The sequence below is a fragment of the Synechococcus sp. CB0205 genome (assembly GCF_000179255.1).
In the GTDB taxonomy this organism is placed as follows: Bacteria; Cyanobacteriota; Cyanobacteriia; order PCC-6307; family Cyanobiaceae; genus Vulcanococcus.
The window spans coordinates 1-55,568 of the sequence record NZ_ADXM01000051.1 but is presented as its reverse complement, the minus strand read 5'-3'; the positions used below and the strand labels follow the sequence as shown (position 1 = coordinate 55,568).

Annotated in this window: 55 protein-coding genes and 1 tRNA gene (1 of these 56 running past the window's edge); 26 read left to right on the top strand and 30 right to left on the bottom strand. The window is 62.2% G+C overall.

Features of this window, described 5'->3' with window-relative positions; genetic code table 11:
* Both CB0205_RS0110445 and CB0205_RS0110440 read right to left on the bottom strand, forming a co-directional pair.
* On the bottom strand, positions 1-24 hold the start of the coding sequence (locus tag CB0205_RS0110445) for an alpha-E domain-containing protein (RefSeq protein ID WP_010317113.1). The gene continues 1,014 nt to the left of window position 1, outside the view; the window shows 24 of its 1,038 coding nt (coding positions 1-24); the start codon lies at positions 22-24; its stop codon lies off the left edge, out of view.
* Positions 18-1,457: a circularly permuted type 2 ATP-grasp protein gene (locus CB0205_RS0110440; protein ID WP_010317112.1), complete on the bottom strand. Its 1,440-nt coding sequence runs from the start codon at positions 1,455-1,457 to the stop codon at positions 18-20. The genes CB0205_RS0110445 and CB0205_RS0110440 overlap by 7 nt, the downstream gene beginning before the upstream one ends.
* 188 nt (positions 1,458-1,645) lie before the next feature.
* On the opposite strand from CB0205_RS0110440, the gene CB0205_RS16375 reads away from it, so the two are divergent.
* Positions 1,646-1,822, top strand: a complete 177-nt coding sequence (locus CB0205_RS16375) for a hypothetical protein (protein WP_010317111.1) — start codon at positions 1,646-1,648, stop codon at positions 1,820-1,822.
* Here the strand turns inward: CB0205_RS16375 and CB0205_RS14690 are convergent.
* The 3 genes from CB0205_RS14690 to CB0205_RS0110420 all read right to left on the bottom strand — a co-directional run bounded on the left by CB0205_RS14690 (position 1,811) and on the right by CB0205_RS0110420 (position 3,737).
* Complete coding sequence (locus tag CB0205_RS14690; RefSeq protein WP_010317110.1) at positions 1,811-2,164, bottom strand: redoxin domain-containing protein; 354 nt, start codon at positions 2,162-2,164, stop codon at positions 1,811-1,813. The two genes, CB0205_RS16375 and CB0205_RS14690, sit on opposite strands and share 12 nt — an antisense overlap.
* A 232-nt stretch (positions 2,165-2,396) precedes the next feature.
* Positions 2,397-2,633, bottom strand: coding sequence for a 50S ribosomal protein L28 (gene rpmB, locus CB0205_RS0110425; RefSeq protein ID WP_010317109.1), 237 nt, complete (start codon positions 2,631-2,633; stop codon positions 2,397-2,399).
* Positions 2,634-2,696: 63 nt separating this feature from the next.
* Positions 2,697-3,737: a mechanosensitive ion channel family protein gene (locus tag CB0205_RS0110420; RefSeq protein WP_029626312.1), complete on the bottom strand. Its 1,041-nt coding sequence runs from the start codon at positions 3,735-3,737 to the stop codon at positions 2,697-2,699.
* Between the two features lie 100 nt (positions 3,738-3,837).
* On the opposite strand from CB0205_RS0110420, the gene CB0205_RS0110415 reads away from it, so the two are divergent.
* Positions 3,838-5,352 carry a glycerol kinase GlpK gene (locus CB0205_RS0110415; RefSeq protein ID WP_010317107.1) on the top strand — a complete coding sequence of 505 codons (1,515 nt, stop codon included), beginning with the start codon at positions 3,838-3,840 and terminating at the stop codon, positions 5,350-5,352.
* Positions 5,333-6,895 (top strand): FAD-dependent oxidoreductase, encoded by a 1,563-nt coding sequence (locus CB0205_RS0110410; protein ID WP_010317106.1) that lies wholly within the window; start codon positions 5,333-5,335, stop codon positions 6,893-6,895. Before CB0205_RS0110415 ends, CB0205_RS0110410 begins: the two co-directional genes overlap by 20 nt.
* Here the strand turns inward: CB0205_RS0110410 and CB0205_RS0110405 are convergent.
* Together CB0205_RS0110405 and stpA are read right to left on the bottom strand one after the other, a co-directional pair.
* Positions 6,805-8,553: an alpha-amylase family glycosyl hydrolase gene (locus tag CB0205_RS0110405; protein WP_050778479.1), complete on the bottom strand. Its 1,749-nt coding sequence runs from the start codon at positions 8,551-8,553 to the stop codon at positions 6,805-6,807. The two genes, CB0205_RS0110410 and CB0205_RS0110405, sit on opposite strands and share 91 nt — an antisense overlap.
* Positions 8,554-8,615: 62 nt before the next feature.
* The gene (stpA, locus tag CB0205_RS0110400) at positions 8,616-9,821 is read right to left on the bottom strand and encodes a glucosylglycerol 3-phosphatase (protein WP_010317103.1); all 1,206 of its coding nucleotides are present in this window, start codon (positions 9,819-9,821) and stop codon (positions 8,616-8,618) included.
* A gap of 54 nt (positions 9,822-9,875) precedes the next feature.
* Between stpA and CB0205_RS0110395 the strand changes: the two genes are divergently transcribed.
* On the top strand, positions 9,876-11,420 hold the full coding sequence (locus tag CB0205_RS0110395; protein WP_010317102.1) for a hypothetical protein: 1,545 nt from the start codon (positions 9,876-9,878) through the stop codon (positions 11,418-11,420).
* Positions 11,421-11,426: 6 nt separating this feature from the next.
* Here the strand turns inward: CB0205_RS0110395 and CB0205_RS0110390 are convergent, their stop codons facing one another.
* From CB0205_RS0110390 to htpG, 6 genes are all read right to left on the bottom strand, one after another.
* Complete coding sequence (locus CB0205_RS0110390; RefSeq protein ID WP_010317099.1) at positions 11,427-12,470, bottom strand: ABC transporter ATP-binding protein; 1,044 nt, start codon at positions 12,468-12,470, stop codon at positions 11,427-11,429.
* Between the two features lie 31 nt (positions 12,471-12,501).
* The gene (locus CB0205_RS0110385) at positions 12,502-13,293 is read right to left on the bottom strand and encodes a carbohydrate ABC transporter permease (protein ID WP_010317097.1); all 792 of its coding nucleotides are present in this window, start codon (positions 13,291-13,293) and stop codon (positions 12,502-12,504) included.
* Entirely contained in the window at positions 13,293-14,183 is an 891-nt protein-coding gene (locus CB0205_RS0110380) for a carbohydrate ABC transporter permease (protein ID WP_010317095.1), read from the bottom strand. Before CB0205_RS0110380 ends, CB0205_RS0110385 begins: the two co-directional genes overlap by 1 nt.
* Positions 14,184-15,440 carry an ABC transporter substrate-binding protein gene (locus CB0205_RS0110375; protein ID WP_010317094.1) on the bottom strand — a complete coding sequence of 419 codons (1,257 nt, stop codon included), beginning with the start codon at positions 15,438-15,440 and terminating at the stop codon, positions 14,184-14,186.
* 5 nt (positions 15,441-15,445) lie between these two features.
* Positions 15,446-16,909, bottom strand: a complete 1,464-nt coding sequence (ggpS, locus tag CB0205_RS0110370; RefSeq protein WP_010317093.1) for a glucosylglycerol-phosphate synthase — start codon at positions 16,907-16,909, stop codon at positions 15,446-15,448.
* Between the two features lie 155 nt (positions 16,910-17,064).
* Positions 17,065-18,966 (bottom strand): molecular chaperone HtpG, encoded by a 1,902-nt coding sequence (gene htpG, locus CB0205_RS0110365; protein ID WP_369791659.1) that lies wholly within the window; start codon positions 18,964-18,966, stop codon positions 17,065-17,067.
* A gap of 153 nt (positions 18,967-19,119) precedes the next feature.
* On the opposite strand from htpG, the gene CB0205_RS0110360 reads away from it, so the two are divergent.
* Positions 19,120-19,956 (top strand): DUF3598 family protein, encoded by an 837-nt coding sequence (locus CB0205_RS0110360; RefSeq protein WP_010317091.1) that lies wholly within the window; start codon positions 19,120-19,122, stop codon positions 19,954-19,956.
* A gap of 274 nt (positions 19,957-20,230) precedes the next feature.
* Here the strand turns inward: CB0205_RS0110360 and CB0205_RS0110355 are convergent, their stop codons facing one another.
* From CB0205_RS0110355 to CB0205_RS0110330, 6 genes are all read right to left on the bottom strand, one after another.
* Positions 20,231-20,497 (bottom strand): hypothetical protein, encoded by a 267-nt coding sequence (locus CB0205_RS0110355; RefSeq protein WP_010317087.1) that lies wholly within the window; start codon positions 20,495-20,497, stop codon positions 20,231-20,233.
* A 69-nt stretch (positions 20,498-20,566) separates the two neighbouring features.
* Complete coding sequence (locus tag CB0205_RS0110350) at positions 20,567-20,749, bottom strand: hypothetical protein (protein ID WP_029626309.1); 183 nt, start codon at positions 20,747-20,749, stop codon at positions 20,567-20,569.
* Between the two features lie 81 nt (positions 20,750-20,830).
* A complete protein-coding gene (locus CB0205_RS0110345; RefSeq protein WP_010317082.1) occupies positions 20,831-21,055 on the bottom strand; it encodes a 4Fe-4S dicluster domain-containing protein in 225 nt (74 codons plus the stop codon).
* Between the two features lie 54 nt (positions 21,056-21,109).
* On the bottom strand, positions 21,110-22,276 hold the full coding sequence (locus tag CB0205_RS0110340; RefSeq protein ID WP_010317080.1) for an ATP phosphoribosyltransferase regulatory subunit: 1,167 nt from the start codon (positions 22,274-22,276) through the stop codon (positions 21,110-21,112).
* A gap of 28 nt (positions 22,277-22,304) precedes the next feature.
* Positions 22,305-23,195 carry an inositol monophosphatase family protein gene (locus CB0205_RS0110335; protein WP_029626308.1) on the bottom strand — a complete coding sequence of 297 codons (891 nt, stop codon included), beginning with the start codon at positions 23,193-23,195 and terminating at the stop codon, positions 22,305-22,307.
* 8 nt (positions 23,196-23,203) lie between these two features.
* A complete protein-coding gene (locus tag CB0205_RS0110330; RefSeq protein WP_010317077.1) occupies positions 23,204-23,569 on the bottom strand; it encodes a 2Fe-2S iron-sulfur cluster-binding protein in 366 nt (121 codons plus the stop codon).
* A 118-nt stretch (positions 23,570-23,687) separates the two neighbouring features.
* Between CB0205_RS0110330 and CB0205_RS0110325 the strand changes: the two genes are divergently transcribed.
* Positions 23,688-23,774: transfer RNA gene (locus CB0205_RS0110325), tRNA-Ser, on the top strand.
* A 51-nt stretch (positions 23,775-23,825) separates the two neighbouring features.
* Here CB0205_RS0110325 and pstB read toward each other — a convergent pair.
* Genes pstB through pstC form a run of 3 tightly spaced genes read right to left on the bottom strand, consistent with a single transcriptional unit; the run spans position 23,826 to position 26,530 of the window.
* Complete coding sequence (pstB, locus tag CB0205_RS0110320) at positions 23,826-24,659, bottom strand: phosphate ABC transporter ATP-binding protein PstB (protein WP_369791658.1); 834 nt, start codon at positions 24,657-24,659, stop codon at positions 23,826-23,828.
* 32 nt (positions 24,660-24,691) lie between these two features.
* On the bottom strand, positions 24,692-25,573 hold the full coding sequence (gene pstA / locus CB0205_RS0110315; RefSeq protein ID WP_010317072.1) for a phosphate ABC transporter permease PstA: 882 nt from the start codon (positions 25,571-25,573) through the stop codon (positions 24,692-24,694).
* 3 nt (positions 25,574-25,576) lie between these two features.
* Entirely contained in the window at positions 25,577-26,530 is a 954-nt protein-coding gene (gene pstC / locus CB0205_RS0110310) for a phosphate ABC transporter permease subunit PstC (RefSeq protein WP_010317071.1), read from the bottom strand.
* A gap of 93 nt (positions 26,531-26,623) precedes the next feature.
* Between pstC and dnaK the strand changes: the two genes are divergently transcribed.
* Genes dnaK through murQ form a run of 4 tightly spaced genes read left to right on the top strand, consistent with a single transcriptional unit; the run spans position 26,624 to position 31,230 of the window.
* The gene (gene dnaK, locus CB0205_RS0110305; RefSeq protein WP_010317070.1) at positions 26,624-28,912 is read left to right on the top strand and encodes a molecular chaperone DnaK; all 2,289 of its coding nucleotides are present in this window, start codon (positions 26,624-26,626) and stop codon (positions 28,910-28,912) included.
* The gene (locus CB0205_RS0110300) at positions 28,890-29,846 is read left to right on the top strand and encodes a DnaJ domain-containing protein (protein ID WP_010317069.1); all 957 of its coding nucleotides are present in this window, start codon (positions 28,890-28,892) and stop codon (positions 29,844-29,846) included. The genes dnaK and CB0205_RS0110300 overlap by 23 nt, the downstream gene beginning before the upstream one ends.
* 29 nt (positions 29,847-29,875) lie before the next feature.
* Complete coding sequence (locus CB0205_RS0110295; protein WP_010317068.1) at positions 29,876-30,316, top strand: DUF3110 domain-containing protein; 441 nt, start codon at positions 29,876-29,878, stop codon at positions 30,314-30,316.
* Positions 30,313-31,230: an N-acetylmuramic acid 6-phosphate etherase gene (gene murQ / locus CB0205_RS0110290; RefSeq protein ID WP_010317067.1), complete on the top strand. Its 918-nt coding sequence runs from the start codon at positions 30,313-30,315 to the stop codon at positions 31,228-31,230. Before CB0205_RS0110295 ends, murQ begins: the two co-directional genes overlap by 4 nt.
* Here murQ and CB0205_RS0110285 read toward each other — a convergent pair.
* Positions 31,227-32,138, bottom strand: a complete 912-nt coding sequence (locus tag CB0205_RS0110285; RefSeq protein WP_010317066.1) for an S-methyl-5'-thioadenosine phosphorylase — start codon at positions 32,136-32,138, stop codon at positions 31,227-31,229. The two genes, murQ and CB0205_RS0110285, sit on opposite strands and share 4 nt — an antisense overlap.
* 69 nt (positions 32,139-32,207) lie before the next feature.
* Between CB0205_RS0110285 and CB0205_RS0110280 the strand changes: the two genes are divergently transcribed.
* Complete coding sequence (locus tag CB0205_RS0110280) at positions 32,208-32,648, top strand: peptidylprolyl isomerase (protein ID WP_010317065.1); 441 nt, start codon at positions 32,208-32,210, stop codon at positions 32,646-32,648.
* A 34-nt stretch (positions 32,649-32,682) separates the two neighbouring features.
* Here the strand turns inward: CB0205_RS0110280 and ribBA are convergent, their stop codons facing one another.
* Positions 32,683-34,272 carry a bifunctional 3,4-dihydroxy-2-butanone-4-phosphate synthase/GTP cyclohydrolase II gene (ribBA, locus tag CB0205_RS14685; RefSeq protein ID WP_232197299.1) on the bottom strand — a complete coding sequence of 530 codons (1,590 nt, stop codon included), beginning with the start codon at positions 34,270-34,272 and terminating at the stop codon, positions 32,683-32,685.
* 118 nt (positions 34,273-34,390) lie between these two features.
* Here ribBA and argC point away from each other — a divergent pair, with 118 nt between their 5' ends.
* Positions 34,391-35,455, top strand: a complete 1,065-nt coding sequence (argC, locus tag CB0205_RS0110270; RefSeq protein WP_010317061.1) for an N-acetyl-gamma-glutamyl-phosphate reductase — start codon at positions 34,391-34,393, stop codon at positions 35,453-35,455.
* On the opposite strand, the gene purN is transcribed toward argC, so the two are convergent.
* Complete coding sequence (purN, locus tag CB0205_RS0110265) at positions 35,446-36,084, bottom strand: phosphoribosylglycinamide formyltransferase (protein ID WP_010317059.1); 639 nt, start codon at positions 36,082-36,084, stop codon at positions 35,446-35,448. The genes argC and purN overlap by 10 nt on opposite strands.
* Before the next feature lie 39 nt (positions 36,085-36,123).
* Here purN and CB0205_RS0110260 point away from each other — a divergent pair, with 39 nt between their 5' ends.
* From CB0205_RS0110260 to CB0205_RS0110250, 3 genes are read left to right on the top strand one after another with little or no spacing between them, the layout of a single operon-like run.
* Positions 36,124-36,468: a DUF1257 domain-containing protein gene (locus tag CB0205_RS0110260; RefSeq protein WP_010317057.1), complete on the top strand. Its 345-nt coding sequence runs from the start codon at positions 36,124-36,126 to the stop codon at positions 36,466-36,468.
* Positions 36,469-36,478: 10 nt separating this feature from the next.
* Complete coding sequence (locus CB0205_RS0110255; protein ID WP_010317056.1) at positions 36,479-38,209, top strand: M61 family metallopeptidase; 1,731 nt, start codon at positions 36,479-36,481, stop codon at positions 38,207-38,209.
* 2 nt (positions 38,210-38,211) lie between these two features.
* Positions 38,212-39,054, top strand: coding sequence for an N-acetylmuramoyl-L-alanine amidase (locus CB0205_RS0110250; RefSeq protein WP_010317055.1), 843 nt, complete (start codon positions 38,212-38,214; stop codon positions 39,052-39,054).
* A gap of 7 nt (positions 39,055-39,061) precedes the next feature.
* On the opposite strand, the gene CB0205_RS14680 is transcribed toward CB0205_RS0110250, so the two are convergent.
* A complete protein-coding gene (locus CB0205_RS14680) occupies positions 39,062-39,667 on the bottom strand; it encodes a hypothetical protein (protein WP_010317054.1) in 606 nt (201 codons plus the stop codon).
* Positions 39,668-40,064: 397 nt separating this feature from the next.
* Here CB0205_RS14680 and CB0205_RS0110240 point away from each other — a divergent pair, with 397 nt between their 5' ends.
* The gene (locus tag CB0205_RS0110240) at positions 40,065-41,666 is read left to right on the top strand and encodes a glucose-6-phosphate isomerase (protein WP_010317053.1); all 1,602 of its coding nucleotides are present in this window, start codon (positions 40,065-40,067) and stop codon (positions 41,664-41,666) included.
* A 4-nt stretch (positions 41,667-41,670) separates the two neighbouring features.
* Here CB0205_RS0110240 and leuS read toward each other — a convergent pair whose 3' ends face one another.
* Both leuS and CB0205_RS0110230 read right to left on the bottom strand, forming a co-directional pair.
* Entirely contained in the window at positions 41,671-44,319 is a 2,649-nt protein-coding gene (leuS, locus tag CB0205_RS0110235; RefSeq protein WP_010317052.1) for a leucine--tRNA ligase, read from the bottom strand.
* 42 nt (positions 44,320-44,361) lie between these two features.
* The gene (locus CB0205_RS0110230; RefSeq protein WP_010317051.1) at positions 44,362-44,601 is read right to left on the bottom strand and encodes a hypothetical protein; all 240 of its coding nucleotides are present in this window, start codon (positions 44,599-44,601) and stop codon (positions 44,362-44,364) included.
* A 44-nt stretch (positions 44,602-44,645) separates the two neighbouring features.
* Between CB0205_RS0110230 and dapF the strand changes: the two genes are divergently transcribed.
* The 5 genes from dapF (at position 44,646) to CB0205_RS0110205 (ending at position 49,516) form a co-directional block, all read left to right on the top strand.
* Positions 44,646-45,671 (top strand): diaminopimelate epimerase, encoded by a 1,026-nt coding sequence (gene dapF / locus CB0205_RS0110225; protein ID WP_010317050.1) that lies wholly within the window; start codon positions 44,646-44,648, stop codon positions 45,669-45,671.
* 94 nt (positions 45,672-45,765) lie between these two features.
* Positions 45,766-46,953 carry a cysteine desulfurase family protein gene (locus tag CB0205_RS0110220; RefSeq protein ID WP_010317049.1) on the top strand — a complete coding sequence of 396 codons (1,188 nt, stop codon included), beginning with the start codon at positions 45,766-45,768 and terminating at the stop codon, positions 46,951-46,953.
* A 24-nt stretch (positions 46,954-46,977) separates the two neighbouring features.
* Positions 46,978-47,667: a DUF1995 family protein gene (locus CB0205_RS0110215; protein ID WP_029626306.1), complete on the top strand. Its 690-nt coding sequence runs from the start codon at positions 46,978-46,980 to the stop codon at positions 47,665-47,667.
* A 62-nt stretch (positions 47,668-47,729) separates the two neighbouring features.
* Positions 47,730-48,245: a DUF4330 domain-containing protein gene (locus CB0205_RS0110210; protein WP_010317044.1), complete on the top strand. Its 516-nt coding sequence runs from the start codon at positions 47,730-47,732 to the stop codon at positions 48,243-48,245.
* 2 nt (positions 48,246-48,247) lie between these two features.
* Complete coding sequence (locus tag CB0205_RS0110205; RefSeq protein ID WP_010317043.1) at positions 48,248-49,516, top strand: D-alanyl-D-alanine carboxypeptidase/D-alanyl-D-alanine-endopeptidase; 1,269 nt, start codon at positions 48,248-48,250, stop codon at positions 49,514-49,516.
* Here CB0205_RS0110205 and CB0205_RS0110200 read toward each other — a convergent pair.
* Together CB0205_RS0110200 and coaD are read right to left on the bottom strand one after the other, a co-directional pair.
* Complete coding sequence (locus CB0205_RS0110200) at positions 49,513-50,451, bottom strand: hypothetical protein (RefSeq protein ID WP_010317041.1); 939 nt, start codon at positions 50,449-50,451, stop codon at positions 49,513-49,515. The genes CB0205_RS0110205 and CB0205_RS0110200 overlap by 4 nt on opposite strands.
* 20 nt (positions 50,452-50,471) lie before the next feature.
* Positions 50,472-50,948, bottom strand: coding sequence for a pantetheine-phosphate adenylyltransferase (gene coaD, locus CB0205_RS0110195; protein WP_010317039.1), 477 nt, complete (start codon positions 50,946-50,948; stop codon positions 50,472-50,474).
* 83 nt (positions 50,949-51,031) lie between these two features.
* On the opposite strand from coaD, the gene CB0205_RS0110190 reads away from it, so the two are divergent.
* From CB0205_RS0110190 to CB0205_RS15450, 5 genes are all read left to right on the top strand, one after another.
* Entirely contained in the window at positions 51,032-51,514 is a 483-nt protein-coding gene (locus CB0205_RS0110190) for a flavin reductase family protein (protein WP_010317037.1), read from the top strand.
* On the top strand, positions 51,511-53,559 hold the full coding sequence (uvrC, locus tag CB0205_RS0110185; protein ID WP_010317035.1) for an excinuclease ABC subunit UvrC: 2,049 nt from the start codon (positions 51,511-51,513) through the stop codon (positions 53,557-53,559). The genes CB0205_RS0110190 and uvrC overlap by 4 nt, the downstream gene beginning before the upstream one ends.
* Positions 53,560-53,594: 35 nt before the next feature.
* Positions 53,595-53,852, top strand: coding sequence for a hypothetical protein (locus tag CB0205_RS0110180; RefSeq protein ID WP_050778481.1), 258 nt, complete (start codon positions 53,595-53,597; stop codon positions 53,850-53,852).
* On the top strand, positions 53,849-55,372 hold the full coding sequence (locus CB0205_RS0110175; RefSeq protein WP_010317030.1) for a cryptochrome/photolyase family protein: 1,524 nt from the start codon (positions 53,849-53,851) through the stop codon (positions 55,370-55,372). The genes CB0205_RS0110180 and CB0205_RS0110175 overlap by 4 nt, the downstream gene beginning before the upstream one ends.
* Before the next feature lie 29 nt (positions 55,373-55,401).
* A partial coding sequence (locus tag CB0205_RS15450; protein ID WP_198001929.1) for a CopD family protein occupies positions 55,402-55,568 on the top strand: 167 nt, incomplete at its 3' end.

The window sequence follows — 55,568 nt, the reverse complement described above, 5'->3', positions numbered from 1 at the left end:
GGAATCCGCGACGCGGCTCAGCATGGGGCGTCCTCCACGATCCAGGTGTCCTTGCAGCCGCCGCCCTGGGAGGAATTCACCACCAGTGATCCCCGCTTGAGGGCCACGCGGGTTAACCCGCCTGGTGTGACCCAGGTGGTTTTGCCCCGCAGGATGTAGGGCCGCAGATCCACATGGCAGGGGTAGAGCTCGCCGTCACTGAGGGAGGGGACGGTGGAGAGCTCCAGGGTGGGTTGGGCAATGAAGTTGCGCGGATTGGCCTCGATCTTCGTGGCGAAGTCTTGGATCTCCTCGTCACTGGCATGGGGTCCGATCAACATCCCATAGCCTCCAGCTTCCGAGACGGCTTTCACCACCAGCTCCCGTAGATGGCTTAGTACATAGGAACGATCTTCAGCTTTAGAGCAGAGGTAGGTGGGGACGTTTGGGATGATGGCTTCCTCGCCTAGGTAGTAGCGCACCATCTCCGGCACATAGGCGTAGATCAGCTTGTCGTCGGCAATTCCAGTTCCAGGAGCGTTGGCAATCGCCACCCGTCCCTGGGCATAGACCTCCATCAGTCCGCGGACCCCCAGCATTGAATCGCTGCGGAAGACGGCGGGATCGAGGAAGTCATCATCAATGCGCCGGTAGATCACATCGACGGTCTCCAATCCACGGGTCGTGCGCATCCAAACCCGTCCGTCTTCACAGGCCAAGTCCCTGCCCTCGACGAGGGGAATGCCCATCTGTTGAGCCAGATAGCTGTGTTCGAAATAGGCGCTGTTGAACACCCCGGGGGTCAGGAGGACGACCCGGGGGGAGTCGGTCCAGGGCGCCAGCTCCCTCAGGGTCTGCAGCAGCTGGGAGGGGTAGCGATCAATCGGCTGGACGACCCGGCCACTAAACAGGCTCGGGAACATCCGTTTCATCACCCTCCTGTTCTCCAGGAAATAGGCGACACCAGAAGGACATCTCAGGTTGTCCTCCAGGACGCGCCAGGTTCCTTCTCCATCACGGATCAGATCAAGCCCGGAGATTTGACACCATTTGCCCAAGGGGGGCTTGAACCCTTGAAGCTCGCGCCTCCAACCCAGGGAACTTTCCACGTGCTCCCGCGGAATAACCCCATCTCGGATGATGCGTTGCTCGCCGTAGATGTCACCCAGAAATTGATCAATCGCCTCTAGGCGCTGGGACAGTCCTCGCTCTAGACGCTCCCACTCCTTCGATCGAATCAAGCGTGGCAGCGGGTCGAATGGAAGGATCCGTTCCCCCACGCGTCCGCCCGAATCATTCAGCCTGAAGGTGGCCCCGAGTCGCTTCAGTAGGACTCCAGCGGCGGCGTGATTGCGGTTGAGTTTCTCGATCCCGAGTGCACCCAGGGAGTTCACCAGGGGCTTGAGGCCGGAGCGAGGGCCTTCGGTGGAACTGAAGTATTCGTCATATCCCTTCTTAGGCCTGTACTCGGTAAACATTGCTCGAGTGGAATTGGGGCAAGCATGCAGAGCAGTCAGACCCCTTCAGGTTCCATTAGCTACCAAAGTCCACCCCGGTTCGTGGCCACCCGCATCACCTGTAGTGGTCGCTACAGATGATGAGTTGATGCACCTATGGCAAGGGTTCGATCGCCGAGCCAGCCTCTGCTCGTTGCCCCTGCAGACCCATGGCCCAGGTCCCTGTGCTGGTCGATCCCCAAGGGGGAGTGATCTATCAGCTGCGCTCCAGCGAAGGCGAGCTTTATCAAGTTCGATTTGAGGATAACTGCCTGTTCTGCGACAGCCTCCCTGCAGGCCAAGCCCACCTGAGGCTGCTGGAGCAGCGCGCAGCCTTAGGCCTGTAGCTCATCCAGCCGCTTCAGGATCTCCTGGCTGTGGCCTAGGGGCCGTACCCCTAACCAGCGCTCTTTGAGAACCCCTTCTGGGTCAATCAAAAAGGTGTGACGTTGGGAGAAGGGCGGGATCCAGCTGCCGTAGCGCTTGCTGGTTTCTCCTCCGGGATCAGAGAGCAGCGGGTAGGTCAACGCCTCGCTTCCGCAGAACTCTTTGTGGGAGTCCGTGTCGTCTGCACTGATTCCGACCACTTCCGCATTGCGGGCATGGAACAGCTGCAGATCCCGTTGAAAGCCCTTGGCTTCCAAGGTGCACCCCTCCGTGAAATCTCGGGGATAGAAGTAGAGCACCACCCAACGCCCTTTGAAATCGCTCAGGCTGCGTACGGCTTCGACGGCCCCCCCTCACCTGGAACCACGCCGGAGAGCCCAAAGCCAGGGGCCGGTTGATCGAGATCGGGCAGGGTCCCTCCCATCGAAAAGGCCTGCCGGGGGAGTCCCAGCAGGCCTAAGGCCGCAGCACCAAATGAAACAAGCAGGTTGCGGCGGTTCAACTTGATCCTGGGAGAACTCTCAGGATTGAAGCTCAGATCTTGGCCAGGTTGATGCCCAGCTGCTTGGCGTAGGCGCCCAGGCCCTTCTTTTGAATGGTCTTCAGGGCACGGGTGGAGACCCGCAGTTTCACGTAACGGTTGCCTTCAGCCCACCACAGACGGCGCTCTTGCAGGTTCACCTGCTGGAGCTTCTTCGTGCGGATGTGCGAGTGGGAGACGGCCATGCCGTTGTTGGCGCGCTTGCCGGTGAGTTGGCAGACCCGGGACATGACCGATCTTCTAAAAACACAACTTTGGGCAAATTGCCCAAGCGCCCACCATAGCAAGTCGGGTCACACCCCAGAACCCAAGGCCTCAGTGCAGTTGTGCAGGTGCAAGGTTTGCGTCGGGAAGGCGAACTCAATGCCCTCGTGGGCGAAGCGTTGGACGATCGCCAGGTTGATCCGTTGCTGGGCTTCCATCGCCTGGACGTAGTCGTTCGAAGGAACGAAATAGACCAACTCAAAATCAAGGCTGCTGCTGTTGAAGGCCACGAAATGGGCGCGGTCAAAGCGGGCATCGCCCCCCTGCTCCACGATCGCTTTCAACAGGCCAGGGATCCGTTCCAGTACGGCGTGGCTGGTGTCGTAGGTCACCCCCAGCCGATAGATCAGCCGCCGCTCTTGCATCTCCCCATAGTTCGCCACCACCGAGCTGGTCAGGGCGCTGTTGCTCATGACGATCGCTTCGCCGTTGATGCTGCGCAGACGGGTCGAACGCACCCCCACCCGCTCCACCGTTCCCCAGACCTCTCCGACTTGGATGAATTGACCGGGTTGGAAGGGCTTGTCGAGAAGGATGGTGATGTACTCGAAGAATTCAGAGACCGGCTGCTTTAAGGCCAAGCCTGCCCCGATGCCACCGGCGCTCAGCAGAGCCCAGATCGCAGCCATCTGGACACCGATGTTCTGCAGATAGAGGACCGCGCCGACGCACCAGACCAACGCCCGCAACATCGGCGCGAGGGCGCGGAGCATGTTGCCGACCGCTGGATCTCCGCTGTGGGCCGCGGAGCGTTGCAGCAACCGCAGGCTGATGCGGTTGACCAGCCGCACCAGGAACACCACCAGGATGAGTTTCGAGATGGTGAAGACCACCCGATCCGCCTCGGGAGAGGTCGGCAGCAGCCACCAGGCCCAACTGGCGCTGATGACCCAACCAAGGATTGGGATCGTGTCCGTGATGACCTGAACGATGAAGTCATCGGTTTCGCTTCGCGTTCGCCGTGTCAGACGACCGAAGAAGATCCCAAAGATCCTTGCTGCCAGAAGGGACAGCAACCCACCGCCGAGTAGGGCCGCCACTGCAGGCGCAGTACTCCAGAGCGAGGTCATCGGCAGACGCGACTTTTGAGCTGTTTCCACTGTCTCGTGCTGCGTCAAGCCCCTGACAGATCCGCTTGAAGCCCGTAAGAGTGGGGAAACCCTTTTGCCTGTGTCTGAGTCCTATCTGTTAGCTCTCGACCAGGGCACCAGCAGTTCTCGCGCCGTTCTGGTGTCCTCCAACGGCGAGTCGGTGGCCTCGGCCCAGGTGCCGCTTGCCATCCACTACCCGGATGATGGTTGGGTCGAGCAGGACGCCTCCGCGATCTGGCAGAGCCAGCTGGAGGCGATGGCCTTACTGGAGCAGCGCCTCAGTCCAGGGCAACGGGCAGCAGTCAGGGCCTGCGGCATCACCAATCAGCGCGAAACCACCACCCTCTGGCGACGCAGCACCGGCCAACCCTTCGGCCCGTCCCTGGTCTGGCAGGACCGTCGGACCGCATCGATCTGCGGGGATTGGAAGCGCCAGGCGGCGGCGGATCAGTGGCAGCGCCAGACGGGACTTGTTCTGGATCCTTATTTCAGCGCCAGCAAGATCGCTTGGATGCTGCAGGCCTATCCCGAGGCCCGGCAGGCCCTGGCTGGCGATGACCTCTGTTTTGGCACTGTCGATAGCTGGTTGCTCTGGCAGCTGACCCGCGGAGCGCATCACGCCACAGACATCAGCAATGCCAGTCGCACGCTGCTGCTGGACCTGGAGCAGCTCTGTTGGCTGCCGGAGGCGGTTGAACGCGTTGGTCTGAGCCTGAAGGCGTTGCCCGACTTACGACCCACCCGCAGCTCGTTTGGGGTGATCGCTGAGGGCCTTCCCTTTGCCGGTGTGCCGATCATGGCGATGCTCGGTGATCAACAGGCCGCCAGCTATGGCCAGTTCTGCAGGCAACCCGGCCAGGCCAAGTGCACCTACGGAACCGGTGCCTTTCTGGTCGTAAATTGTGGGCAACAACCCCAGCGCGCCGCTGGTGGCCTGCTGAGCACCGTGGGTTGGAGCAACGCCGACGGCAGCACGACCTACTGCATTGAAGGCAGCTTGTTCAATGCAGGAACGGTCATCCAGTGGCTGCGCGATGGCCTCGGGATCATTAGTGAGTCCGCCGAGGTCGACGGGTTGGCCTCCAAGGTGGCCAGTGCGGGCGAGCTGATGCTCGTGCCGGCCTTCACCGGCTGGGGCTCTCCCCATTGGGACCCCAATGCCAGAGGGTTGTTGATCGGCATGACCCGTGACACCGGTGCACCGCAGATCGCCCGGGCTGCCCTCGAGGGGATTGCCTTAGCCGTCACCGGACTGCTGCGCGGTGCGGCCGAGGCCCTTGGCGCTCCCCTGCGCACCATCGCCGTTGATGGCGGGGCGGCGGCCTCCGCTGTCTTGCTTCAGGCCCAGGCCGACAGCGCCGGCGTTGAGGTGGTGCGTCCGGCCAATTTGGAGTCCACCGCCTTGGGGGTGGCCCTGATGGCCGGTGAGGCCGTTGGAGTGGTCGACGATCTCGAGGCCATTGCCAGCTCGGTGAGGGCTTCCTCGACCCAGGTGAGCCCTCAGCAAACGGAGGCGCAACGGGAGCGCTGGTTACGCCGCTGGGACCAGGCGGTTGAACGTTGTTTGGAGTGGCATGGCGATGCAACCGTTTGATCTGTTGATCATTGGTGGGGGGAGCAGTGGAGCCTCCCTGGCCTACGAGGCCGTTCGCCGCGGATTGCGAGTGGCGTTACTGGAGGCGGGTGATCCAGGCCAGGGCACCAGTTCCCGGAGCACGAAGTTGCTCCATGGCGGCGTTCGCTACCTGGAGCTGGCCTTCAAGCAGCTCGATGCCGCCCAACTGAAATTGGTGCGGGAGGCCCTGGCGGAGCGCCAGTACTGGATTGATCAGGCTCCTTTTTTGGCCCAACCTCTGCGTATTGCCCTACCGACCCAGGGGCCCATTGAGCAGGCCTATTACCGGATGGGGCTGGGGATGTATGACCTGCTCGCGGGAGCGGCCGGCCTCGAACCCAGTCGTGGCATCAACCGCCAGCAACTGCAACGCTCCCTGCCAGGCCTGGACCCAAAACGCCATGGCGCCGTTCTCTACAGCGATGGTCAATTTGATGATGCGCGCCTGAATCTGTTGCTCTTGCTCACGGCTGAGGCGGCCGGAGCCGTGGTTCAGCGGGACTGCACGGTCGTTGGTTTCGAGCAGGAGCAGGGCCAGCTCACGGGTGTCACAGCGCGTCAGGCCGATGGTGCGCTGAACCACTGGTCAGCCCGCTGTGTGGTCAATGCCACAGGCATCCAGGCCGACAGTTTGAGGCTGCTGGCCGACCCGCAGTGCAGTCCACGCCTTCTGGTCAGCCGGGGGGTGCATCTTGTGCTCAGCGAGCCGTTGTGTCCAGAGGGCGTCGGCCTGCTGATCCCTAAAACCAGCGATGGCCGCGTGATGTTCGTGCTCCCCTTCCAAGGCAGAACACTGGTTGGGACCACCGATTCACCTTGTCCAGTCGATGAAGCCACCTCCGTCTCCGATGCGGAGGAGGCGTTCCTGTTGGATCACCTACGCCAGTGGTTCCCAGGGCAACCCAGCTTCTCGGTGTCCAGCCGCTGGGCCGGCGGTCGCCCTCTGATTCAGCCGGACTCTGAGCGCGGCAGCAGCAAGGTGGTTCGCGAGCACGAAGTCGAACAGCTCGATTGTGGGCTGATCAGCTTGCTTGGGGGCAAGTGGACCACCTGCCGGGTGTTGGCGGTCGATGCCCTCAAGGCCATCGCCCAACAGTTGAATCGAACCCTCCCGGCCCCTGAGCCCCTGCCCCTGCTTGGAGCCGCTCAGTCCCCCGAGCAAACCGACGCTCAGCTCGCCCAGCTCGCTCAGCACTTAAAGGGCATACTGCCGGACGGCGAACTCCAGGCCCGGCAAATTGACCACCTCATCTCCAGTTATGGCCTTCGAGCAGAGGCGGTCCTGAACGAGGCCATGGAGCCGTCTGAGCGGAAACCGCTCAGCAGCGTGGTTCCCGTTTGCCTGGCGGAGTGGCGCTACAACATCCGCTTGGAGTGGGCCCGCTCGGCAGATGATCTGTTGCAGCGGCGCAGTCGCATTGGCTTTTTGGATCAGGCGGAAGCGGAGCGGCTGACTCCAGCGGCCGAGTCGCTGTTGCTCGCCAGTTCCATGTCGCCGATCAGCCACCAGCCAAAGCCATAGGCCTGGAGGTAGATAAACCATTCGGAGCTGGCCTCTGGGAATTCACAGCCCCAGAGCAGCTCCCGAATCCGCTCTCCTTCCCATCGGCTCAGATCGATTTCGGTGGATGCGCCTGTACCACTGAGATTGACCGCAACGAGCACGGTCATGGCTTCGCAGCGGCGAATGAAGCTGACGACGCTCGGGTGATGGCTCGGCAGGGGTTCAAAGTCGCCGTGTTTCAGGGCAGGCAGCAGTTTTCGGCTGACCAGCATGTGCCGATGCCAGTTCAAAAGTGACCCCTTTAGAGACTTTTGAACTTCAACATTGATCACGCGGTAGTCGTATCCAGGTGCGGTGATGGGCGGCAGCACCAGCAGGGGATCTGGAGCACTGGAAAAACCGCCATTGCGATCCGGGCTCCAGGCCATGGGCGTTCGGTTGGGGTCACGGTCCCTCAGTCCCGGCCAATCCCCCATCCCGAGTTCATCGCCGTAATAGACGCAGGGCATGCCCGGCAAGCTGTAAAGCAGGGCATGAAGGGCCATGTTGGGTCTGGGATCTCCGTTTAAGAGCGGTGCCAGTCGTCGATTGATTCCCCAGTTCAGCCAATGGCCATGGGCAGCAGGCAGACCATGACGCACCCAGTGAATGACCTCGTCGGGCACCAGGTGGCCATCGCCCAGCCAGAGCTCATCGTGATTTCGCAGCGGTAGAGCCCAACTGCGGCCGCAGTCCAGGCTGCTGATCTCCTGAAGGAAGCGATTCAGGGCCTTGGTCTCCCCATGGGCGACCGAGGCGAAGAGATGGGCCGTCAAAGCAAAGTTGAAGGCCGCGTGCAGCTCTCCATCCTCCAGGTAGGGCATGGCTTCTTGGACCGGCTGAATCGCTTCTGCCAGGAGCAGAACGTCTCGACCGGGGTTGGCCTCGCAAAAGGCATCGACGCGCTGACGCAGGGTCTTCAAGAAGGCATGGGTTTCCGGTAGTCCTTCACATCGGGTCCCCTCGCGCTCAAACAAAAACGGAATGGCGTCGAGGCGAAATCCATCAATGCCGCGTGCCAACCAGAAATCAACGACCTGGAGTACCGCCTCCTGGACGGCTGGGTTGTCGTAGTTGAGATCAGGTTGGTGATGCAGAAAGCGATGCAGGTAGTACTGCTGCGCTATCGGATCCCAGGACCAATTGGAGTCCTCGAAGTGTCGAAAGAGGACTGGGGCATCGCTATAGCCGTCCGGGTCATCCCTCCAGACATAAAAGTCACGGTCTGGACTGCCCCGCTCCGCAAAGCGGGCCCGTTGAAACCAGGGATGCAACTGACTGGTGTGGTTCAACACCAGGTCGATCACCACCCGGATCCCATGGGCATGGGCCGCTTCGATCAGGCGGTGAAAGGCATCGAGATCCCCGAGCTCCGGGTGGATGTCGGTGAAGTCTGTGATGTCGTAGCCACCGTCCCTGAGCGGCGAGGGATAGATCGGGGTCATCCAGATCGCATCCACCCCGAGCCAACGCAGATAGCCCAGACGCTTGGTTAGGCCCCCGAAATCACCGATGCCATCCCCATCGGAATCGCTGTAGCAACGGGGGATCAGCTGATAGATCACCGCTCCATCCCACCAGGGATGCTGTCCCGGAGCTGGAGGCCAGGTTTGTGTCCTGCTGGCCCCCTCTGGCATCGGAACAAACGGCGACTACCTCCTTGGATAGGCCGTTCTGCTGCCGCTGTCAGCCCAACGTTTTAAAAGACGTTGTCTGCCAAATCACCAAACCACTCCACATAGGCCTCTGGCCCCGCCGGAACAAGCACATCCAGCCGCAAGGGATCCTCCGGATCACTCAGACCTTTGAGTTCTGGATCTTGGAGGCTGGGGCGATCCAGTTCCCCTCCACTGCTGTCGATCAAGACCACTCGATTGGGGGTTTCAAAGGTCTGTCCGATCTGCTGCAACAACGTCAAAAAGCCACGGTCGCTGCCCCCACGGCGCCAACCGGCTTGGTCGCCCTCCACGACCCATTCAGACGTGATCGTGTCGGCAATGCCGATCAACGTGGGCATGGTTTCTGGGGCGATGCAGTCCTCTGCCAACGCCAGCAGCCCCTCCGCTGTTCTGGGGGCGGAGCGCACGTTGAAGTCCGCGCCGAGGGGAGCTTTGCCCGTGCTCCGTTCGATGTGCTGGTTGAGGAGCACCAAGAGGCCCGCCTCCTTGACAGCGCCGCGGAGCATGAATTGGAAGTCGCTGGTCCCGCGGTGCTCAGGGCTGGCCCACTTCAGTTGTTCTTGTCCCTTGTGCTGGCCCAGGTTTGGTGCCAGGTGAACGAAAAACGAATCGGCCAGCCCCTGCTCCTGCGCTTGCTTCTCGATGTTCTGGAGCAATCCGAGGCTGAGCCGTTGCAGCTGACGTTGTTCTTCGACCTCCGGGCACAGGCCAGCAAAAAGCACATTGAGGTTCAGTGTTGGCGAGAGTTCGTTATCCAGCACGGCGGCCTGGGCAAGACGCTCCTGTTCTTCAGCTTTGGCATCTGGAGTGATCTGGCGAATGATCTCCCCCACCCCTCGGCTGAGCAGCGTGGGGACGGCCTTCAGAAACTGGAGTTCCGCTTGCGTGACTCCCGGATGGCTGATCAAGCCATGGCGGGTTTGGGACTGCACCCCGCCCGCCGCCAAGCCTGGGAGATACAAACCCTCAGCGGCCGGATCTCGTCCTGGCGCCAGGGCGCTTTCAACGAGTCGATTCACGCCGCGGGTGCTGCTGTGCTCGCCGTTGGTGAGGACGCGAAATCGATGCCCCAGCTTGGCGACTGCCTGGATGTACGCCACCGGTAGGACCCGGGTTAACGGATCGCGCACCAGCGGCATACAGACACCGTCGAGATCCTGAACGATCAGGACGTTCGGGTCGGCGCTGATCTGCTGCTTCAGTTCGTTCAGGGAGAGACGCGCCATCGGTTCCTCGTCGAACGGGTTCCACCCTCCCATGGGTCCCCCTGGCCCGTAAGGATGGGGGAAGGCCCCGATGTGATCTTGCAGAACGGTTTTTTCGAATCCAACCTGGACCCTGAACGGATCCGCCGCCGCCTGCTGGCGCTGGAGGAGGGAAAGGTCGGCTTCTACAGCGTTGGCTTGTATCCCGCTTCGCTGGCCTACAACTGCGCGATGCAAACCGATGGCTCGCGGTTGCTTCTGGCCGCGCGTCCCGGCCGTCAAATTCTCGGAGCCTTCAAGAGCGAGGAGCTCTCAGGGATGGACCCGGAGCACCGCGCCACCATGGAGCGGATGGGCACCCACGGGCAGGTCGGCCAGCTGAAGCCCAACGACCTGGGCTATTTGCTCCAGAACTGTGAATTAGTCGTTCTCAGCGCCAACAGCAACCACATCGAGGAGGACCTCCAGGAGGCCCTCAGGCTGCGCGAAGAGTTGGGGCGGGAGCATGTTGTCCTGGCCTGTCTTGCCGGTTCGTTCACCCACGATCCGATCTCCAATGAGGCCTATGTGCTGTGCCAGAAAGCACCCAACTTGGCCTTCTTCACCGGCTTTCATCGACATGGAGCCCTGCGCAATCCCCTGGATAGCTTCACGGCAAATTTCTGCCATCCCAATGCCCTGACGGCCCTGTTGGGGGCGCGACTACTGGATCGCCTTTCCCCCAACCTTCAGGTATCTGCTGGGGTGCACAACATCGAAGGGCAATACATCAAGGCCGCAAAAAACATGGCCTCGATTTTTGCGGGCTTTGGTTACACCTTCCACAGAGACAACCCAGGCGTTCTTCCGACCCTCTTGACCCTGCTGCTGGAGCAGTGTCTCGATCAAGCGGCCACCGTCTCGATGGCGCGAACCGACCGACAACGGCTCTACCACCGCCAGCCGATTGCCCTGACGGAATTGGGTTATGGCGTCCAGAGGATTGAGGCCGCCCTAGTGCGCGATGGTGACATGGAGAAGGTCCGCGATCACACGTTCTCGCAGTTGACGGCGATGGTTGCCGATGTGCGCGGCAGCATGATGCTGCCCACCGCCGGCAGTCCGACTCGCAATTTCCAGGCGGGGGCCGTGCTCGCGAATCGCATGCGTGAGTGCGGTCGCTGCCCGGCGAATCTCGAAGAATTCGAGTCCTGGTGCGAAGACGCGGGGTTGTCCAAAGGGGGACTCGAGGGCCTGCGCTCCCTGCGCTACTGGCCCCAGATCGTCCGCCAGTACGGCATTCCGTTGCATGACGCCTCGCTGATCAACCTGCTCTACATGGCCATCTTTGGCCGGCAAAACTCCAAACAATCGGCCTTCTCGGTGATGACCGAGAGCCGTGAACTCAGCAACTACTGCCAAGAGTCTGTGCGTCCCACCCACAGCAGGCGCTATGCGGAGGCGCTTCAAAATCTCGACAACTCAGCGGCAATGGATGTCGTGGTGAGTGCCGTTGTCGCGGACTTGGCTCGCCGTTCGGGCGGTGGCGACAGCTTTGTGGACGATGAGTCCGCCAGTGCTGATGACATCCCTGCTTATCTGCAGGCCATGAATGTGATCGAAACGGTCTGGGAGGACTAGTTCCGATCAGCGGATTCGGCGGCCAGTGGCCTGCTCGAAGTGGAGTTCATGTTCCCGCCTCCAGCGCAGCTGAAGGGGCCGATCGTTGGCTTGCGCCAGCTTTGCGCTGACGCTTTGGGCATCGGAGAGAACCTTCACACTGGTGTCCCGCACTCTCCAGTGGCTGATGACGCGATCGCCAAGCCACTCCAAATGCTGCCGTTGCGCCTCCACGGCGACCTCCTGTTCGTCCTGTGGGGCCCCGGCCTCAGCCACTGCTAAATGCTCGGGCCGCAGACCGACGAGTTCACCGGGGTGAAGCGGCAAGAGGTTGATCGAAGGGCTCCCCAGAAAACTGGCGACGAATTGGTTCTCTGGATCTTGGTAGAGCTCTGTGGCTGATCCCACCTGCTGCAGATCCCCCGCCTTCAGAACCGCGATGCGGTCCGCCAGGCCCATCGCTTCGTGTTGGTCATGGGTGACGTACACCACCGGCGCTCCAGTGCTGTGCAAGATCCCGCGCAGTTCGCCGCGCAGCTCTTCCCTGAGCTGGGCATCGAGGTTGCTCATGGGCTCGTCCAGCAGAAACAGGGCGGGCTTGCGTAGGAGCGCCCGAGCGAGGGCAACCCGCTGGCGCTGTCCTCCGGAGAGTTCGGCTGGCTTTCGATCCCGGCAGCCATCGAGTTGGAGCAGGGCCAAGACCCGCTGGACCTCTCCGTCGATCTCCGCACGGGGAACTCGCCTGAGTTCCAGTCCCAGGCTGAGGTTTTTAGCCACGCTGAGGTGGGGATAGAGGGCGTAGCTCTGGAACACCATCGCCACGTTCCGCTGAGCCGGTGGAAGGGCTGTGATGGTCTCTCCAGCCAGTTCAATCCTGCCGCTGCTGACCTGATCGAGGCCTGCGATACAACGCAGGGTGGTGCTTTTGCCGCAACCACTGGGCCCCAGCAGCGCCAGAATTTCCCCGGGAGCCACCTCCAGGTTGAGGTTCTGCAGCAGGGTCTGCTGTCCCACCCTGCGGCAGAGCTGGTTGAGAACAAGACCTGTGCGAGCAGAGCTGGAGGCGGTCATCAAGCGGTGAAGCGATCGTGATTGGTCAGGGCTAGCCCTTGATGGCCCCTTGGGTGAGGCCACTGATGATCTGCCGTTGGAACAGCAACATGATCAGCAGCAATGGCGCGCTACCTAGAACGGTGGCGGCGGCAAAGGCTCCATAGGGAACGGTGAAAATCGAAGAGCCGGCGATACGCGCAATCGCTGGGGCGAGGGTGAGCAGGTCGGACTGACTCAACCAGGTCAGGGCGATCGGATACTCGTTCCAGCAGAAGATGAAGATCAGCAGTGCTGCCGAGGAGATGGCCGGAGCCATCAGGGGCAGAAGCACCCAGCGCAGGCGCTGCCAAAGGTTCATGCCCTCCATCAGGGCCGCCTCCTCTAACTCCACGGGGATATCGCGAAACGCAGCCTGCAGCAGAAGGATGGCCAGCGGCAAACAAAGGCCGGCATAGGGAAGGCTCAGGGCCAGAAGGTTGTTCGCCAGATGAAAGTCGCGCGCCACCTGCAGTAGGGCTAAAAACAGCAGTACCGCGGGGAAGGCAGCGGCAGCCGCCACCAAGACGCTGATATTGCGAGCCCGGTGGGCCTGCATCCGGCTGAGGGCGTAGGCGCAGGGGATGGCCAAGAGCAGGGTCAACAACGTGCTGCTGAAGCCGACGATCGCGCTGTTGAGCAGATAGGTCAGAAACGGTGGATTTCCGTTGAGGAGCTGCTGGTAGTGCGCGAGGGTCCAGCCTCCACCGCCAGCCCCGGTTAGGGCTGCGGTGGGCCTGAAGGAGGTGTAGAGCTGCCAGAGCATCGGCCCGAGGCTCCAGACCAGGAGGACCAGGCGTGCCATTAGGGCTCTCCTCCCTTGATCGATAGGCGGCTGCTTGTGAACCACCAGAGACCCGCCAGGCCAGAGCAGAGCACAAGCAGTCCCGCAAAGGCACCCAGCATCACGGTGGCGCTGTAGCCAAAGTCCAGGAAGCGCATCGCATTGAGATAGGCGTAGAGGGCGGGGCTTTCCGTACTGCCTGCGGGGCCACCACCGGTCAGTACTTGCACCAGATCAAAGACCCCCAGCGCCTGGGCCAAGCGGAAGACCAGGGCGATGAGTAGATAGGGGGTCAACAGCGGAATGGTGATCCGCCAGAGGGACTGCCAGGCGGACGCCCCCTCTAACTGCGCCGCCTCATAGAGATCACGCGGAATGTTCTGCAGACCGGCCAATAGAAGTAACGCCACAAACGGAGTGGTCTTCCAGGTGTCAGCCCAGACCGTGGCAATCCAGGTGATGGAGGGGTTGGCCAGAAAGGCGACGGGAGCCACTCCGATCCAATGCAGGGCTTGGTTGATCGGGCCATAGGGATCGTTAAAGATCCAGCGCCAGCCCAGGGCCATAACAGTTGTCGGCAGCGCCCAGGGCAGGAGGCTGATCAGTCGCAAGCTGCTCTTGCCGCATAGGGGCTGGTTCAGCAGTAGGGCGATGGCGAGCCCCAGGACCATTTCCGTCGTCACGGAGAACCCCGCAAAGCGAAGGGTCTGCCAGGCGTCCTGCCAAAAGCGACTGTCGTTCCACAGCCGGATCCATTGGGCAGCCCCTGCCGGGATTGGCTTCAACTCGGTCAACACCGTCTGGGTGTGAACGCTCAACCAGAGGTAGTGAGCGATGGGCAGGACGAAGATCAGCGTTAGCGCCGCCAGGGCCGGCAGCATCAGCCACAGCTGTTGGCGTGAGCGGAACATTTACTGCACTCCTCCCGTGGAGCGCTCCAGTTGAACGCTGTTGCGCTGCAGGGTCTCCATGGCTTGTGCCGCAGCAATCTCCCCAGCGATCACCGTGTTGACCTCGCGGTAGAGCAGGTCACTGAGCTGGGCGTAGATCGGCGTCACCGGCCTGAGCACCGCAGCAGCCAGGGCCGCTTGCAACTCCGGCAGGACTGGATTGGCGCTGATCAGCTCAGGGTCTTCAAAGACACTCAGGCGCGTCGGCGTATAGCCCCAATTGAGGTTGAGCTCTTTTTGGGCTGATGTGCTGGTCAAAAACTGCAGGGCCTCAACGGCCGCTTGCTTGTGGTTCGAACCCGAGAGCACGGCAAGCCCCCAGCTGCCCTGGGTCGCCACGTGGGGTTCCCCGGGCAGGCTCACCATGGTGGTGATCCCGACCTTTCCGGCCAGCATTGAGCCCGGCTTGTTCAGTTCGGCCCAGGCATAGGGCCAGTTGCGCATGAAGGCGGCGTCGCCACTTTCAAAGGCCTGAAGTGCTTCTGGCTCGGCCATGTTGGCCACCGAGGGAGGCGTGACCCCGCGATTGACGAGGCTGCGGAGCCATTGGCTGGCTGCAATCGCCTCCGGGCTGTCGAGTGCAGGTGAGCCATCACGGAGCCAGCGGCCGCCAAAACCACGGAGAACCTCCAGATAGGTGCAGCTCAGTCCCTCGTATTGGCGGCCTTGCCAGACATAGCCCCAGCGCACCCGACCTTCTTGTTGCAGTGAGGCGCTAATGGCCTCCAGCTCGGCGGGTGTTCTGGGAGGTGCGTCCATGAGGTCCGTGCGCCAGAACAGCAGACCCATGTCAGCCACCAGGGGGAAGCGCCAGAGGTGGCCATCAAAGGCATTGCCAAGCTCAGCTCCTGGGGCGAGATCGCTCAGGGCATCGTCTCCGAGCCAGCCATCGAGGGGTTCGAGCCAGCCGGCCTTGGCGTATTTCGGCGTCCAGGTGACGTCCATCAGGAGGACGTCGTAGGGACTGTTGCCAAGCAAGAGGCTGCTGATGGCCAGGTCTGAGACGGCCTCTGTTTCCAGGGGTCCCCGGGTCACCGTCAAGTCAATGTTGGGGTGCTCGCGGTTGAAGGTCTCGACAAGTTCAACCGTGGCATCCGCGAAGGGAGCCGGCATCAGGATCGAAACCGGCTCTTTGCGGGGTTGGGCCCAGAGCACAAGGCTGATGAGCAGGCTGCCCAAGAGACAGCTCAGTCCCACCAGCCAACCTCTCCGTCCCATGGCTGCTACTGAATGGCCTCGAGTTGTTCCTTGGCCCAGTGGTCGACGCTCAGCTGGTCTACCGAGGCGGCCATGGACGCCATCCGCTCCCGTTGCTCCTCGCCCGAGAGGCTGAGCGCCAGGTCGATGGCCTCATCCATGCGTCGATGGGAGTAGGGGTTGGTGAGCACCGCACCCTTCATCACCACCGATGCGCCGGTGAACTCAGAGAGGACCAGGCTTCCGCCCTGGCCCTTGCGTGCCGCCGCATATTCCTTGGCCACCAGGTTCAGACCATCGCGAAGCGGCGTGATCCAGCAGATGTCCGATGCGGCAAACCAGGCCACCATTTCCTCGTAGGGAATGCGTTGGGTGGTCAACCGGATGGGCACCCAATCGATCTTGCTGAAACGACCGTTGATGCGACCGACCGTTTCTTCAATGCCCCGTTGGGTGTCCTCATAGACCTTCATGCCGGTGTTGGCTGCCACACAGGCCAAGACCAAGACCACTTGGCCATGGATGGCCTCGTTGCGCTCCAGGAGCCGTTCAAATGTCCGTAGGAGCTCTTCGTTGCCCTTGGTGTAGTCGACGCGACTCGCGGAAAGGATCAGCGTGCGGCCGCGTTTGGTATTGCTTTCGATCTCCTTGATCAGATCTTGAACGGGCTTGGAATCCCGGATGGAGCGAATCACATCCGGACTGGTGCCGACCGGTGTTGCTACGAGCTTGACGCGGTGGCCGTTGTGCTCCAGCCAGGGGGTTGCATCGGGTTGGGCCAGGGCGCTGCCGCAGGGCATGAAATGGTCGGCAATCGACGCTTTCGGTCCCTTCTTGACCGGCAGCAAGCTGGACGCCGCCCGTGCGAAATTTTCGGCGTAGCGCGGGATATGGAAGCCCACGGCGTCGCAGCAGAGCAGGCTTTCGACGATCTCCTCCCTCCAAGGCAGGATGCTGAAGACATCACTGCTGGGGAAGGGCGTGTGATGGAAAAAGCTGATCTTGACGTCGGGGCGCAGGGCCCGGATGAACCCTGGCGCTAGCCAGAGGTTGTAGTCGTGAATCCAAATGGAAGCCCCAGGGGCCGCTTCATTGCAGGCCGCCTCCGCAAAGCGTTGATTGACCTCCCTGAAGGTCTGCCAGTCCGCGTTATTGACCTCAAAAAAGCTGGGAAAGCTGTGCAGGATCGGCCAGATCGATTCCTTGGATGTGACGTGATAAAAACTGCCGATCTGCTCCCGACGCAGCGGAATCCGCCTGAGCCGAATGGCAATCGGCTCCTCGATCGTCAGCGTTTCATCTTCGGCCCCTGGATCCTCGTTCTCTCGCCAGGCAATCCAGGTGCCTGAGGGATGGGAGCGGAACAGATTGCGCAGGGTTGGGATGATGCCGTTGGGGCTCTTCTGGTCTCGCCACTGCCTGGTTCCGTCCGCTTCGATCACCTCGTCAAAAGGGGAACGGTGATAGACGAGGACGAAGGAGCTCGGCATGCGGAAGCGGCAGGGATCACCTGTCCATCAGGCCGTGCCATTTGCAGGGTCGGCCCTGGGCTGCGCAGGGTTAGCCAGCCCAGACAGGCAATCTCCACCATCCCCTAGAGCCCAAGGGATGTCAAACCCAAGGGCCTCTCAAGAGGGCAGGCGTCCTAGAGACCGCGCTCCATCAGCTGCCCCATCAGATCGCAGCTGCGTTGCTGGAACCCGGCGAGTTCATTGGGCTCGAGTCCGCCGACGGCCAGTCGCGCCATTTCATAGAGATGGCGGCTGAGGTTGTCGGCCAAAGCCTGGCTAGGACTGGAGCCCGCTCCGGTGATGACCGAACCGGCCGAGAGCTTGATCAATCCCTCGACCAGACGGTGCTTGCGGTTGACCAGCAGCACGTGATGGTCTGGCAGACCGGGGAGGCGCTGCTCCATCAAGGCGCCCATGTCATTCATCCGGCGCATCTGCTCAGGCAGAAGAATCAGCGCCGCAGGGGCGTTCTCACCCTTGAGGGCCTGGACCTGGACCGTGACCTTGTCGTTGGAGAGCGCTGCCTTGAAGAGGTCCCTCAACTTCTCTGAGCTGTCCTTGCCCTCGGCGTCGCTGATCTCGTTGTCCTTCTCCTGAAGCGAGTCATCCAGTTCGCTGTCGACCCGCTGGAACTTCAGTTCCTCATGGCGGTATTCCAGCCAGGGAATGAATTGGGTGTCGATGAAGGTGTCGGCCAACAGCACCTCAGCTCCCTGGCTCTTCCAGAGGGCGAGGGCGCCGGCCTGACCGGCCTCATCGGTGCAATAGAGGATGCGCTTGTCGTTGTCGCTGCCAAGGCGTGAGCGGTAGCCCCCCAGGGTCGTGAAGGCCTTACCCCCCTCAGCTGCGATCGGATCAGCGTTGTCTCCCTCGGCCGCAGCGGTGGTGGTGCCAAAGAGAACGAGCTCGGCCACCTGATCGGCGAACTTCTCGTCTTCCATGGCACCGATCTTGATGAAGGGGGCCAGCGATTCCCAGATCTCGGCGTAACGCTTGGGTTCGTCCCGGTGGAGTTCCTTCAGGCGGTCACCGACCTTCTTGGCGACGAAGTTGCCGATGGAGCGCACCCGCCGGTCGGTTTGCAGAGCCGATCGGCTGACGTTCAGCGGAATGTCCGGTGAGTCGATGACACCTCGCAGGGGCAGGAGGTAGCGGGGGACGACCTCCTTGATCGAATCGCTGACGAAGACCTGGTTGCAGTAGAGCTTGATCTCGCCCTTTTCCCAGTCCGCACGGCCGGTGGATTTGGGGAAATAAAGAATCCCCTGCAGGTTGTAGGGGTAGTCGGTGTTGAGGTGCACCCAGAGCAGGGGGTCCCCCTGGAAGGGGTAGAGATAGCGATAGAGCTCGATGTAGTCCTCATCGCTGAGCTCGCGAGGGCTCTTGCGCCAGGGGGCTTCGCGTTTGTTGACGGTCTCGCCTTCAAGCTGCACCTCCACTGGCATGAAGTCGCAGTAGGTGGTGATCAGCGTCCGGATCCGAGCCGGCTCGATGTATTCCTCCTCTTCCTCCATCAGATGGAGGATCACGTCCGTGCCGGGCTCGGAGCGCTCGGCTGCTTCAAGGCTGAAGTTCGGGGAGCCATCACAGCTCCAGCGAACGGCCTCGGACTCTCCCCGGGCGGAGCGGGTCACCAGCTCCACCTGCTTGGCGACCATGAAGCTGCTGTAGAAGCCCAGTCCGAAGTGGCCAATGATCGCGTCGGACTCTTGCTTGTACTTCTCGAGAAAGTCCTCGGCGCTCGAGAAGGCCACCTGGTTGATGTAGCGCTTGACCTCATCGGCGGTCATGCCGATGCCGTTGTCGGAAATGGTGAGGGTCTTGGCTTCGCGGTCGATGCGGATGCTGATCTTCCCCTCCGCTCCCTCGCTGCAGTCGCCAGCCATGGACGCCATGCGGCGCTTGCTGATGGCATCGACGCCATTGCTGACCAGTTCCCGCAGGAACACCTCGTGGCCGCTGTAGACGGCCTTTTTGATGATCGGAAAGATGTTCTCGGTATGGATCTGGATTTGACCCTGTTCCGCCTGAAGCACCACGGCTCTGATCACAACGTGATCACCAGAATCTCCCTAGCGAGGGGCTGACGCCAAGGGGCAGCGGTGGGCAGGAAACCGACCCCCCTGGATCTGCTGCTCACGACCTCGATGCTCAGCCTCTAGCTTCCGACTCGCGTTACGCCTGAGCTCATGTCCAGTCAGTGGGACAACTTCCTACGCAACCTGGGCGAGTGGCGAGGGACGTTTTGCGGCTTAGCCGCCGATGGATCGATCGCCGACACGACCCCATCGATTTTGCGGTTGGAGGAAGGAGAGGAGGAGCGTTTAGTGCGCTTCAGCCTGCGCCGCTTTGGCCCGGAGGGTTACGACGGTGTCCCTATCCATGAGATGGCGCAGGACTACCGAAACCTCGGCAAACAGGTCGTGTTTTTCGAGAACGGGACGTTCTGCAAGGGCACGTTGCAGGTGTCCCCAGGTGCCGAATTTGGTGGGGAGTTCGGCTTTGTGGATGGCGACCGGCGCCACCGTTTGGTGCAACTGCACGGCAATGACGGTCGCTTTAGCAAGTTGGTTCTGATCCGCGAATTCCGCTCGGGCGGCCACGGAGAAGAGCAACCCTCCGCGAGCCTCGATCGCCTGGCCGGCCAATGGAGCGGTCAGGCTTCCACCATCAGTGCCGACTGGCCGGAACCCAGCCTTGATCAGGCCTCCTTCCAGATCAGCCAAGAGGGCGCCCAGGGGTTTTCGCTCCGCACCCAGATCGGTCCCCAGGAACACCAGATCAGCGGTGTCCTGCAGGGTCCCTGCCTCGGAACCGCTGGCGGCGAGCAGGAGCTGCATCTGCAGTTGCTCCCGGATGCCGGCTTCAACCTGCGTCCCGTCCAGGTCAGCCATCGCGCTGCCTTTCAGCTTGAGGCTGGTTGGATGCCAACGCCCAACAGCATGCAGCGCTTGATCCGTCGCTACGACGCGTCCGGTGCCTGGCTCTCAGCCACCCAGATCAGGGCAACGCGTTCTGCGGGCTGAGGACGTCGGGGCGGTTGCGTTGGTTGTAGAGCCAGCCAGAGGAGGCTGAGTAGAGGGGCCAGGAAGCCACTGATCACCAGAACGGCAGCGAGCTGCCGACCCTGGCCATGGGGTTCCCTGTGGAGAGGATCACCGCAATAGGCGCAATGGGGCTGTCCGTTGGGCCCCTGGACAGCTCGCGTTGGCCGAGGGGCGCAGTAGGGACAGTGGTAGTCCCCAGGCTTCACGCGTCCGCTGTAGAGATCTCTGCTCATCCGCCGCCTTGGGGCTGCCCCTACTGATGCACAGCCGAGGAGCACAGCAAGGGTTCTGGGGAGCGCAGCGTGCGCCAATCCCCGGTGCCCGTGGCGACCTCGACTCCTACCGGATGCTCGAGGGGATTAATGCTGCTCTGCTGCAGCCAGCCGATGGCATCCTCGATTGCCGCCTCGAGGCTGGGGTACAGGGCGTCAAGTTGGCGGTGCGGCTCGCAGAGCCCGTCGATCAGGCGGTAGATCCTTTGCTGCAGTCGTTGAGGTTCGTTCAGGATTCGCCAATTCATATTTCTCTTCCCGGAGGAAATTCCACTTTGAGGAGAACCTCAAGCAGTGGCGTATCTCCTCACACTCTTTTAACCAACCGGCTGGGCTTGATCCAGATCGCTAAGGCAGACCGTGAAGGTGGCGGAATGGCTGGGAAGCAGGGGCCAGGGTCTGACCCAGGCAGAACCGCTGACCTCATCAAGATTGACCAGCTGCAAGATGCAATCCGGTTTCGCGCTCAATTTGACCAGCGCGCCTGGCTCAAGGGACACGGCAAAACCACCGCAGATGGATCCACTCAAGCGCGGCACCTGGCCAAAAACCAAAGAAATGCTTAAGCCCTGACCTAAGGGTTAGGCGGCGCGCTGGAGCTCTGGCTTCTCCTCGGGGACGATGGCACCCGCAACGGGGCAGACCTGAAGGCAGATGCCGCAGTCGATGCAGGTGTCGAAGTCGATCCAGTAGAACTCGGTTCCCTTGGCGTTGGCTCCCGTTCCTGGGTTGATGCAGGCCACAGGGCAGGCATCAACGCAATCGGCCACGCCTTCGCAGACGTCGGTGACGATCGTGTGAGCCATCGGCAGGTTGCTGGGGTGGGCTGGAGCTTAAGGAGTTGGGCTGGGAGTGCTGTCTCAGCCCATCCAGATCACGGCTTGGCAACCGCGTGCTGCGGCTTCGGCTTGTGCCTCAGCCTCTGAGCCACAGGGGCGATCCAGGAGCATGCAGGCTTGACCCTTGGCATGCTGTTCAGCCTGGGCGGCAAAGGCCGCGGGAAGCTGACTGAGGTCTCGAACGCTGAGCAGCGTGACGGCCCGTTGCTGCGGTGCAGTGTTCTCTGTTCCAAGCAGTCCCTGGATTGCCTCGAGGTCGAAGCTGAAGCCGAGGCCTGAGGCCGCACCACCAAAGCGCTCCACCAGGGCGTCGTAACGACCACCACTGGCGATCTCGACTGGAGCATCGACGCCCTGGCAGACGACCTTCAGCACCAGACCGTCATAGAGGTCAAAGTGGGGTTGGAAGGTGGGGTCGAGCTGCAGCTCAACATGGGCCTCGGTTGCAGCGGAGGCCACCAATTGGAGGCTGGCGCTGAGGTGCTCCAGGTCACTGGAGGGGCCGAGCATCGATTCCAGCTGCCTTAGGACCTGATCCGGAGCGCCACGTAGACGCATCAATTGCTCAAGGCTCTGGCGTTGCTCGCTTGGCAGCTGCAGGCCAGCCAGAGCAAGCGGATCAAAACTGATCAGGGCCTTTCTGGCGGCGTTGCGTTGCTCCGGCGGAACCTGATTGAGCAGGGCAGAGAGAACACCGTGGTGGCCCAGCAGCAGCATTGGCCGATGCTCTGCCCCGATGCCGACCTTGGCGATGCAGGCGAGCAGGAGGCGCAGCAACTCAGCATCGGCGACGCTGGCGTGACCGCCTAATAGTTCAACGCCGCTCTGAAGTTGCTCTTCAAGGCGCTGTTGGCCGGTGTCGCTTTGAACGCTGCGAAAGACGGTTCCACAACTCCAGAGACGCAGCGGCCTGGGGAGCTCCGCCATGCGTGTGCAGGCGGCCCTGGCAATCGAGGCAGTCATCTCGGGACGGAGACCTAAGGGGTCATCGCTGGCAAGACGAACCACTTCCCGGTCATTGATGCGACCACCGGCCTCCAAGGTCTGCAGCCGCTCGACGCTCGGGGGACTGACTTCGACGTATCCCCAGAGGCGATAGACCTGGCCCAGTTGCTCGGACAGCCAACGGTTGCCGTCCACCTCACGGGGATTGAGATCCCTGGTTCCGGCAGCCGGTTGAAGTGCCATCTCAAGGCCAGGTCGAAGTCGCCCGATCCTATGGAGTGGGCTGATCCAGCTCGGGCGCACCAAAGCTGCTGCCCGCCAATGGTTTGCATTGAGCAAGCCCATCCACGAGGGCCTGTTGCAGCTCTGGCGTGCAGGCAATCAGCTTTCCACTGGCCAATTCAGCGGGGGATCCGTCGTAGGCACAAACCACGCCACCGGCCTGCTCCACCAGGGCCATGCCTGCGGCGAGGTCCCATGGAGAGAGACCGCGCTCCCAATAGCCATCCAGCAGACCCTGGGCCACAAACGCCAGATCAACGGCCGCTGCACCACCCCGGCGGACACCACGGGTTCGGTGGGTGAAGTAAGCGAATTCCGCGTAGTTGTTGTCCAAGCGGGTGTGGCGGTCATAGGCAAAGCCCGTGACCAACAAGGACTCTCCAAGGCTGCTGCAGCTGCTGACCTGTATGGCCTCGTCGTTGCACCAGGCGCCAAGGCCAGGGGCGGCCCAATAGAGCCGCTCGAGGGCTGGCACCGCGAGGGCACCCAGCAGGGGCTGGCCGCACCAGGTCAGACCAATGGAGGTGCCAAAAAAGGGATAGCCATGGGCGTAGTTCGTGGTGCCGTCGAGGGGATCGACGCACCACTGCAGGGCGCTGTCTTTCCCTTCCTTCCTTCCGCTCTCCTCAGCCAGGACCCCCAGGTCGGGGGTCTGCTCTGAAAGAACCCTCAGCACCGCCTGCTCGGCAGCCACATCGGCTTCGGTCACGAGATCACCGGCGCGGCCCTTTTCGCGGATCCGCTCAAGTCGTCCAAACAGGGACTTCAGCTCGGCTGCTCCTGCCGCAGCCGCCTGCCTGGCCACGGCACTGAGGCGTTCCAGCTCAGCAGAACTCAGACCCGACCCTTGGGCTGCTTGATCGGTCAGTCGTGTCGTCATCGCTGGCGTCATTCCTCATCCAGGGGCAGTCCTGCACGCACCTTGCCGCGGCCAAAGTGGCGTCCGAACTGCAGTTCGTAGACCTCGTCCTCATCCTGGGTCTCCACTTCCAGGGGGCCCGTGGCCCTGGCCACGCAGAGCAGGCCGTAGCCACGGCTTCGAACGTCTTTCGAGAGGCCCAGGGCTTCACGTTGGTCGATCTGGCCCTCGAGCACCCGCACGGCGCAGGCGGTGCAGCACCCGTTGCGGCAACTGAAGGGCAGGGGTTCTCCCTGCTGTTCAAAGCTTTTGAGGATGTACTCCCCTTCAGGCACGTTCAGCTGGATCGTGCGGTTCTCCTGGCGCCAATGAACCGTGATCGGGTGACTGTGCATGGAGCAGCAATCCAACGGGGGGAGCAGTGACTGCTACATTCTCGTCGTTGCCCCCGCGCAGCCGCGACGTCTTCTGTGGTCTTTGGATCCAGAGATGGAGCTGCGAAAAGCCCCTCACGGAGAGGTGGCCGAGTGGTCGAAGGCGCAGCACTGGAAATGCTGTATAGGGGCAACTCTATCGAGGGTTCGAATCCCTCCCTCTCCGTTTGGAAAGCCGCTCTCTGAGCGGCTTTTTCATGCCAATTTTTGAACGAACTCAGCCAAAACGGCCGGTGACGTAGTCCTGGGTAGCTTGTTCTTTAGGAGCATTAAAGATTTGCTCCGTCTCTGCAAATTCAACGAGCGCTCCAACCTTGCTCTCGCGGTCACTGCGCTGGCTGACATTAAAGAAACCGGTGTAATCGCTGACGCGAACGGCCTGCTGCATGTTGTGCGTCACGATCACAATCGTGTAGTTCTTCTTGAGCTCATGCATCATTTCTTCGATCTTCAACGTGGAGATCGGATCCAGAGCTGAGCAAGGTTCATCCATCAAGATGACCTCGGGCTCAATGGCAATGGTCCTTGCGATGCAGAGGCGCTGCTGCTGGCCGCCTGAGAGGGCATAGCCACTTTCTCTGAGTTTGTCCTTGGTCTCATCCCAGAGAGCCGCTTTGCGCAGAGAGCGCTCTACGAGTTCGTCCATATCGCCCTGGTAACCATTCACGCGGGCACCAAAGGCGATGTTCTCGTAGATGCTTTTCGGAAACGGATTGGGTTTCTGGAAGACCATGCCAATCCGCCTGCGAACTTCGACCGGATCAACGTGCCGGGCATAGATGTCCTGTTGATCGAAGACGACGCGACCCTTGATCGAACAGCCGTCGATCAAGTCGTTCATCCGGTTCAGGGCCCGAAGCACCGTGCTCTTGCCACAGCCGGAGGGGCCAATAAAGGCCGTGACCTGGCCGCGCGGGATCTCCATATAGACCCCCCGAACGGCTTCCTTGCTGCCGTAGCTGATCGAGACATGCTGCAGGGATAGGCAAACCCCGTTGCTGCTGACGTTGGGGCTGGCCGGGGGGGAGGAGATCACGATCGTGGTGCTCAGACGTGTTGAGAAAGCAGAGGGAAGGGCCCAGATCAGGTGCTGGAGAGGCGCCCGATCCAGCGGGCCAGCAGATTGGCCAACAGGATCATCATCACCAAGACGAAGGAGGCCGCCCAAGCCAAGGAGATTTGGGCCTCGTAGGGCATGATCGCGTAGTTGTAGATCAGCACCGACATCGAGGCGATTGGGTTGAGTACCCCATCGGCCCAGAACGGTGAGAAAAGAGCTGTGAAGATCAGCGGTGCTGTCTCGCCCGCTGCCCGGGCGATCCCCAGGACAACACCCGTCGCGATCGGTGCGAAGGCCGCAGGAAGCGTGACCCGCGTAATCGTCACGACCTTCGAAGCCCCAACGCCCATGGCACCCCAGCGGAGTTCCTGGGGCACCAGCTTCAGTCCTTCATCGGTGGTCTTGATCACCGTGGGAATCATCAGCACAGCCAGTGCCATCCCCCCCGCAACGGCGCTGTAGCTCTGGCCAGCAATGACCCGGGTGCTGACGATGAGTCCATAGATAAAGACGCCGCAGATGATCGACGGCACGCCAGAAAGCACATTCGTGCCAAAACGCACGAACTGGGCGAAGCCGCCAGAGCGTGAATACTCCGCCAGGTAAATGCCGCCGCCAACTCCCACGGGAATGGCGATCAAGCTGGCCAAGGCCGTAATCAACAGGGTGCCAACGATCGCGTTACCAATGCCGCCGCCATCGAGCCCAGGAGGTGGTGGCAATTCAGTGAGGAGCTGCCAATTGATCAGCGAGCCGCCCTTGAGCAGCACATAAACCAGCACCAGAACGAGCGGAAGGACCGCCAGTCCGGTGAAGAGAGCTGCAACCGTGGTGAAGATCCGATTCCAAAGATTGCGGGCCAGGCCGTTGCGATAACGAAGGCTTCCGTATTGAGAAAGGGTCATGGCTCAGTACTTCAGGCTCAGTCGATTCACCACTTGCTGGGCCAATAGGTTGACCAGCAAGGTCATCAGCATCAAAACCAGGGCCGCATACATCAGGGCCGACACCTGAATGCCATCGGCCTCACCAAATTGGTTGGCCAGCATTGAAGAAATCGTGTTGGCTGGCGCAAGCAGGCTGAAGCTGAAGTTGTTGGAGTTGCCGATGATCATCGTGACCGCCATGGTCTCGCCCATGGCCCGCCCCAACGCCAACATCACTCCTCCGGTGATGCCAGAAATGGCAGCCGGCAGCATGACCTGGAAAATTGCTCCCCAGCGGGTGGTACCGATGCCATAGGCCGCCTGGCGCAGGCCATCGGGAACCTGCCGTAGGGCGTCCCGGGAGATGGCCGTAATGATCGGCAGGATCATCACCACCAAGATCAGGGACGCTGGCGCCATGCCGGGGCCCTGGGGTTCTGTCGAAAACAGCGGTATCCAGCCCAGGTAGCGGTGGAGATCCGTCAGGAAAGGGCGAAGGAAGGGCTCCATCACGACGATCGCCCAAAGCCCCAAGACCACTGAGGGAATGGCCGCCAGCAGTTCGACCATCACCCCCAGGACCTCGCGGATGGCCTTGGGAATGATGTTTTCAGTCAAAAAAATGGCAGTGCCCACCCCAAGGGGCACGGCGATCAGCAGCGCCACGCTTGAACTGACCAGCGTTCCGTAGATGGCGGTGAAGGCGCCGTAGTGCTCACTGATCGGATCCCAGTCCGAGGTCGTGATGAAGGAGAGCCCAAAGGTCTGGATGGCCTCCCAGGCCCCCGTGAAGACTGTCAGAAGAATCGCGAACACCAACAGACCCACCGCCCCAGCCAGGGCAACGGCGAGTTGCTGGAATCCCCGATCGGTCGCCCGTTCAGCGGCAGACCGACGCCGCAAGGCGAAGAGCTCAAGGCGCGGACTCCTGGCCATGTAGTTCTTAACCTCCTAGGAATCTATCCCTCAGCCCCCACTGCCGTTAGCTTTGGGGCACAACGTGGATGGCCCCAGGGCGCAGGAACGCAGTTGGCACGGATCGTTGGAATCGACCTGGGAACCACCAACTCCGTGGTTGCGGTGCTCGAAGGTGGGCGTCCGCAGGTGATTGCAAGTGCCGAGGGGGGCCGTACCACCCCTTCCGTTGTTGGCTTCAGCAAGGACCAGGAGCTGCTGGTCGGTCAGTTGGCCCGGCGTCAGCTGGTTCTCAACCCAAGAAACACCTTCGCCAACCTCAAGCGTTTCGTTGGCCGCCAGTGGGATGAGCTGGATGACGGCAGCCTGAGTGTTCCCTATACGGTTCGAGCCAACGATCAGGGCAATGTCCGGGTGGTCTGCCCCGCCACGGAACGGGAGTACGCCCCTGAAGAGCTCGTTGCCAGCGTGCTGCGCAAGTTGGTGGATGACGCCAGCACCTATCTGGGTGAACCGGTGGAGGCCGCGGTGATTACGGTCCCGGCCTATTTCAATGATGCCCAGCGCCAGGCCACCCGTGACGCTGGTCGCTTGGCCGGCATTTCGGTCGAGCGGATCCTGAATGAGCCCACTGCAGCGGCACTGGCCTATGGCTTTGACCGAAGCACCGTCAAGCGCGTGCTGGTCTTTGACCTCGGCGGTGGCACCTTTGACGTCTCAATCCTGCGTGTTGCCCAGGGGGTCTTTGACGTCAAGGCCACTAGTGGAGACACGCAACTCGGCGGGAACGACTGGGATCGCCGCATTGTTGATTGGTTGGCCGATGCCTTCCAAAAGGAGCATGAGATCGATTTGCGCCGGGATCGCCAGGCACTTCAGCGCCTGACTGAGGCGGCTGAGAAAGCCAAGATCGAACTCAGTGGTGTTCAAAGCACACCGATCTCTCTTCCGTTTATTGCCACCGGTCAGGACGGCCCTCTCCATATCGAGACCACTCTCGAGCGCAGCACCTTTGAGGGCCTCTGCCCCGATCTGCTGGATCGCCTGCTTCGACCGGTGCAGAGGGCGCTTCGCGATTCCGGTTTTGCCGCGGAGGACATCGACGATGTGGTCCTCGTTGGTGGATCAACGCGGATGCCAATGGTGCAGCAGATGGTGCGAACCCTCGTACCGCTGGAGCCCTGCCAGTCGGTGAACCCTGATGAGGTCGTCTCGATTGGTGCCGCTGTACAGGCCGGAATCCTGACCGGCGAACTCCGGGATCTGATGCTCAATGACGTCACTCCCCTTTCCCTTGGTTTGGAAACCATCGGTGGAGTGATGAAGGTGCTGATTCCGCGCAACACGTCTATTCCTGTTCGCAAGAGCGATCTCTTCAGCACCTCGGAAGCCAACCAAAGTTCCGTCGAGATCCATGTGCTCCAGGGCGAGCGTCAGATGGCCGATGGAAACAAGAGTCTTGGTCGTTTCAAGCTGTCCGGGATTCCCCCAGCACCGCGGGGCGTGCCTCAAGTGCAGGTCTCGTTCGACATCGATGCCAACGGATTACTCCAGGTCTCGGCGACGGATCGGACCACCGGCCGTCAGCAGAGCGTCAGCATCCAGGGCGGCTCCAATCTCAGTGAAGACGAGATCAAAACCCTGATTGCTGAGGCCGAGGAGAAGGCCAGTGAAGACCGCCGCAAACGGGCCGAGATCGATCGGCGCAATCGCGCTCAGACCTTGGTGGGACAAGCCGAGCGCAGGCTCAGAGACGCTGCTCTCGAGCTCGGTCCCTATGGCGCCGAACGCCAGCAGCGAGCGGTTGAGGTCGCCATGCGCGACGTCCAGGAGATGTTGGCTGATGGAGACCTCAGCGAACTCGACATCAGCGTGAGTCAGCTTCAGGAGGCCATCTATGGACTGAACCGCCGACTCGCGAGCGAACGCAAACAGGACGCCAATCCAATCCAGGGCATTAAGAACACCTTGGGCTCCCTCAAGGACGAGCTCTTCGCAGAAGACGACTGGGATGACTGGGACCGCCCAGGACGCTCCCGCGATCCCTGGAGCGAGCCCCGCTACGGCGGCGGTTGGCAGGAAGACCGTTGGGATCGTCCAAGCCTCGATCGGTTTGATCCCCCCGCCCGCGCTGGGAAGAGCCTCCAAGCCCCCGGGAGAGGGAGCTGCAACCGGCCCGTCGTTATGACCAGTCCAATGGCTACTTCGAGGAGCGTTATCAACACGCTGATCCCTACGAGGATGCCTATGACGAGCCTCGCCAGCAGCCCCGTGAGGAGCGCTTTGCTGACCGCAGGCCCACCACCACCCCGACGACACCGAATCACGGCTCCTACGAGGGAGATCCCTGGGCTGAGGACTGACGGAGGTGAGTCCTGTGATGTCCGAACCGGGCAGCATTAATCATTGGGCCGTTCTGGGACTGGACCCAGGGTCTGACGCCTCTTCGCTCAAGCGAGCGTTTCGTCAACAGGCACGCCGCTGGCACCCCGATTTAAACGGGGATGATCCCCATGCCGAAGAGCAGTTCAAGGCGGTGAACGAGGCCTATGCGGTCTTGAGTGACCCGCAACGGCGTCAACAGTGGGAAGCCGGTCTCGACGAAGCGACGGCCGCCTCGGCCGGACTGGATCCCTTTGCGACGGGCTTTCCTGACTTCGAGGACTATCTCGATGTTCTCTTTCATCGAGAGCGCAGACGTCCACGTCACCAGGACGCTGATGAGGACTTCTCCGCTCCGGAACCGGAGCCCTTTCGGGAGTACGGCACTGGCGAGGTCACGCCACCCGTGCCACCGCCGCCCCCTCCGGTGGTGGCCAGCGAGGAGCTCGAGTCGGTGGTGAATCTCACCCCTGAGCAGGCCCTCGAGGGCGTACGGGTGGAGCTGGACCTTCCCGATGGAACGGCGATCGAGGTGTGGACTCCGCCGATGGCCGGGGACGGTTGGCGACTACGCCTCGCCGGTGTCGCCCCGGGGGGCAGAGATCATTTTCTGCAGCTACGGGTGCGCACCGACGAGGGCCTGCGCATTGATGGTCTAAGGGTTCACTACCAATTGGAGCTCTCCCCCGCCGAGGGTGCCTTGGGCTGCACCGCTGTGGTCCCGACCCTTGACGGCCCCGTGCAGCTGCGCATCCCTCCCGGCTCCTCCAGTGGTCGTTTGCTGCGTTTGCGATCCCGCGGCTTGACGCGGATGGAGCAGCGGGGAGACCAACTTGTTGAAATCCGCCTGGTCGTTCCTCAGGGGCTGACTGAGGCGGAGGAAGCGCTGTACCGCCGGCTGCAACAGCTCGCAGAGGAAATTGAAGGTGAGCGCGAACGCTCGGTGAATCAGTGAGACACTGGTGATTGACCCGTGCGCGTTGGATGTCGGTTCACGTTCTGCTCTTTGACGCTGGCAGCGAGAACGAGGGCATTCACTCCCTGGAACTCAATGGTTCCACCGTCGTTCTGCTCTTTGAGGACCGTGACGATGCCGAGCGCTATGCCGGATTGCTGGAGGCGCAGGATTTCCCCACCCCAAGCGTTGAAGCGATCGAGCGGCGGGAGATGGAGGAGTTCTGCTCCAGCGCTGGCTACGAAGCGCGCTTTGTCCCGAGTGGCTTCTTGCCGCAGACCGCCGAGGAGCGCCTGCTGATTGCTCCTCCAGAGAAAAATATGGACACCACAACCTGGCGGGATCAACCCGAGCCAGGTCAGGAGACGACGCAAACCGCGGAGGCTCCCTTGGTCCCGACGGAAGAGCCCATCAGTACCGGCGACAGCGAATTGGAAGCCTTTCGCCGGCGCCTTGAGGGTCTGCTGTGAGCCCAGGCGCCTTTGAGGATGTGCAGCGGGGGCACCTGCTGACTGAACAGGTCAATCCCGCCAGCAGCGAACTGGATGCGCTGAGTACTGAAGACCTTGTTGACGTCTTTGTTGCTGAGGACCGCAAGCCCCAAGAGGCTGTGGCTGGAGCCGCTGCTGCCCTTGCACAAGCGATCGACGCGATCGCGCAGCGGCTTCAGGCGGGCGGGCGCCTCTTCTACCTCGGTGCAGGTACTTCGGGCCGGCTTGGAGTCCTCGATGCAGCGGAATGTCCCCCGACCTTCTGCAGCGCACCGGAGTTGGTGCAGGGTGTTCTGGCCGGTGGTGCTCCGGCCCTTTTGCGCAGTTCTGAGGGTCTGGAGGACCTCTTTGATGCCGGACGATCTGACCTCGAAGCGCGCGGCTTTGGCTCGGGCGATGCCCTGGTCGGCATTGCAGCAGGGGGCACGACCCCCTATGTCCATGGTGGGCTGGCCCATGCCCGTTCCCTTGGTGCCCTCGCCATCGCCATGGCCTGTGTCCCCTCGGAACAGGTGCCGATGCCCTGTGACATCGATATCCGCTTAATTACCGGCCCCGAGGTGCTGACCGGGTCCACCCGTCTGAAGGCCGGGACCGCGACGAAGATGGCCTTGAACATCCTCAGTACCGGCGTGATGGTTCGCCTGGGGAAGGTCTACGGCAACCGGATGGTTGATGTTGCCGTGACCAACAGCAAGTTGGAGGATCGGGCGCTGCGCATCCTCTCGGATCTGGCCGGTGTGAGCCGCGAGCAAGGACGCGCCCTGCTGGAAGCCAGTGCTGGCTCGGTGAAGTTGGCTCTGGTGATGGCCCGCCGCTCGCTGGATGCAGAGCAGGCGGCCGAGGTCCTCCAGCGCAGTGGCGGCAACCTCCGCCAGGCCCTCTTGGCTTAACCCTTGAACGGACCCCAATAGGGCTCGGTAAAGAGATTGAGCTTCACTCGAGTCGCCGCAGGAACCTGATCGGCGGGGGTCATCAGTGCATCCTGCAGGGCGTGGTGCGCCGCACTGGCGGGCCTCAGGGCTGCGATCCGCTCCGCCGTGGTCCTGACGATCTGGGTGGCGAGGGCCGCATTGGCCTTGAGATTGCCGATCACCATCTCGACGGTCACGCTGTCGTGGTCGGCATACCAACAGTCGTAGTCCGTGGCCATCGCCAGGGTGGCGTAGGCGATTTCTGCTTCCCGGGCGAGTCTGGCCTCGGTGTGGTTCGTCATTCCGATCACCGAGCAGCCCCAGCTTCGATAGAGGTTGGACTCGGCCCGGGTGGAGAAGGCGGGACCTTCCATGCAGAGATAGGTTCCGCCGCGGTGCAGGGTCCTGCCTTCCGGCATCAAGCTGTCGGCGACATCCGCCAACAGGCGGCTGAGGCTGGGGCAGAAGGGATCCGCCAGGGCCACATGGGCCACGGCGCCGTTGCCAAAGAAGCTGTTCGGTCGCTCCCGGGTGCGGTCAATGAATTGATCGGGCACCACCATGTCCAACGGGGGGATCTCCTGCTGGAGTGAGCCCACCGCTGATGGGGAGAGGATCCAGCGCACCCCAAGGGAGCGCATCGCCCAGATGTTGGCCCTGTAGGGAACTTCAGTGGGCAGGAAGGTGTGATGGCGGCCATGGCGCGCCAGGAAGACCACCTCCATGCCCCCCAGTCGGCCCAGACGCAGTTGATCCGAGGGAGGACCAAACGGGGTCTCGATGGTGAGCTCCTGGACATCCTCCAATCCCTCCATTGCGTAGAGCCCACTGCCGCCCAGGACCCCAAGACGGGCCTGGCTGAGATCGACGGAATGGGGGACGGACATCACCACTGATCAGATCCCATCACTTCTACCGGAGCGCCCATACTGAGGCGGTTTGCTGACGATCTCACCGTGACCAAAGCCGTGATGGAGACCGACGCCGGCACGATCGAACTGGAACTGTTCGAAGCCGACGCGCCCAACACCGTGGCCAACTTCGTGAAACTGGCCAAGGACGGCTTCTATGACGGCCTGGCCTTCCACCGTGTCATCCCCGGATTTATGGCCCAGGGCGGCTGCCCGAACAGCCGTGAGGGTGCCCGCGGCATGGCCGGCACCGGTGGTCCTGGCTATCAGATCGACTGCGAGATCAACGCTCAGAAGCACCAGGCCGGCACCCTGGCCATGGCCCACGCCGGCAAGAACACCGGTGGCTCACAGTTCTACATCTGCCATGAGGCCCAGCCTCACCTCGATGGCGTCCACACCGTCTTCGGTCACACCGGAAACATGGACGTGGTCCTGGCGCTGAAGAACGGCAGCCGGATCAACAAGGTCACGATCCAAGGCTGATCGCTGGTCGGGGCTGCCCAGCAGCCCCACTCCCTCAACACCAGCGCAGCAGGGCTCCGCTTTCAAACGGGACCCCCGCCTGACCTGAGCGCAATTCCTTGAGCGGTCTGCGCTGCGCTTCCAGAGTGTTGCTCGGATGTGAGCTCCGCTGTGCATCGGGCGCCAACAACAGGCTCACGCTTTGGGTCTCCGGCCAGTCCGCCATGGTTCTCAGGATCTGTCGCAGGCCTTCAGAATTTCCGCCGTTCACGAGAACGGCCAATTCCGGCTGATCCATCAGGGCCAACACCCGGGAGTGTTCTTCCCGCTCCAACTCCAATCCTTGCTGCTCGGCCCAGTCGGAGAGCTGCTGAAACAAGCTCGCACTGTTCGCCTCGTCCTGGCCTGAACTCGGCTTCCAGGCCAGGACTGCCGCTGGTCCTTGGACGGCGGCGGTGTCCATTAAGTGCCCCAATTTCGCCTGTTTGGTTTGCAGGTAATTGACGTTGTGCTGGCCGGGATCCATCACCAGCGGCACCCGGTCCACCACCTCAAGGCCGTAGCCACCGAGGCCTGCAATCTTGCGCGGGTTGTTGGTGATCAGCTTGAGACGGTGAATCCCTAGATCACTGAGGATTTGCGCTCCGACGCCGTAGTTGCGCAGGTCCGCCGGAAAGCCCAGTCTTTCGTTGGCCTCGACGGTGTCCAAGCCGCCGTCCTGCAGGGAATAGGCCTTGAGTTTGTTGATCAGGCCGATGCCCCGGCCCTCCTGTCTGAGATAGACCACGACGCCCTCGCCGGCCTCCTCGATGATCCGCAGGGCGGATTCCAGTTGCGGGCGGCAATCACAGCGCAGGGAGCCGAAGGCATCGCCGGTGAGGCACTCGCTGTGCACCCGAACCAAGACGGGACCTGCCGAGTGTTCTGGGTTGCCTTTAACGATGGCCACATGGTCCGAACCATCGAGCTCGTTGCGATAGCCAATCGCCCGAAACTGACCGAAGGCACTCGGGAGCATGGCTTCGGCCTGGCGCCGAACAAAGCGCTCCGTATCGAGCCGGTAGCGAATCAGGTCCGCAATGTTGATGAAGCGCAAGCCATGGCGCTTCGCGTACTCCGCCAATTGCGGCAGCCGGGCCATGGAGCCATCGGCGTTTTGGATCTCACAGATCACGCCTGCTGGATAGAGACCCGACATCCGTGCCAAGTCGACGGCAGCTTCGGTGTGCCCGGCACGCTTCAACACTCCCCCTTGCTTCGCCCGCAGGGGGAAGATGTGGCCCGGCCTGCGCAGGTCGTTCGGACGGGTCCCCGGGTGGATGGCGACTTGGATCGTGCGGGCCCGGTCTTCCGCTGAGATGCCTGTGGAGACTCCGTTCTCGGGGCCTGCGTCCACGCTGACGGTGAAGGCCGTTTGATTGCTGTCGGTGTTGCGATCGACCATCAGTGGCAGGTCGAGCGCGTCGAGACGCTCACCCTCCATCGCCAGACAGATCAGGCCCCGTGCCTCGGTGGCCATGAAGTTGATCTGCTCCGGTGTAGCGAACTGGGCAGCGCAGATCAGATCCCCTTCATTCTCCCGGTTTTCGTCGTCCACCACCACGACCATTTCGCCATTGCGGATCGCGGCCAGACCGTCGGCGATGGAATCGAAGACAAACGAGTCCTGAGTCAGGGGCTGGTTCAGGGAAGGCGGGCCCGACGGCCAGGTGCACTGACACTTTTATAGAGCCCGGTACGATCGGCCTTCCCCTGTGCAAGCCATGGCAAGTCAGCGCGTCGCCGTGATTGGGGCCTCGGGCTACGGCGGTTTGCAGACCCTCCGGCTGCTCCAGGGGCATCCTGAGTTGACCGTTAGCTTCCTGGGGGGCGAGCGAAGCAGCGGCAAGCGTTGGAGTCAGCTCACTCCGTTTTTGCCACTGCCAGGCGATCCGGTGGTGCAGAACCCGGAGGTGGATGCCATTGCCGAGGCCGCTGACTTCGCGGTCCTCAGCCTTCCCAATGGCCTGGCCTCCCGCCTCGCCCCTGCGCTACTCGAGCGTGGCGTCAAGGTGGTCGACCTCTCCGCTGACTATCGCTACAGCTCCCTGGATCAGTGGAAGGAGGTCTATGCCTCCGAGGCCAGCAGCTTCCCCAGAACTGACGCGGACCTTTGCCAGGAAGCCGTCTACGGCCTGGTGGAGTGGGATCAGCAGCGCATTGCTGCGGCTCGCCTGGTGGCGGCTCCTGGGTGTTTCCCCACCGCCAGCCTCTTGGCCTTGACCCCGTTCTTGAAGCAGGGCCTGATTGAGACCAGCGGCATCGTCATCGACGCCAAGACCGGCACCAGTGGCGGCGGCCGGGCCGCGAAGGAGCATCTCCTCCTGGCGGAGGCTTCGGAAGGCATCTCCCCCTACGGCGTCGTGGGGCACCGGCACACCAGTGAGATCGAGCAGCTCTGCAGCCGCGCCGCGGGTACGAGCATTCAGTTGCAGTTCACTCCACACCTCACGCCGATGGTGCGCGGTCTACTCGCCACGGTCTATGGCCGACTGCGCGATCCAGGACTGACCGCGGAGGACTGCACAACGCTGCTCGAGGCGGCCTATCGCCACGCCCCCTGCGTGCAGGTTCTACCGGTCGGCACCTATCCCTCGACCAAATGGGTGCGCCAGACCAACAAGGCGCTGCTGTCGGTTCAAGTGGACCAGCGCACCGGTCAGCTGATTGTGATGAGCGCCATCGACAACATGGTCAAAGGCCAAGCCGGTCAAGGGGTGCAGTGCCTGAACCTGATGGCGGGCCTGCCCGCTGAAACGGGACTCCCGCTGCTGCCCTTCTATCCCTGAGCGCAAAGCCCAAGGCGCTGGGCAGCCAGGCTGACGGCCAGGGGCAGGATCCGATGTTCCTGCTGATGGATTCGCTCGGAAAGGCTGGCCTCACTGTCCCCGTCAAAAACCGGAAGGGCGGCTTGCACCAAAATCGGCCCAGTGTCCACCTCTAATTCCACGAGATGGGCCGTGCAGCCCGTCAGGGTGACGCCGGCCTCGAGGGCCTGTCGGATCGCTTTCGCCCCCCGGAAGCTTGGCAGCAGCGACGGATGAATATTGATCAGCCGTTCTGGGTAGGCCTCGATCAGTTCCTGCGTCACGATTCGCATCCAGCCGGCCATCACCACCAGGTCCACCTGCGCGGCTCGAAAGGAAGAGACGAGCGCGCGGTCGAGCGCCTCCCGCGATGGGTAGTTCCGGTGGTCCAATACCTGTGCGGGGACATCCAGGACCTCGGCCCGCCTCAAGGCGCCCGCCTCAGGCTTGTTCACGATCAGTAGGCTGACCTCGGCAGAGAGTTGCCCGGAGCGGCAGGCCTTGACCAGGGCCTCGAAGTTGCTGCCCGAGCCGGAGGCCATGACCCCCAAGCGCAGGGGCGGTTTGGTGACGATCGGATGCTCCGGTGGCAAAGGCCACTGGACGGCCAATCCACTCCCGCTAGGGTCTGGAAAAGTGGAGTCCTGGCCATGTCCCATCTCTCCATCCTGCCAACGGTCCTTACGGATGAGCGCCTTCTGGCCCAGGCTCTCCAGGAGCTCGGCTACGCGGTCCACTGGGGCGGCCGGCTCCAGGGTTTTGCCGACCAGCAGGAGGCGGTCACCCTCTGGGTGCAGGTGAACCCCGAGCAGCAATTGGGTTGGTGCCGTCAGTCCAATGGACGTCTTGCTTTGGTGGGCGATCTGCAGCGGCTCGGACGATCCCACTCCGTTCAGCAGCTCGTCGGACAGATCACCCGCAGCTACGCCGCTCTCCAGGCCCTTCAGACCGCTGCCGCGGAGCTGTCGAACGCTTCAGTTGAATTGATCAGCTGACGGTTGAACGATGACGGGATTGGTTCAGGTCCAGCTTGATCTGAGCAACCCTCAGAGCCACCTGGTACATGTGTGGCTGGAGATTTCCTCTCCCCAAGCACAGCAACAGGTCTCACTACCCGGCTGGACACCCGGCTCCTACCTGATCCGCGACTACGTCAAGCAGCTGGAGGGCTTCAAGGCTGTTCAGCAGGGTCTTGAGCGGTCCGTGCGCCGCACCGATCCGAGTACCTGGCAGATCGATTGCAATCCAGACGCGGGTCCGCTGGTGCTGACTTATGCCGTCATGGCCACGGAGCTGACGGTTCGCACCTGTCATCTGGATCAGGACCACGGCTTTTTCGCTTTAGCGGCGGTGGTTCTCGAGGTGGCGGGTCAGCGCTGGAGTCCCCACCGCCTGACCTGCGTGGTGCCCAATGGCTGGAATGCCTTTGTTCCCCTGCCCAGGGAAGCCACTGGATCCTGGCTCGCGACAACGTTTGATCAGCTGATCGACAGCCCCATCGAGGCCGGTCCACACCAGTCGCATCCGTTCGAGGTCCTGGGTGTTCCCCATCGCTGGGTGACCTGGTTTTCAGATCCCGCCTGCGCGGTGTGGTTCGCCGATCGTTATCCGACGTTCTTCGAGGACGTACAGCAGGTCTGTTTGGCCTGTTGCCGGCTGATGGGCGAACCCAGACCCGCCAGTTCGGACTACCTCTTTGTGCTGCACCTCTTGGATGAGGGGTATGGGGGCCTGGAGCACGACGACAGCACAGTCCTTGTCTATGGGCGCCGCAACCTCGAGACCAGCAGCGGATACCGCAAGTTTCTGCAGCTCGTTGCCCACGAGTATTTCCACCAGTGGAACGTCCGGCGTCTGACCCCAAGGGAACTTCGGCCGGTGGACTACAGCCGCGCCAGTGTGATCCCGACGCTCTGGTTTGCAGAAGGGGTCACGAGCTACTTCGATCAGCTGCTGCCGCTGACCGCTGGCTTGAGTACGCCGCAGGACTACTTCAGTGATCTTGGGGAGGACCTCAGCCGTTACCTGCTCACGCCTGGGCGTCAGGTCCAGACCCTCAGAGAGAGCAGTGAGGAGGCTTGGGTCAAGCTCTACAAGGCCGATGCCTACTCCGCGAGTAGCCAAGTCAGCTATTACCTCAAGGGGGCGGTCGTCGCCCTCTGTTTGGACCTGGAGCTCCGGCGTCATCAGAGCTCACTCTCCGCAGTTGTTCAGCAGCTTTGGAGAAGCCACGGTCGCCATAGTCGCGGCTATGGGGAGTCCGATCTGCTGGAGGCCTTTGAAGGGCAAGTCACCGGTTTGGCTGGGCGTTTAGAGCAATGGTTGACGGACGTCGACGATCCTGATTGTTCTGGCTACCTGTTGGATGTAGGCCTGGATCTGGAGCCGGAGATGTCCAGCGATCCTTGGACGGGAATGACCACGGGTCTGAAGGATGGCCGGCTGGTGGTTCAACGCGTTTTGCGCCATAGCCCGGCTGAGCGGGCTGGGCTGATGGTGGGCGATGAACTGATCGGCTTGGCCGGCCAGCGGCTGGCCAAGCCCGAGGACGTTCCAACGCATCTGCGTGCTGGCGTGGATCAGCCGCTGCTCATGGCCCGTCGTTCCAGCCTGCGGGAGCTTCAACTCTGCAGTGATCCACCGCAGCCCAAGCGCTACAAACTCGAGCCTGTAGCCAACCCCACAACCGCCCAGCAGGCAGCCCAAGAGGCCTGGTTACAACAACGGGTGGGCTAGCCATGGTCCGGCTCGTTCCCGACCAACCGACTCGCATTCCCCACCGCCGTGCACTGGGGCTGGCCCTAGTCGCCTTGGCTGGCCTCAGCCTCATTCCCCTCTGGCAGCGTTCGAGTCAGGCTCCCGCGCGGCTGCCAGCTCCCCTTGCCAATGCACGGCCCGCTCCTCTCCCTCCCGCTCAAGCGGCATGGAGCAGCCCCCTACAGCGCCAATGCAGCGTGAATGACCGCGCCCTGGTGGCACGGTTAAAGACGCAGCAGGAGACCTACCCCTCCACCCTCAAGCGGGTCAAGATCGACCCATCCAACTACGACCAGCGCGTGCCCTATGACGCGTTTGGAAATCCGTTGCAGACGACCCCCTCGCTTGTCGTTCTGCATGAGACGGTCTTCGGGCTGCAATCGGCGCTGAACACCTTCATCAAGCACAACCCAAGGGATGAGGACCAGGTCAGCTACCACCTGCTGATCGGTGAAAACGGAGAGTCGGTTGAAGCCCTACATCCCCGATTTCGTGCCTATGGAGCGGGTTACTCCGCTTTCGATGGCGAATGGGCGGTATTGAATCCAGAGCTTCCTGGCTCTATCAACAACTTCGCTCTGCACCTCAGCCTCGAGACACCGCTGGATGGTGAGAACGATGCGGAAACCCACAGTGGCTACAGCTCCGCCCAGTACGACGCCATGGCCGTCGTCCTTGCGGATTGGATTAACCGCTACAAGATCCCGAAGGAGCGGATTACGACCCACCGCCATGTGGATCTTGGTGCAGCGCGTGCTGATCCCAGGAGTTTCAACTGGGAGGCGCTGCAGCAGCGATTGGCGGCCCTTGGGGCGCTCTGCTGAAGACCCTTCAGATCAGCGGTGACAGGGGTTGCCGCTGGCGCCCATAGACCAAGCCGTGCAGTTCGGGGTCCTGCATGTAGCGCAGGATCCTGGCTGGGTAGTCGAGTTTGCCGTTGTGGAGATAGGCGAGGGTTGCCACAGTCTTGGCATGACGGTGAGAGCGACTGACGTTGCTGGTCTCACTGGCCTGCCGGTCGAGGAGCTTCAGCAGACGCATCATTTTCCCCGCCAGAAGTTCGACGTTGCGCTCCGGGTCGAGCAGTTGATTGCGGGCGGCTTGAATCTCCTCGGGACTGGCATTGGGGCTCAGCAATCCCTGTTTCTCCATCTCACTGAGGCCCAGCTGGGCTGGGCCATGGGTGCTGAATAGCCCGGAATGGGCTGCCAAGGGGTGATCCTCACCCGGCTTGGCGTGCTGCATCTCGTCAAACAAAATTGCGGCCAACAGCATCGGGTTCAGGCCCGTGCGGCGGCTTTGCTGTTGGATCACCGGCTGAAGCGATTGCAACCGATTCACCGTGTGGTCCCGAAGGGGGGTGAACTGGTCCACCCCTTGGGTGAATAGACGCGCGAGCCGAGGTTGGGGTCCATGCACGCCAAAGCGGCGCTGCAACTCCTTCAGCTCTTCTGCGCTGAATTTGGTTGGGTCTGAATGGCTGCTGCTATCGATGCGATCGACACTGACGCCGTTGCTGGGGCGCAGAGCGGTCTGGACAAGCGGGTAGGTCGCCAGGCTGGCTAGAGCCGTTGTGGCCGCCCCAAGCCAGGCCCAGAGGTTGCGCCTGGTGCGATGGGGCCGAAGCCGCTTTCCGTAGCGCAGATTGAGAGTCAGAACCCAATCAAAAGCCTTTTCTTGAGCCTAGGTCGACCTTTCGCCTGAGGCCGCACTCATGCGCAAGTCCATACAGTCGCAACCTGGTCCCGGCTCAATCCTCAGGAAACGCCAAAAAGGGTATCCCTGATTGGATTTCACCGATAGGTTCAAAGGGCGGACCGCTTGATCTGGCCTGATGTCTTCCCGCCCCTCTGCCCCCGCTCTGGACCCCGCGAGCCAGTGGCAGAGGTTCTGCAGTCAGCTCTGGCACAACGAGAAGCTCGGCTTCTGGCTCGATGTCAGCCGCATGGGCCTGGATTCGGCCACCCTCTCTGCCTTAAAGCCTCGTTTTGATCAGGCCTTCCAGGCCATGGCGGCCCTGGAGTCTGGCTCCATTGCCAACGCCGATGAGCAACGCCAGGTTGGTCACTACTGGCTACGCAACCCCCAGCTCGCCCCCGATCCAGCCAGTGGAGCTCACATCCAGGCTGAAGTCGATCGCATTGAGTCCTTCGGTCGCGACGTTCTCTCTGGAGCCATCGGCAATGGCTCTGGGCAGCGCTTCACCGACGTGCTTTGGATCGGCATCGGCGGCTCTGGCCTTGGCCCCCTCTTGATGATTCGGGCCCTTCAGGACCCAGGAGCTGGCCTTCCCTTCCATTTCTTCGACAATGTCGATCCCGATGGAATGCGCCGGACCTTGGCATCCATTGGTGAGCGGCTGAAGACCACCCTGGTGATTGTGGTCAGCAAGTCCGGGGGAACCCCCGAGCCCCATATCGGCATGCTTCAAGCGCGTCGTGCCGTTGAGGCAGCCGGCGGAAGTTGGTCCCAACAGGCCGTCGCCGTCACCATGGTCGACAGCAAGCTCGATCGTGAAGCGAAGGACTCGGGTTGGTTGGCGCGCTTCGACATGTTCGATTGGGTCGGCGGCCGAACCAGCATTACCAGTGCTGTGGGTTTGCTCCCAGGCGTTCTGATTGGCTCCGACATCCGGGAGTTCCTGGCGGGTGCGGCTGAGATGGATGCGGTCACTCGGGTGGCCGATTTTGAACAGAACCCGGCTGCACTGTTGGCCGCTGCCTGGTATTCCGCCTGTGGCGGTAGGGGCCAGCGAGACATGGTTGTGCTTCCCTACCGCGACCGTCTGGAGGTCTTCAGCCGCTACCTCCAGCAACTGGTGATGGAGAGCCTGGGTAAGAAGTTGGACCGCAATGGTCAACTCGTCCACCAGGGCATTGCCGTCTACGGCAACAAAGGCTCGACCGACCAACACGCCTACGTGCAGCAACTTCGCGACGGTGTCGACAACTTCTTCGTGACCTTTGTCGAGGTGCTCGAGGACCCTGGCGATATTCCGCCGCTGGAGGGTGAGAATCCTGGCGACTTCTTGGACGGCTTCCTCCAGGGCACCCGTTCAGCCTTGACTGAAGAAGGACGCTTCAACCTCAGCATCACGATGCAGCGTCTGAACGCCCACAGCCTGGGTGCCCTGATTGCACTGTTCGAGCGCGCCGTGGGCTTCTACGGCGAGTTGGTCAACGTCAACGCCTACCACCAACCCGGCGTTGAGGCCGGCAAGAAAGCGGCGGCAGCACTTCTGGATCTGCAGTCCAGGTTGGAGATGGTGATGGCTGACCAGCGGGAACACACCCTGGCCGAACTCCAAGGCAAGTTGGCCCTAGAGACAGCCGAGCCCCTCTATTGGATCCTGCGGCACCTCTGCGCCAACCGTCGCCACATCTCAGCCAAAGGGGACTGGGGGCAGCCCGAGTCCCTCGTGTTCATTCACGACTAGGTCCTTAGGGGACCAGGTTGACGAGCCGTCCAGGGACAACGATGACGCGGCTGGGGGCTTTCCCCTCCAGCCATTTCTTTGCGATCTCGCTTTCAAGCGCCAAGCGCTCGAGCGTTGCTTTGTCGGCGTCGGCTGGCACCTCAAGGTTGCCGCGCACCTTGCCCTTGATCTGAATCACCAGGGGGACGGTGGCGCGCACCAGGGCGGACGCGTCGCATTGGGGCCACTGCTGCGTGTGGATGCTGCTGTTCTCAAGGGCCTCATCCTCAGAACGGCCTCCGAGCTTCAACCAGAGTTCCTCGGCCAGGTGGGGCGCAAATGGTGCCAGCAGGACCAAGAGCGTGCGCAGGGCTTCGCAGGCCAGCACATCCGAGCTCGCAGCCAAATGTGTCCCCATGGCATTGCTGAGTTTCATCAACTCAGACACCGCCGTATTGAACTGAACGTCTCCATCGAGATCGTCAGTGATCTCTTGGATTGCCGTGTGAACCGCACGGCGCAGCTCTTGTTCTGCCTCCGAGAGTGCCTCGCCTGAGCCCAGGCGCTCAGCGACCGACTCCGGCGCACCAGCGCCGCCGGCCAGACTCAGGCCGCGCTCAAGAGCTGCATCGGCAAGACGCCATATGCGCTGCAGGAAGCGGAACTGCCCTTCCACGTCCGCGTCATCCCACTCCAGGTCCTTTTCCGGCGGAGCCTTAAAGAGGATGAACATCCGCGCGGTGTCAGCGCCGTACTTGTCGATGACAAGTGCAGGGTCGACTCCGTTGTACTTGGACTTGGACATCTTCTCGAAGAAGGTCTCCAAGGGATCGCCCGTTAACGGATCACGGGGATCCGTGGCATCGGCCACCTCAGCGGGTGGGATGTACTTGCCTGTTTTGGGGTTCTTGTAGGTGATCCCTTGAACCATTCCCTGGGTGAGTAGCCGTTGAAAGGGCTCATCGAAACCAAGGAGGCCTCGGTCCCTCAACACCTTCGTGAAGAAGCGCGAGTAGAGAAGGTGAAGGATGGCGTGCTCGATACCGCCGACGTACTGATCAACTGGCAACCACTGGTCGACGGCGTCTTTCGCAAACGGCAGCTGAGTGTTCTTGGCGTCGCTGTAGCGCAGGAAATACCAGCTGGAACACATGAAGGTGTCCATGGTGTCGGTCTCGCGGCGAGCTGGTTTGCCGCAGCAGGGGCAGTCGACATTGACCCAGCTTTCAAGTTGGGCAAGGGGGGATCCCCCCTTGCCGCTGAAGGCGACATCCCTTGGCAGTTCAACCGGCAGCTGCTCATTGGGCACCGGAACAACACCGCAGCTCTCGCAGTGGATCACCGGAATCGGGCAGCCCCAGTAACGCTGCCTGGAAATCAGCCAATCCCTCAGGCGGAATTGGACTTTCTCACGGGCCCAACCCTCCTTCTCCCCTGCTTCGGTGATCGCCCGTTTGGCCGCCTTGTTGGTCATCCCATCGAAGCCCTGGGAATGGATCAAGACCCCTGATTCGGTCCAGGCTCCACCCTCAAAGGCATGTTCGTCACTTCCCTCGGGAATGATCACCTGCTTGACCGGGAGTTCGTACTGGCGGGCAAACAGAAAATCCCGTTGGTCATGGGCGGGCACTCCCATGACGGCCCCCGTGCCGTACTCAGCCAGGACGTAGTCAGCAATCCAGACCGGAATCACTTCTCCATTGGCGGGGTTGCGCACTTGGGCGCCAATGGCCACACCACGCTTGGGTTTGTCCTCCGCCGTCCGTTCCTGTTCGCTCTGGCGGGACACCAGGTCACAGAACGCTTCGACTTCGGTCTGGTGGGCTGTCGTCGTCAGGGCGGGGACGAGCGGATGCTCCGGAGCTAGAACGACGTAGCTGGCGCCAAAGAGGGTGTCGGGTCTAGTGGTGAACACCGTGACCTGCTCCCCACTCTCCTGGCCATTGGCATCGACCACGCTGAACTGGAGTTCAGCACCGGTGCTGCGGCCGATCCAGTTGGCCTGCATCGTGCGCACCCGCTCCGGCCATCCCTCGAGCTTGGAGAGGTCATCCAGCAGTTGTTGGGCGTAATCGGTGATCTTGAGGAACCACTGCCGCAGCTTGCGCTTCTCAACGAGAGCGCCGGAGCGCCAGGATCGCCCTTCGCCGTCGACCTGCTCATTCGCGAGCACGGTCTGATCGATCGGATCCCAATTAACGGTGGCGTCCTTTTGGTAGGCCAGGCCTCCATCGAGGAACTGGAGGAAGAGCCACTGGGTCCAGCGGTAGTAATCGTCGTGACACGTGGCCAGCTCCCGATCCCAGTCAATCGACAGCCCCAGCTGATCGAGTTGATCGCGCATCGAGGCGATGTTTTGGTCCGTCCAAGCACCGGGGTCCACGCCCCTCTCAATGGCGGCGTTCTCGGCGGGCAAGCCAAAGGCATCCCAGCCCATGGGATGCAGCACTTTTTTGCCGCGCAAGCGCTGAACCCTGGCGACCACATCGGTGATCACGTAGTTCCGGACGTGCCCCATGTGCAGGTTCCCTGAGGGGTAGGGGAACATCGAGAGGGCATAAAAGGCCTCGTCGCCGGCCTTGATCTCAGGGGTGCTGTGCAGACCGTTTGCCTTCCAGGCCCGTTGCCAGCCGGCCTCAGTGGCCTGGGGTTGGTAGCGGCTGGACTCGCTCACGGGCGGATCGGGAGTGGAGCAGTGATGCTCCCATAGCTGCTGTTAGGCGAGGGGCCGCAGCATCGCGATGGCATCGCGATTGATCAGCAAGCTGGGGGTGCCGGGCTCCGATTCCAGTGCCAGGAAACAAGCGTCAACCCAGAGCGGTCTGCCCGTGACGCTGCTGCCGTTGAGGAGCTGGACCGACAGGGGCAGCTGCTCGCGGATCCAGGCCTGGATTTGGCGTACTCCTGGCTGGGAGGTGTCGAGGTCTCCTGGCCGCCATTCCCGACTGCTCCCCATAGGATCGAGCGCACTGGTGGGCCTCCATTCACAGGCTGTCGCGCGTGTTCCAATTCAGCAAGTACCAAGGTCTCGGTAACGACTTTTTGATGCTCGATGGGCGTCAATCGGGCGATACGGACTTCCTCTTTGGCTTGACCCCGGAGCTGGTGGTTCAGCTCTGCGATCGCCGCTTTGGGGTGGGAGGCGACGGCGTGATCCTGGCCCTGCCACCCAACGGCGGAGGGGAGTTGCGGATGCGCATCTTCAACGCCGATGGCACCGAACCCGAGATGTGCGGGAACGGCATCCGCTGCCTGGCCCGCTTCCTGGCCGATTGCGATGGGGATGGCCCCGGTCGCACCTGGCAGGTCGACACCCTGGCGGGCCGGATCGTTCCGGAGCTTCTCCCCGACGGCACGATTCGCGTCGACATGGGCGCGCCCTTCCTGAAGCCAAGCGAGATCCCAACGACCCTGGAGGTCGGCGAAGCGGGGCTTCCCAGCGGCGAACTGGAGATTGATGGCGAGCGGTTTGCCGTGGCCGCCGCCGGAATGGGCAACCCTCACGTGGTGGTGCCTGTGGATTCCGTCGATGAAATCGACTTGGAGCGTTTTGGCAGTCAGCTGGAGATCCATCCCGCGTTCCCGGCGAAAACCAATGTCCATTTCGTCGAGGTGCTCTCGCCCTCCCATCTGGTGATGCGGGTCTGGGAACGCGGGGCAGGCCCAACCCTCGCTTGCGGCACCGGAGCCTGCGCCACCCTGGTGGCCTGCCATCGCCTTGGGCTCTCCGAGCGCACAGCCCGTATCGATCTCCCGGGCGGCCCCCTGCAGATTCACTGGGACGCCATGAACGGCAAGGTCTTCATGGACGGCCCGGCGGAGCATGTGTTCGACGGTTCCATCCCGGATGCCGAGTCCGTAGCCGCGGCGCGTGGGCAGGCCGCAGAGACGAAGATCGAGCCCCCTGCCGTGGAGCAGTCCCAACCCCCGCCGATTCAGGCGATCAAATCGACTGCGCGACGGTCTGCGCTAACGGCTGTATCCGCCCGGACAATTGCCCCAGCGAAGCCGCCCGAGCCAAGGTAGCGGCACTGCTCAACAGCACCTCCCTGGATGATCTGGTGACCCTGGCCACCAATTCCCTGGAGTCTCGGACCCGCGCCCGCTTCGAGCGCGAACCATGAGTTCGGATCTTCGCCAATACCTCGATTGCGCCGCGACCACCCCGTTGGCGCCAGAGGTTCAGGCGGAGATCCAACGGGTGGATCGCGAGGCCTGGGCGAATCCATCCAGCCTGCATGGCTTCGGCCTGGCCGCCGCCGAACAGCTCGAACGCAGCCGACAGCAGATCGCTGCTCAGCTGGGCTGCAGTGGAGACCTCATTTTTACCTCTGGCGGCTCGGAGTCGATTCACCTCGCCCTGCTCGGTTCCGCTGCTGAGCTCTGGGACGGGCAAGGGTCAGCACCTCGGCTCTTGCTCTCTGCGGTGGAACACCCCGCCACCGAAGCGGCGGCGCTGCAGCTGCAACGGCAGGGTTGGCAGCTCGAGCGCATCCCGGTGGATCGCCAGGGCTTGATTGATCTTGCGGTCCTGGAGTCGCAGCTCGCGCCACCGACCCGTTTGGTGTCCTTGATCTGGGGGCAGAGCGAGGTCGGCACCCTCCAGCCCATGGACTTGATCGGTCGGCTCTGCCGTCAAGCAGGCGTGCTGCTGCATGTGGATGCCGTGCAGGTGGCTGCGCAACGGCCGATTGATTTCGATGCGCTGCCCATTGATTTACTCAGCGTCGCCAGTCACAAGCTCAGTGGACCCCGGGGTGTTGGCGCCCTCTTGATTCGGGATCAGGTGCCAGTCCGCCCAATCCAGTCCGGTGGCGGCCAGGAGCGGGGGATCCGTGCTGGGACCGAACCGGTGCCCTTGATTGCGGGCTTTGCCAAGGCTCTGGAGTTGCTCAACATCCAGCGCTTTCAAGGGACGGAAGATCCGCTGATTGAAAGGCGTGACGCACTGCTGACGGGTTTGCTCCAGCTCCCCGGAGTGGAGCTGACCGGTCCTGATCCCCTTCAGGATCCTGAACAGCGCCTGGCGAATCACATCAGCTTGTTGGTCGCGTCGCCGCAGGGCGTGCCCCTCTCCGGACGCTCGGTCGTTCGGGCCATGTCACGTCTGGGCTACGGGATCAGCAGCGGCTCGGCCTGCAGCAGCTCCAAGGCGGCCGGCAGTCCGATCCTCGAAGCCATGGGAATCGCACCAGAGCGCAGCTCCAGCGGCCTGCGCCTCAGTTTGGGGTCCTGGCATCGCGACGCTGACCTTGCGCCTGTTCCGATCGCTTTGCGGGAGGCCATCGCCGCAGTGATGGCTGATTAGGGTCGGCCGAACGACATGGCCCGGATGCTCCCCGCTGATCTGCGACGCGCTGAAGCTGAAGCTGTTGAAGCGATTGCCGCTGCCCTTGCCAGCCAAGCCAAAGGCTTCTGGACCGCAGAATTTCGGTTTGAAGGACTGCGCATCCTGCCGGTCTCGCTGCGCCTGTTGGCAGCGCTGTTGCCTGCCCATGCTGAGGCCCGTTTGGTCTTCCCTGACGCCGGTGCAGCGGCCCTGGCCAAGCGGGACGCAGCGGAGCAGGCGGGCAGCATCACCGAACTCAGCGGAATCAAGCGACTCCAGCAGGCCGACGGCGGTAGCGATGGGCTTCTTGTCCTGGTAGCCCCAACCCCTGCGGACTACGAGGACGTTGAAGCCGTCTGCGCTCAGCACCGCGGCAGTGTTGTTCTGCTGAACGGAAAACTGGAGGATGCCGCGGTGGGGATTGGGACTGTGGCGCGCGAGCGTCGCAAGGGCTTCCTCGCCACCTGGCAGTCCGCCTATGCCCTCATCCCCACCGGGGAGGGCGCACTCAGACGTGCCTATCCCCTGGACTGGCAGCTCTACCGGCGAGACCCCGACGGCTATCGCTTCGTCAAGGACTTCGAGCTCAAGCCAGATGCTGAGCAGATGGCCGACGCCCTTGAGGGTGAAGGCGGCGGGGTCGCTCGAGGACTCAAGGCCGTTGATCGCCTGATCGAGGGGCTCCAGAACTAGCTCCCACGAATGCTTGTTTCGGCGGCCCAGTCTCCGTACAGTTTGAACTCTGCCTCCCCGCCATGCCTTCGTTGTCGCGTCGTTTCTCGCTGGTGGATGCGGGGGCTGCGGCGGCTGTGGTTTTGGCCATTGGCGGTGTGGTGTGGAGCCCCAAGCTCAGTGGCGCAGTCGCCCGAGCCACCGGCGGTTTGCAGCCAGTGACGGTGTTCGTCGATGTCCGTAACGTCCCGATGGCCAATCCGCCTGCGCTCATCGCCGCTGCAAAGGAGCAAGGCAAGGTCTCGATCGTGATCCGCAACCAGCCCCACGGCTCGGTGGCGGTGGATGACGTCATTCCTCTGCAGCGTCAACTGGCCGCCGTTCTGGCCGATGGGAAGGTCGTCACCGCTCCCGATCCCAACCAACAGCAATTGGGCAACCTGGATGCCCGCTTTGTGCTCAAAGGGGAGGGCCGCAAGGGAGCCGGTGGAGTGGTGTTCGGAAACCAGACGCTCAAGATTGGTGCTCCCATTGAGTTGGAGGGACGGGAATTCAGGCTCAATGGCTCCGTCTCTGGGCTCCAACTCGGGGCCTCCTGACCATGGCGGGGCGGCGAGCAGGGGTTCTGATTGGCCTAAGCCTTGCGCTGTTCCCCTCGCTTGGCCTCCAGGCGGCCGCCCCTGACAGTCGGGCGATCTCCCTGCCTGCTCCACCGCCTCCACTGGGATTTCCGCAACTGCAGACCCAGGTCAGCTGTCCAGCGTTGCAGACACGCCTGCGGCAGGTGCTTGGTGCCGAAGCCAGCGTCTGGAGCGTGAGCGTTGGCGATGGCTCCGGTCGGCTCCTGGCGGATCTGAACGGTTTAACGCCCCGTATCCCAGCCTCCAACCAAAAGATGGTCGCGACGGCCATGGCCTTGGACCGTCTCGGTCCCGACTACAGCCTCACGACCCGGCTCTGGCGTAGGGCCGATGGAAGCCTCCTGTTGACCGGTGAGGGGGATCCAGACTTCAACACCCCCCAGCTCCAGCGCTTCGCCAAGTTGGCGCTGGGACAAGGCGGCAGCAGCTCACCCACTCCCTCTGCGGTCCGTATCCAACTTCAGGAGGAGCCCCCCCAGCGCTGGTGGCCGGCAGGTTGGCCTGGTGAGGACCGTGTCGAGGCCTATGGCGCACCGATTACGCGTCTGGCTGTCACCAGCAATGCCAAGGCGATGGCCGTGAGCGACCCACCGAGTCGCCTTCAACAACTGTTGGCGGCAGAGATCAAACGTCAGGGAGGACAGGCCAGCATCAGCACCGTGGCACCGACCCCCAATGGGAGTCCCCCCTCCAGTGCGGTGTTGCTCCATGAGGAACGCTCGATCGGCATGCATGGCCTGTTGAGCCTGGCGAACACCGAGAGCCACAACTTCACTGCTGAGGTCCTGCTGCGCCAGGCCGCTGGAAGTTGGGACCAAGTCACAAGCCAGTGGCGTACAAGCCAATGGCTGGCCGCCCAAGGTCTACCGATGGCAGGGATCAAGGTGGTTGACGGCAGTGGTCTCGACCGCGGCAACCGCCTCACCAGCCGCCTGCTGGTGGCATTGATGTTGCGCATGGCGCAGCACCCAATGGCCGACCATTACTTCGCCTCAATGGCCATTGCCGGTGAGCGTGGAACCCTCCGCAACTACTGGTACGACACCGAGTTGCAGGGTCAGTTTTTCGGCAAAACCGGAACGATTCGAGGAGTGCGCTCCGTCAGCGGATTGCTGAACACCCCCGCTGGGCCTCGCTACATCAGCATGATTTCAAACGGGTCCAGCGCCCCCAATACGGTCATTGGACAACTGCTGCGTCAGACCCGCAACGGTGCGCTCTGCCCCTAGCGGTTTCCGGCTGCCTTGCGAATACGATCCGCGGCGCGGCGGGCGCGGTTGATCGGCACGGCCTGCTGTTGACCAGCAACGGGGTTCGGCACCAGTGAGGCTGGATTGACATCCTGGAGCTTCACCAGCTCACGCTTGCCAGCCACAACCACCTGCCCCATCTCCCGCAGACGATCCTCGAGTTCACCGAGGACTTGTTCCGCATAGCGGTTCGCCCCTTCTTGGATCGTGCTGGCTTCTTGGCGGCTGCGGGCGATGAGGGCCTCACACTGCTGCTGGGTTTGCTGGCGGAACTGCAGAGCATCGCCCTGCACCCGCTCGGCTTCAGCCTGGCTGCTCTGCTGCAGACGAAGGGCCTCAACACGAACCTTCTCAAGTTCCGTGAGGCTCTGCTTCCGTGCTGCCTCGTGTTGCTCGCTGAGCTGTCGCTTGAGCTCGATCGCTTCTTGATCAAGCTGCTGGCGGCGTTGCAGCCCTTCCTGTTCGAGTTGCTGACGGCGCTGGCTGAACTGTTGCTCCAGCTGAGCCAGCCTGGCTTGATGCTCCTGTTCTGTCTTGGCGACCTGTTGCCGGGCCTGGGCGATCATCTGCTCGCACTGCTGGCGGGCCTGGTCGCGCAATTCCGCCACCTGCCGCTCGGCTTCACTGCGGATCGACTGGCTATTAATCAGCTGATCCCGCTGCTGCTTGGCCTGGGCAACGATGTCGTCCGCCTTTTGGCGGGCCTGCTGGATGAACTCATCCTTTTTGGCCACCAGTTCGTCGGCTTTGACCAACTGACCGGGCAGAGCATCCCGCACGGCATCCATCAATTCGATGGCGTCCTGCTCGTTGACCAAACGCCCGCCACTGAAGGGAACCCGGGTGCCGTCGAGAACGACTTCCTCCAGTTGATCCAGCTGGTCGAGCACGGAGGTCAGCTGCGTCTCAGACATCAGCGGGGTGCGTGGAGGGACTACTGATTAAAAAGCCTCGCCAGATCTTCTGCCACTCCTGTGGGGACCATGTGACCAACCGGTCCGCCGAAACGGGCCACCTCCTTGACGACCGAGCTGCTGAGAAAGCTGTGGGCCGTTGCCGTTGCGAGAAACAGCGTCTCCAGCTTCGGAGCCAGACTTTTATTGGTATGCGCGATCTGCAGTTCGTATTCGAAGTCGCTCAACGCCCTCAGGCCCCGCAGAATCACGCCGGCACCACAGCGCTCGGCGAATTCAACCGTGAGCCCATCGAATGCCGCCACTTCGATCCGCTGGAGATGACCCGTCGCTCCACGGATCTGCTCGATCCGCTGCTCAACGCTGAAGCAAGGGTTTTTACCCGGGTTGCGCAGCACGGCAACCACCAGGCCATCGAACAGATGGGAACCCCGTTCGATCACATCCAGATGCCCAAGGGTCAGGGGGTCGAAGCTGCCGGGGTACAGGACTTTCATCCGTCGATCCTAGAAAGAGAAGGCTCGCTCAGACCCGCAAAGGCCCTGCTGTTCCTAGAGTTTGGGCTCTGAGGGCCTGATCCATGGCACTGAACGCCGACGCCAAGAAGACCTTGCTTCGCAAGATTCCCCACGGGGTCTTCATCTGTGGTGTGGCTGAAGGGGAAGAGGTCAACGGCTTCACCGCCAGCTGGGTGACCCAGGGCTCGTTCGAGCCGCCGCTGGTGGTCATGGCCGTCCGCTCCGACAGCACCAGTAACGGGATGATTCAGCGCACCAAGCGCTTCTCGTTGAACGTCCTCGCGGCCGACCAGAAGGATTTAGCTGCCGTCTTCTTCAAACCCCAGAAGGGCGTCGGTGGCCGTTTTGACGCGGCTCCCTTCAGCCTCGGCGAACTGGGCCTGCCGATCCTCAACGACGCCCTCGGTGGAGTCGAGTGTGAGCTCATCGGCCAGGTCGCCCATGGCGATCACACCGTGTTTGTCGGTGAGGTCAAGAGTGCCGTTCTTCACCGCGATGGCGCGGCCCTCGAACTCAGCAGCACCGGCTGGCAGTACGGCGGTTGAAGTCTCTGCTGCAGGACCCAGCTCGGCTCAAGGCTCGCCTCAAGGAGGTACCGACTGAGCCTGGTTGTTATTTGATGCGGGATTCGGAGGACCGAATCCTCTACATCGGAAAAGCCAAGGTGCTGCGCAACCGGGTCCGCAGTTACTTCCAAAGCGGGAGTGGCCATGGCCACTCCCCGCGCATCGCCCTGATGGTGAGGCAGGTCTGTGAGATCGAGTTCATCGTCACCGACAGCGAGGCAGAGGCCCTCGCCCTTGAGGCGAACCTGATCAAGAACCACCAGCCGCACTTCAACGTGCTGCTGAAGGACGACAAGAAATATCCCTACCTCTGCATCACCTGGAGCGAGGCCTACCCGCGCATCTTCATCACCCGCAGGCGGCGCTTCCGCTCACCCCTGGATCGTTTTTATGGGCCCTATGTGGATGTTGGCCTGTTGCGGCGCACCCTGGGCTTGGTCAAACGGGTCTTTCCCCTGCGTCAGCGCCCCCAGCCGCTCCATCGTGATCGGACCTGTCTGAATTACGACATCGGTCGCTGCCCTGGGGTCTGCCAAGAAAAGATCAGCTCCGAGGACTACCACCGCACCTTGAGGCAGGTGGCGATGGTCTTCCAGGGACGCAATGAAGAGCTGCTGGACCTGCTCCATGAGCAAATGGAGCGCTACGCCGAGCGCCTGGATTTTGAGAGTGCTGCCCGGGTGCGCGATCAGCTCCAGGGCATCGACACGCTGACGGCGGATCAGAAGATGAGCCTTGGCGATAGCTCGATCTCACGCGATGTCTTGGCCATGGCTGCCGACGAGCGGGTGGCGGCGGTGCAGCTGTTTCAAATGCGGGCCGGTAAGCTAGTCGGCCGGCTTGGCTTCACCGCCGATGCCATTGGCATGCCTTCAGCGGAGGATGGGGCGGGAGGCGACCTGCCCCCTTCGGAAGCGCGTCGCGCTGCCATGGGACGGATCCTGCAGACCGTGATCGAGGAGCACTACAGCCAGGTCGAAGGGGTTGAGATTCCACCCGAACTCCTGCTCCAGGCCCCCTTGCCCCAACAGCAGTTGCTTGAGGATTGGCTTTCGGAGCTTCGTGGCCGCAAGGTGCGTCTGTCCGTGCCCCAACGGGCCCAAAAGGCCGACCTGATCGAGTTGGTCGAACGCAACGCCAACTACGAACTGGAACGGGCCCGCCGCGCCAGCGAACAAAACCTCCTCGCCACCGAGGATCTGGCGCAGCTGCTGGAGCTGAACACCCCTCCCCGCCGGATCGAGGGGTATGACATCAGCCATATCCAAGGCAGCGATGCGGTGGCATCGCAGGTGGTGTTTATCGATGGCTTGCCGGCCAAGCAGCACTACCGCAAATACAAGATCCAGAGCAGCTCGATCCGCTCCGGTCATTCCGATGACTTCATGGCCATGGCCGAGATCATGCGGCGTCGCTTCCGCCGCTGGGCCCAGGCCAAGGCTGCCGGTGCCGATCTCAAGGAACTGCGGCAATCGGCAGGCTCAGCGCTTCACACGGGCGGGCTCAATGACTGGCCGGACGTGGTGATGATCGACGGCGGCAAGGGTCAGCTCTCTGCGGTGATGGAGGCCCTACGGGAGCTCAACCTCGATGAGGATGTCGTTGTCTGTTCCCTGGCCAAACAACGCGAAGAGGTCTTCATTCCCGGTGTAAAGGAGCCGTTGGAGAGCGAACCGGAGCAGCTCGGCGTTCAGCTCCTACGGCGGCTTCGCGACGAAGCCCACCGTTTCGCCGTCAGCTTCCACCGTCAGCAGCGGGGCGAGCGGATGAAGCGCTCCCGTCTCTCAGACATCCCTGGCCTTGGACCCAAGCGGATCAAGGAGTTGCTGGCCCATTTCCGCTCCATCGACGCGATTCAGCTCGCCAGCCCCGAGGCCCTGGCGGCAGCTCCAGGAATGGGGGCTGGTCTCGCCAAGGTGATCTGGGACCACTTCCACCCTGGCGGCGATGAGGTTGGCGCGGGCCAGCCCCAGGAGGACGCGGTTGACCTCGAGAATGATCGACCGTTGGAGCTGGCTGGGTGAAGCCCTTGCGTTGGATCCTGGCCTCGATCATTGCCATGCTGTTGCTTGCTCCCGCAGCGGCCTGGGCTGCGCCCGGTTTGTGCATTGGCCCCATCTGCGCCGACGAGATCAGCCGCAGCGCCAAACATCACTTCCAGCTGAGGATGCGCATCAGCGATCAGCGGGGCCACCGTGAGCGGATCGTGATCGACTGCCGCAACGGTCAGCTTTCGCCGGCGGCGGGACTGGTCGAACGCGGCTATGCCCAGGCCGTGGCCACCAAGGCCTGCCGCTTGGCTGGGGAGCCTGCATGAGTATCGGCATCTGGGTGTTGGGTGATCAGCTCAACCCTGATCAGTCAGCTCTGGCCAGTGCCAGGCCTGAGGACTGCCGGGTGTTGCTGCTGGAGAGCAGTTCGGTCCTGGAGCAACGGGCGTATCACGGTCAAAAAGTGGTTCTGGTGTGGAGTGCCATGCGCCACTTCGCCGCCGACCTCCGCGACCAGGGCTGGACTGTGGACTACATCCAGACGGAGACGTTCAGCAGCGCACTCTTGGCCTGGATCCAAGAGCAGGGGATCCAGGAACTGCGGCTGATGGAGCCGGTGGATCGAGGTTTTCGCCGCTCCATTGAGCGGTTGTCATTGCCCATTCCCATCCACTTGATGCAAAGCAATGCGTTCCTCTGGAGCCGGGAAGACTTTGCGGCTTGGGCAGGGCGCTACAAGCAACTGCGCATGGAGCTCTTCTACCGCGAAGGGCGCAAGCGTTTTGGCGTTCTGATGGAGACCGCCGATTCCCCCCTTGGCGGCCAGTGGAATTACGACCAGGAGAACCGCAAGCCCCCAACGAAAGGTCTGAGCGGTCCAGCCCCACTCTGGTTCGAGCCCGATGCCGTGACCAGGGCCGTCATCGAGAAGATTGAGGGGCTGCAGCAGCGCCATGGCTTGCCAGGGGAGACCCAACCCTTTCGCTGGGCGGTCAATCGTGACCAGGCCCTGCAGGTCCTGGATCACTTCACTCAGACCCGCCTCTCAGGCTTTGGTCCTTTTCAGGACGCCATGGTCAGCGGTGAGCCCACCCTGTGGCATGCACTGCTCTCCCCGTATTTGAATCTGGGACTGCTCCATCCCCTGGAGGTCATTCAGCGGCTGGAGCGGGAGGGCCTTGAGCGGCAGGTGCCCCTGGCGGGACTCGAGGGAGTGATTCGTCAGATCCTGGGCTGGCGGGAGTACACCCACGGCCTCTATCACTGGTTTGGAGAGCAGTACGCAGAGGTCAACCATTTCGGGGCTTCAGAGCCCCTGCCGCAGTGGTTTGAGCAGCTTGGGGGGAGCGGGATGCGTTGCCTCGACACTGTTTTTGCAGAAATCGAGAGCAGTGGATACGCCCACCACATCCAACGCCTGATGCTCCTGGCGAATTACGGCCTGCTGGCCGGCTTGGATCCCCAAGCCTTAACGGCCTGGTTCCACCGGATGTTCATCGACGGCTTCGATTGGGTGATGCTGACGAACGTGCTCGGCATGGGGGTCTTTGCCGATGGCGGTCGCCTGGCCAGCAAGCCCTATGCGGCCAGCGGCAACTACATCAAGCGCATGAGCAACTACTGCAAAGGCTGCTCCTACGACGTCAAACAGCGCACTGGTCCCAAGGCCTGCCCCTTCAACAGCCTCTATTGGGATTTTTTGGCACGCCATGAACCTGAACTCAGGCGTAACCACAGGATGGGATTGGTGATGAAGCAGCTCAGCAAGCTTCCGGAGGAGGAGCTGGCTGCGATCCGCAGCACCGCGGCCAACCATCGCGCCCTGGCGGCCAGTGGTGGCGCCTAACTTGTTGCCCAGTTCGGCTCCGGCCTGTGATCACCCTGGCGGCCCTTCCTCCTGAGGCTTACCTCTGGTTCAAGACCCTCCACATCGTCGGCGTGGTGGTCTGGTTCGCCGGACTCTTTTATCTCGTCAGGCTGTTCATCTATCACCGGGAGGCCGAGGAGCTCGAGCCTGCCCTCAAGGATGCGTTCCAGGCCCA

Excerpts from the sequence above, each read along its gene's own strand:
- CB0205_RS0110440 (WP_010317112.1), bottom strand. The coding sequence starts at position 1,457 with ATGTTTACCGAGTACAGGCCTAAGAAGGGATATGACGAATACTTCAGT.
- CB0205_RS16375 (WP_010317111.1), top strand. The coding sequence starts at position 1,646 with ATGGCCCAGGTCCCTGTGCTGGTCGATCCCCAAGGGGGAGTGATCTAT.
- rpmB (WP_010317109.1), bottom strand. The coding sequence starts at position 2,633 with ATGTCCCGGGTCTGCCAACTCACCGGCAAGCGCGCCAACAACGGCATG.
- CB0205_RS0110420 (WP_029626312.1), bottom strand. The coding sequence starts at position 3,737 with ATGACCTCGCTCTGGAGTACTGCGCCTGCAGTGGCGGCCCTACTCGGC.
- CB0205_RS0110410 (WP_010317106.1), top strand. The coding sequence starts at position 5,333 with ATGGCGATGCAACCGTTTGATCTGTTGATCATTGGTGGGGGGAGCAGT.
- CB0205_RS0110405 (WP_050778479.1), bottom strand. The coding sequence starts at position 8,553 with ATGCCAGAGGGGGCCAGCAGGACACAAACCTGGCCTCCAGCTCCGGGA.
- stpA (WP_010317103.1), bottom strand. The coding sequence starts at position 9,821 with ATGGCGCGTCTCTCCCTGAACGAACTGAAGCAGCAGATCAGCGCCGAC.
- CB0205_RS0110395 (WP_010317102.1), top strand. The coding sequence starts at position 9,876 with ATGGGGGAAGGCCCCGATGTGATCTTGCAGAACGGTTTTTTCGAATCC.
- CB0205_RS0110390 (WP_010317099.1), bottom strand. The coding sequence starts at position 12,470 with ATGACCGCCTCCAGCTCTGCTCGCACAGGTCTTGTTCTCAACCAGCTC.
- CB0205_RS0110385 (WP_010317097.1), bottom strand. The coding sequence starts at position 13,293 with ATGGCACGCCTGGTCCTCCTGGTCTGGAGCCTCGGGCCGATGCTCTGG.
- CB0205_RS0110380 (WP_010317095.1), bottom strand. The coding sequence starts at position 14,183 with ATGTTCCGCTCACGCCAACAGCTGTGGCTGATGCTGCCGGCCCTGGCG.
- CB0205_RS0110375 (WP_010317094.1), bottom strand. The coding sequence starts at position 15,440 with ATGGGACGGAGAGGTTGGCTGGTGGGACTGAGCTGTCTCTTGGGCAGC.
- ggpS (WP_010317093.1), bottom strand. The coding sequence starts at position 16,909 with ATGCCGAGCTCCTTCGTCCTCGTCTATCACCGTTCCCCTTTTGACGAG.
- CB0205_RS0110360 (WP_010317091.1), top strand. The coding sequence starts at position 19,120 with ATGTCCAGTCAGTGGGACAACTTCCTACGCAACCTGGGCGAGTGGCGA.
- CB0205_RS0110355 (WP_010317087.1), bottom strand. The coding sequence starts at position 20,497 with ATGAATTGGCGAATCCTGAACGAACCTCAACGACTGCAGCAAAGGATC.
- CB0205_RS0110345 (WP_010317082.1), bottom strand. The coding sequence starts at position 21,055 with ATGGCTCACACGATCGTCACCGACGTCTGCGAAGGCGTGGCCGATTGC.
- CB0205_RS0110340 (WP_010317080.1), bottom strand. The coding sequence starts at position 22,276 with ATGGCACTTCAACCGGCTGCCGGAACCAGGGATCTCAATCCCCGTGAG.
- CB0205_RS0110335 (WP_029626308.1), bottom strand. The coding sequence starts at position 23,195 with ATGACGACACGACTGACCGATCAAGCAGCCCAAGGGTCGGGTCTGAGT.
- CB0205_RS0110330 (WP_010317077.1), bottom strand. The coding sequence starts at position 23,569 with ATGCACAGTCACCCGATCACGGTTCATTGGCGCCAGGAGAACCGCACG.
- pstA (WP_010317072.1), bottom strand. The coding sequence starts at position 25,573 with ATGACCCTTTCTCAATACGGAAGCCTTCGTTATCGCAACGGCCTGGCC.
- pstC (WP_010317071.1), bottom strand. The coding sequence starts at position 26,530 with ATGGCCAGGAGTCCGCGCCTTGAGCTCTTCGCCTTGCGGCGTCGGTCT.
- CB0205_RS0110300 (WP_010317069.1), top strand. The coding sequence starts at position 28,890 with ATGTCCGAACCGGGCAGCATTAATCATTGGGCCGTTCTGGGACTGGAC.
- CB0205_RS0110295 (WP_010317068.1), top strand. The coding sequence starts at position 29,876 with ATGTCGGTTCACGTTCTGCTCTTTGACGCTGGCAGCGAGAACGAGGGC.
- CB0205_RS0110285 (WP_010317066.1), bottom strand. The coding sequence starts at position 32,138 with ATGTCCGTCCCCCATTCCGTCGATCTCAGCCAGGCCCGTCTTGGGGTC.
- argC (WP_010317061.1), top strand. The coding sequence starts at position 34,391 with ATGGCAAGTCAGCGCGTCGCCGTGATTGGGGCCTCGGGCTACGGCGGT.
- CB0205_RS0110260 (WP_010317057.1), top strand. The coding sequence starts at position 36,124 with ATGTCCCATCTCTCCATCCTGCCAACGGTCCTTACGGATGAGCGCCTT.
- CB0205_RS0110255 (WP_010317056.1), top strand. The coding sequence starts at position 36,479 with ATGACGGGATTGGTTCAGGTCCAGCTTGATCTGAGCAACCCTCAGAGC.
- CB0205_RS0110250 (WP_010317055.1), top strand. The coding sequence starts at position 38,212 with ATGGTCCGGCTCGTTCCCGACCAACCGACTCGCATTCCCCACCGCCGT.
- CB0205_RS0110240 (WP_010317053.1), top strand. The coding sequence starts at position 40,065 with ATGTCTTCCCGCCCCTCTGCCCCCGCTCTGGACCCCGCGAGCCAGTGG.
- CB0205_RS0110230 (WP_010317051.1), bottom strand. The coding sequence starts at position 44,601 with ATGGGGAGCAGTCGGGAATGGCGGCCAGGAGACCTCGACACCTCCCAG.
- CB0205_RS0110220 (WP_010317049.1), top strand. The coding sequence starts at position 45,766 with ATGAGTTCGGATCTTCGCCAATACCTCGATTGCGCCGCGACCACCCCG.
- CB0205_RS0110215 (WP_029626306.1), top strand. The coding sequence starts at position 46,978 with ATGCTCCCCGCTGATCTGCGACGCGCTGAAGCTGAAGCTGTTGAAGCG.
- CB0205_RS0110210 (WP_010317044.1), top strand. The coding sequence starts at position 47,730 with ATGCCTTCGTTGTCGCGTCGTTTCTCGCTGGTGGATGCGGGGGCTGCG.
- CB0205_RS0110205 (WP_010317043.1), top strand. The coding sequence starts at position 48,248 with ATGGCGGGGCGGCGAGCAGGGGTTCTGATTGGCCTAAGCCTTGCGCTG.
- CB0205_RS0110200 (WP_010317041.1), bottom strand. The coding sequence starts at position 50,451 with ATGTCTGAGACGCAGCTGACCTCCGTGCTCGACCAGCTGGATCAACTG.
- coaD (WP_010317039.1), bottom strand. The coding sequence starts at position 50,948 with ATGAAAGTCCTGTACCCCGGCAGCTTCGACCCCCTGACCCTTGGGCAT.
- CB0205_RS0110190 (WP_010317037.1), top strand. The coding sequence starts at position 51,032 with ATGGCACTGAACGCCGACGCCAAGAAGACCTTGCTTCGCAAGATTCCC.
- CB0205_RS0110180 (WP_050778481.1), top strand. The coding sequence starts at position 53,595 with ATGCTGTTGCTTGCTCCCGCAGCGGCCTGGGCTGCGCCCGGTTTGTGC.
- CB0205_RS0110175 (WP_010317030.1), top strand. The coding sequence starts at position 53,849 with ATGAGTATCGGCATCTGGGTGTTGGGTGATCAGCTCAACCCTGATCAG.